This is a genomic window from Pseudomonas sp. 1L-B-1-E-C1, assembly GCF_057291835.1.
Genome location: NZ_JBXAWN010000016.1, coordinates 1 through 56137, shown reverse-complemented (window position 1 = coordinate 56137; position 56137 = coordinate 1). Strand labels below are relative to the sequence as shown.

The 56137-nt window shown below is 58.6% G+C and carries 57 protein-coding genes, 1 tRNA gene and 1 pseudogene (1 of these 59 cut by a window edge); 16 read left to right on the top strand and 43 right to left on the bottom strand.

The features are described from left to right. The 3 genes from guaB to AC0Z4S_RS24510 all read right to left on the bottom strand — a co-directional run. Positions 1–814, bottom strand: partial view of an IMP dehydrogenase gene (gene guaB, locus AC0Z4S_RS24520; RefSeq protein WP_016773343.1) — the 5' portion only. Its footprint begins 656 nt before the window's first position; 814 of the gene's 1470 nt are visible here — the first part of the coding sequence; its start codon is at positions 812–814; its stop codon lies beyond the left edge, outside the window. A gap of 196 nt (positions 815–1010) precedes the next feature. Beyond that, positions 1011–1559 carry a sugar ABC transporter ATPase gene (locus tag AC0Z4S_RS24515; protein WP_485624894.1) on the bottom strand — a complete coding sequence of 183 codons (549 nt, stop codon included), beginning with the start codon at positions 1557–1559 and terminating at the stop codon, positions 1011–1013. A 162-nt stretch (positions 1560–1721) separates the two neighbouring features. Then, entirely contained in the window at positions 1722–2489 is a 768-nt protein-coding gene (locus tag AC0Z4S_RS24510; RefSeq protein WP_485624893.1) for a sulfite exporter TauE/SafE family protein, read from the bottom strand. Positions 2490–2661: 172 nt separating this feature from the next. Between AC0Z4S_RS24510 and xseA the strand changes: the two genes are divergently transcribed. The 3 genes from xseA (at position 2662) to leuA (ending at position 7009) form a co-directional block, all read left to right on the top strand. Then, positions 2662–4041, top strand: a complete 1380-nt coding sequence (gene xseA / locus AC0Z4S_RS24505; protein ID WP_024014206.1) for an exodeoxyribonuclease VII large subunit — start codon at positions 2662–2664, stop codon at positions 4039–4041. 3 nt (positions 4042–4044) lie between these two features. Further along, a complete protein-coding gene (locus AC0Z4S_RS24500; RefSeq protein WP_253495673.1) occupies positions 4045–4866 on the top strand; it encodes a peptidoglycan DD-metalloendopeptidase family protein in 822 nt (273 codons plus the stop codon). 463 nt (positions 4867–5329) lie between these two features. Further along, a complete protein-coding gene (gene leuA, locus AC0Z4S_RS24495; protein WP_485624891.1) occupies positions 5330–7009 on the top strand; it encodes a 2-isopropylmalate synthase in 1680 nt (559 codons plus the stop codon). A 144-nt stretch (positions 7010–7153) separates the two neighbouring features. Here the strand turns inward: leuA and AC0Z4S_RS24490 are convergent, their stop codons facing one another. The 21 genes from AC0Z4S_RS24490 to trmJ all read right to left on the bottom strand — a co-directional run bounded on the left by AC0Z4S_RS24490 (position 7154) and on the right by trmJ (position 26030). Further along, positions 7154–7945, bottom strand: coding sequence for an amidohydrolase (locus AC0Z4S_RS24490; RefSeq protein ID WP_485624889.1), 792 nt, complete (start codon positions 7943–7945; stop codon positions 7154–7156). Continuing rightward, positions 7933–9081, bottom strand: a complete 1149-nt coding sequence (locus AC0Z4S_RS24485; protein ID WP_485624887.1) for a pyridoxal phosphate-dependent aminotransferase — start codon at positions 9079–9081, stop codon at positions 7933–7935. The genes AC0Z4S_RS24490 and AC0Z4S_RS24485 overlap by 13 nt, the downstream gene beginning before the upstream one ends. A gap of 211 nt (positions 9082–9292) precedes the next feature. After that, the gene (gene der / locus AC0Z4S_RS24480) at positions 9293–10765 is read right to left on the bottom strand and encodes a ribosome biogenesis GTPase Der (RefSeq protein ID WP_024014210.1); all 1473 of its coding nucleotides are present in this window, start codon (positions 10763–10765) and stop codon (positions 9293–9295) included. 134 nt (positions 10766–10899) lie between these two features. Then, positions 10900–12051 carry an outer membrane protein assembly factor BamB gene (gene bamB, locus AC0Z4S_RS24475; RefSeq protein WP_039761439.1) on the bottom strand — a complete coding sequence of 384 codons (1152 nt, stop codon included), beginning with the start codon at positions 12049–12051 and terminating at the stop codon, positions 10900–10902. Beyond that, positions 12044–12685 (bottom strand): tetratricopeptide repeat protein, encoded by a 642-nt coding sequence (locus AC0Z4S_RS24470; protein ID WP_485624885.1) that lies wholly within the window; start codon positions 12683–12685, stop codon positions 12044–12046. The genes bamB and AC0Z4S_RS24470 overlap by 8 nt, the downstream gene beginning before the upstream one ends. 41 nt (positions 12686–12726) lie before the next feature. Next, positions 12727–14016, bottom strand: coding sequence for a histidine--tRNA ligase (gene hisS, locus AC0Z4S_RS24465; RefSeq protein ID WP_485624884.1), 1290 nt, complete (start codon positions 14014–14016; stop codon positions 12727–12729). A 22-nt stretch (positions 14017–14038) separates the two neighbouring features. Then, on the bottom strand, positions 14039–15148 hold the full coding sequence (ispG, locus tag AC0Z4S_RS24460; RefSeq protein WP_042608337.1) for a flavodoxin-dependent (E)-4-hydroxy-3-methylbut-2-enyl-diphosphate synthase: 1110 nt from the start codon (positions 15146–15148) through the stop codon (positions 14039–14041). Between the two features lie 3 nt (positions 15149–15151). Then, positions 15152–16168 (bottom strand): RodZ domain-containing protein, encoded by a 1017-nt coding sequence (locus AC0Z4S_RS24455; RefSeq protein WP_485624883.1) that lies wholly within the window; start codon positions 16166–16168, stop codon positions 15152–15154. Continuing rightward, entirely contained in the window at positions 16168–16926 is a 759-nt protein-coding gene (gene pilW / locus AC0Z4S_RS24450) for a type IV pilus biogenesis/stability protein PilW (protein WP_253495684.1), read from the bottom strand. Before pilW ends, AC0Z4S_RS24455 begins: the two co-directional genes overlap by 1 nt. A 12-nt stretch (positions 16927–16938) precedes the next feature. Further along, positions 16939–18087, bottom strand: a complete 1149-nt coding sequence (gene rlmN / locus AC0Z4S_RS24445) for a dual-specificity RNA methyltransferase RlmN (protein ID WP_024014215.1) — start codon at positions 18085–18087, stop codon at positions 16939–16941. Positions 18088–18115: 28 nt separating this feature from the next. Continuing rightward, positions 18116–18541, bottom strand: a complete 426-nt coding sequence (gene ndk, locus AC0Z4S_RS24440; protein ID WP_024014216.1) for a nucleoside-diphosphate kinase — start codon at positions 18539–18541, stop codon at positions 18116–18118. A gap of 88 nt (positions 18542–18629) precedes the next feature. After that, a complete protein-coding gene (gene iscX / locus AC0Z4S_RS24435) occupies positions 18630–18830 on the bottom strand; it encodes a Fe-S cluster assembly protein IscX (RefSeq protein WP_485624882.1) in 201 nt (66 codons plus the stop codon). Between the two features lie 14 nt (positions 18831–18844). Beyond that, positions 18845–19186, bottom strand: coding sequence for an ISC system 2Fe-2S type ferredoxin (fdx, locus tag AC0Z4S_RS24430; RefSeq protein ID WP_016773327.1), 342 nt, complete (start codon positions 19184–19186; stop codon positions 18845–18847). After that, positions 19186–21051, bottom strand: coding sequence for a Fe-S protein assembly chaperone HscA (gene hscA, locus AC0Z4S_RS24425; protein ID WP_485624880.1), 1866 nt, complete (start codon positions 21049–21051; stop codon positions 19186–19188). Before hscA ends, fdx begins: the two co-directional genes overlap by 1 nt. 50 nt (positions 21052–21101) lie before the next feature. Then, positions 21102–21623, bottom strand: a complete 522-nt coding sequence (gene hscB, locus AC0Z4S_RS24420) for a co-chaperone HscB (RefSeq protein ID WP_485624878.1) — start codon at positions 21621–21623, stop codon at positions 21102–21104. A gap of 8 nt (positions 21624–21631) precedes the next feature. After that, positions 21632–21955, bottom strand: a complete 324-nt coding sequence (gene iscA / locus AC0Z4S_RS24415) for an iron-sulfur cluster assembly protein IscA (RefSeq protein ID WP_003227904.1) — start codon at positions 21953–21955, stop codon at positions 21632–21634. Positions 21956–21989: 34 nt separating this feature from the next. Beyond that, complete coding sequence (gene iscU, locus AC0Z4S_RS24410) at positions 21990–22376, bottom strand: Fe-S cluster assembly scaffold IscU (protein WP_003227907.1); 387 nt, start codon at positions 22374–22376, stop codon at positions 21990–21992. A gap of 100 nt (positions 22377–22476) precedes the next feature. After that, the gene (locus tag AC0Z4S_RS24405) at positions 22477–23691 is read right to left on the bottom strand and encodes an IscS subfamily cysteine desulfurase (RefSeq protein WP_485624877.1); all 1215 of its coding nucleotides are present in this window, start codon (positions 23689–23691) and stop codon (positions 22477–22479) included. A gap of 50 nt (positions 23692–23741) precedes the next feature. Continuing rightward, the gene (gene iscR, locus AC0Z4S_RS24400) at positions 23742–24233 is read right to left on the bottom strand and encodes a Fe-S cluster assembly transcriptional regulator IscR (protein ID WP_016773323.1); all 492 of its coding nucleotides are present in this window, start codon (positions 24231–24233) and stop codon (positions 23742–23744) included. Positions 24234–24479: 246 nt separating this feature from the next. Further along, positions 24480–25256, bottom strand: a complete 777-nt coding sequence (gene cysE, locus AC0Z4S_RS24395; RefSeq protein ID WP_007964422.1) for a serine O-acetyltransferase — start codon at positions 25254–25256, stop codon at positions 24480–24482. 3 nt (positions 25257–25259) lie between these two features. Continuing rightward, positions 25260–26030: a tRNA (cytosine(32)/uridine(32)-2'-O)-methyltransferase TrmJ gene (trmJ, locus tag AC0Z4S_RS24390; RefSeq protein WP_073473313.1), complete on the bottom strand. Its 771-nt coding sequence runs from the start codon at positions 26028–26030 to the stop codon at positions 25260–25262. Positions 26031–26175: 145 nt separating this feature from the next. Here trmJ and suhB point away from each other — a divergent pair, with 145 nt between their 5' ends. After that, on the top strand, positions 26176–26994 hold the full coding sequence (gene suhB / locus AC0Z4S_RS24385) for a type III secretion system regulator SuhB (RefSeq protein ID WP_016773320.1): 819 nt from the start codon (positions 26176–26178) through the stop codon (positions 26992–26994). 239 nt (positions 26995–27233) lie between these two features. Here the strand turns inward: suhB and AC0Z4S_RS24380 are convergent, their stop codons facing one another. From AC0Z4S_RS24380 to queA, 6 genes are all read right to left on the bottom strand, one after another. After that, the gene (locus AC0Z4S_RS24380; RefSeq protein ID WP_253495692.1) at positions 27234–27782 is read right to left on the bottom strand and encodes a glycine zipper 2TM domain-containing protein; all 549 of its coding nucleotides are present in this window, start codon (positions 27780–27782) and stop codon (positions 27234–27236) included. Between the two features lie 121 nt (positions 27783–27903). Then, on the bottom strand, positions 27904–28818 hold the full coding sequence (gene secF, locus AC0Z4S_RS24375) for a protein translocase subunit SecF (protein WP_253495694.1): 915 nt from the start codon (positions 28816–28818) through the stop codon (positions 27904–27906). A gap of 9 nt (positions 28819–28827) precedes the next feature. Beyond that, entirely contained in the window at positions 28828–30696 is a 1869-nt protein-coding gene (secD, locus tag AC0Z4S_RS24370; protein ID WP_016773318.1) for a protein translocase subunit SecD, read from the bottom strand. 65 nt (positions 30697–30761) lie between these two features. After that, the gene (yajC, locus tag AC0Z4S_RS24365) at positions 30762–31100 is read right to left on the bottom strand and encodes a preprotein translocase subunit YajC (RefSeq protein WP_016773317.1); all 339 of its coding nucleotides are present in this window, start codon (positions 31098–31100) and stop codon (positions 30762–30764) included. 43 nt (positions 31101–31143) lie between these two features. Continuing rightward, entirely contained in the window at positions 31144–32259 is a 1116-nt protein-coding gene (gene tgt / locus AC0Z4S_RS24360; RefSeq protein ID WP_160768392.1) for a tRNA guanosine(34) transglycosylase Tgt, read from the bottom strand. Between the two features lie 14 nt (positions 32260–32273). Further along, complete coding sequence (gene queA, locus AC0Z4S_RS24355) at positions 32274–33338, bottom strand: tRNA preQ1(34) S-adenosylmethionine ribosyltransferase-isomerase QueA (RefSeq protein WP_083353529.1); 1065 nt, start codon at positions 33336–33338, stop codon at positions 32274–32276. Between the two features lie 108 nt (positions 33339–33446). On the opposite strand from queA, the gene AC0Z4S_RS24350 reads away from it, so the two are divergent. After that, positions 33447–33531 (top strand) — tRNA-Leu (locus AC0Z4S_RS24350). A 204-nt stretch (positions 33532–33735) separates the two neighbouring features. On the opposite strand, the gene AC0Z4S_RS24345 is transcribed toward AC0Z4S_RS24350, so the two are convergent. Beyond that, positions 33736–34092, bottom strand: a complete 357-nt coding sequence (locus tag AC0Z4S_RS24345; protein WP_485624918.1) for a DUF7079 family protein — start codon at positions 34090–34092, stop codon at positions 33736–33738. A 171-nt stretch (positions 34093–34263) separates the two neighbouring features. Next, complete coding sequence (locus tag AC0Z4S_RS24340) at positions 34264–34482, bottom strand: DUF6429 family protein (RefSeq protein WP_485624876.1); 219 nt, start codon at positions 34480–34482, stop codon at positions 34264–34266. Between the two features lie 220 nt (positions 34483–34702). Here AC0Z4S_RS24340 and AC0Z4S_RS24335 point away from each other — a divergent pair, with 220 nt between their 5' ends. Continuing rightward, positions 34703–35032: a hypothetical protein gene (locus AC0Z4S_RS24335; protein ID WP_485624875.1), complete on the top strand. Its 330-nt coding sequence runs from the start codon at positions 34703–34705 to the stop codon at positions 35030–35032. Between the two features lie 18 nt (positions 35033–35050). Here the strand turns inward: AC0Z4S_RS24335 and AC0Z4S_RS24330 are convergent. After that, positions 35051–35134 (bottom strand): annotated as a pseudogene (locus AC0Z4S_RS24330) (PH domain-containing protein); the annotation flags it as partial. A 128-nt stretch (positions 35135–35262) separates the two neighbouring features. On the opposite strand from AC0Z4S_RS24330, the gene AC0Z4S_RS24325 reads away from it, so the two are divergent. The 5 genes from AC0Z4S_RS24325 to AC0Z4S_RS24305 all read left to right on the top strand — a co-directional run bounded on the left by AC0Z4S_RS24325 (position 35263) and on the right by AC0Z4S_RS24305 (position 39175). Next, positions 35263–35628, top strand: coding sequence for a hypothetical protein (locus AC0Z4S_RS24325; protein WP_485624874.1), 366 nt, complete (start codon positions 35263–35265; stop codon positions 35626–35628). Between the two features lie 97 nt (positions 35629–35725). Beyond that, on the top strand, positions 35726–36448 hold the full coding sequence (locus AC0Z4S_RS24320; protein ID WP_485624873.1) for a hypothetical protein: 723 nt from the start codon (positions 35726–35728) through the stop codon (positions 36446–36448). Between the two features lie 70 nt (positions 36449–36518). Beyond that, positions 36519–38438, top strand: a complete 1920-nt coding sequence (locus tag AC0Z4S_RS24315; RefSeq protein WP_485624871.1) for an alkaline phosphatase D family protein — start codon at positions 36519–36521, stop codon at positions 38436–38438. 231 nt (positions 38439–38669) lie between these two features. Further along, positions 38670–38924 (top strand): type II toxin-antitoxin system prevent-host-death family antitoxin, encoded by a 255-nt coding sequence (locus AC0Z4S_RS24310; protein ID WP_042608352.1) that lies wholly within the window; start codon positions 38670–38672, stop codon positions 38922–38924. Next, the gene (locus AC0Z4S_RS24305) at positions 38921–39175 is read left to right on the top strand and encodes a Txe/YoeB family addiction module toxin (RefSeq protein WP_042608353.1); all 255 of its coding nucleotides are present in this window, start codon (positions 38921–38923) and stop codon (positions 39173–39175) included. Before AC0Z4S_RS24310 ends, AC0Z4S_RS24305 begins: the two co-directional genes overlap by 4 nt. On the opposite strand, the gene AC0Z4S_RS24300 is transcribed toward AC0Z4S_RS24305, so the two are convergent. Further along, positions 39169–40356: an acetylornithine/succinylornithine family transaminase gene (locus AC0Z4S_RS24300; RefSeq protein WP_485624870.1), complete on the bottom strand. Its 1188-nt coding sequence runs from the start codon at positions 40354–40356 to the stop codon at positions 39169–39171. The two genes, AC0Z4S_RS24305 and AC0Z4S_RS24300, sit on opposite strands and share 7 nt — an antisense overlap. A gap of 102 nt (positions 40357–40458) precedes the next feature. Here AC0Z4S_RS24300 and AC0Z4S_RS24295 point away from each other — a divergent pair, with 102 nt between their 5' ends. The 4 genes from AC0Z4S_RS24295 (at position 40459) to AC0Z4S_RS24280 (ending at position 45002) form a co-directional block, all read left to right on the top strand. Continuing rightward, positions 40459–41379 carry a LysR family transcriptional regulator gene (locus tag AC0Z4S_RS24295; RefSeq protein ID WP_485624869.1) on the top strand — a complete coding sequence of 307 codons (921 nt, stop codon included), beginning with the start codon at positions 40459–40461 and terminating at the stop codon, positions 41377–41379. A gap of 167 nt (positions 41380–41546) precedes the next feature. After that, positions 41547–43028 (top strand): MBOAT family O-acyltransferase, encoded by a 1482-nt coding sequence (locus AC0Z4S_RS24290; RefSeq protein ID WP_485624868.1) that lies wholly within the window; start codon positions 41547–41549, stop codon positions 43026–43028. A gap of 10 nt (positions 43029–43038) precedes the next feature. After that, positions 43039–44151 (top strand): alginate O-acetyltransferase AlgX-related protein, encoded by a 1113-nt coding sequence (locus AC0Z4S_RS24285; protein WP_485624867.1) that lies wholly within the window; start codon positions 43039–43041, stop codon positions 44149–44151. 149 nt (positions 44152–44300) lie between these two features. Then, the gene (locus tag AC0Z4S_RS24280; protein WP_485624866.1) at positions 44301–45002 is read left to right on the top strand and encodes a hypothetical protein; all 702 of its coding nucleotides are present in this window, start codon (positions 44301–44303) and stop codon (positions 45000–45002) included. 254 nt (positions 45003–45256) lie between these two features. On the opposite strand, the gene AC0Z4S_RS24275 is transcribed toward AC0Z4S_RS24280, so the two are convergent. The 9 genes from AC0Z4S_RS24275 to hmpA form a co-directional block, all read right to left on the bottom strand. Next, complete coding sequence (locus AC0Z4S_RS24275; RefSeq protein ID WP_485624865.1) at positions 45257–45748, bottom strand: RidA family protein; 492 nt, start codon at positions 45746–45748, stop codon at positions 45257–45259. Positions 45749–45944: 196 nt separating this feature from the next. Continuing rightward, a complete protein-coding gene (locus tag AC0Z4S_RS24270) occupies positions 45945–46244 on the bottom strand; it encodes a hypothetical protein (protein ID WP_485624864.1) in 300 nt (99 codons plus the stop codon). Positions 46245–46469: 225 nt separating this feature from the next. Continuing rightward, positions 46470–47357: a heme o synthase gene (cyoE, locus tag AC0Z4S_RS24265; RefSeq protein ID WP_016773305.1), complete on the bottom strand. Its 888-nt coding sequence runs from the start codon at positions 47355–47357 to the stop codon at positions 46470–46472. A 10-nt stretch (positions 47358–47367) separates the two neighbouring features. Further along, positions 47368–47703, bottom strand: coding sequence for a cytochrome o ubiquinol oxidase subunit IV (gene cyoD / locus AC0Z4S_RS24260; protein WP_011335842.1), 336 nt, complete (start codon positions 47701–47703; stop codon positions 47368–47370). Beyond that, complete coding sequence (cyoC, locus tag AC0Z4S_RS24255; protein WP_016773303.1) at positions 47703–48326, bottom strand: cytochrome o ubiquinol oxidase subunit III; 624 nt, start codon at positions 48324–48326, stop codon at positions 47703–47705. The genes cyoD and cyoC overlap by 1 nt, the downstream gene beginning before the upstream one ends. A gap of 3 nt (positions 48327–48329) precedes the next feature. Then, positions 48330–50360 carry a cytochrome o ubiquinol oxidase subunit I gene (gene cyoB, locus AC0Z4S_RS24250; RefSeq protein WP_253495750.1) on the bottom strand — a complete coding sequence of 677 codons (2031 nt, stop codon included), beginning with the start codon at positions 50358–50360 and terminating at the stop codon, positions 48330–48332. A 3-nt stretch (positions 50361–50363) separates the two neighbouring features. After that, positions 50364–51305, bottom strand: a complete 942-nt coding sequence (gene cyoA / locus AC0Z4S_RS24245) for a ubiquinol oxidase subunit II (RefSeq protein ID WP_024014231.1) — start codon at positions 51303–51305, stop codon at positions 50364–50366. A gap of 827 nt (positions 51306–52132) precedes the next feature. After that, positions 52133–52642 carry a disulfide bond formation protein B gene (locus tag AC0Z4S_RS24240; RefSeq protein ID WP_253495752.1) on the bottom strand — a complete coding sequence of 170 codons (510 nt, stop codon included), beginning with the start codon at positions 52640–52642 and terminating at the stop codon, positions 52133–52135. Between the two features lie 222 nt (positions 52643–52864). Next, positions 52865–54046, bottom strand: a complete 1182-nt coding sequence (gene hmpA, locus AC0Z4S_RS24235) for an NO-inducible flavohemoprotein (RefSeq protein WP_485624863.1) — start codon at positions 54044–54046, stop codon at positions 52865–52867. Positions 54047–54209: 163 nt separating this feature from the next. Between hmpA and norR the strand changes: the two genes are divergently transcribed. Further along, positions 54210–55772, top strand: a complete 1563-nt coding sequence (norR, locus tag AC0Z4S_RS24230) for a nitric oxide reductase transcriptional regulator NorR (protein ID WP_485624862.1) — start codon at positions 54210–54212, stop codon at positions 55770–55772. Positions 55773–56137 lie beyond the last annotated feature (365 nt).

Genomic DNA, 56137 nt, shown 5'->3' with positions numbered 1-56137 from the left:
CCTGCACTTCAGGGAAGTTCTCTTTGACCCAGCGTACGCGGTCGATCACGCCTTTGGAGTGACCGTGTGCGGTGTCGACCACCACCACGTCCACGCCGGCGTTGACCAGTGCGGTCACGCGATCACCAGTGTCTTTACCGGTGCCGACCGCAGCGCCAACGCGCAGACGACCTTGGTCATCCTTGCTGGCCAGCGGGTAGGCTTTGGCTTTTTCGATATCGTTGACGGTCATCATGCCTTTGAGGGCGAATTTGTCGTCGACGATCAGCACGCGCTCGATGCGGTGCTTGTGCAGCAGCTCGCGCACGTCGTTCTTGTCGGCGCCTTCCTTGACCGTGACCAGACGCTCTTTAGGCGTCATCACTTCGCGGACAGTGGCTTCCAGACGGTTCTCGAAACGTACGTCGCGGGAAGTGACGATGCCGACCAGGTCGCCATCGTGCAGTACCGGAACGCCGGAAATATTGTGCAGACGGGTCAGTTCGAACAGATCACGCACCGTGGCATCGGCCTCGATGGTGATGGGATCCTTGACCACACCGGCTTCGAACTTCTTGACCTTGCGCACTTCGGCAGCTTGCTGCTCGATGGTCATGTTCTTGTGGATGATGCCGATGCCACCTTCCTGAGCCATGGCGATTGCCAGACGGGCTTCAGTAACGGTGTCCATGGCGGCAGAAACCAGAGGAATATTCAGTTCGATGCCACGGGTAAGACGGGTCTTGAGACTGACTTCGTTGGGAAGCACCTCGGAATAACCGGGCACTAGGAGAATGTCGTCGAATGTCAGAGCTTCTTGGCTGATACGCAGCATCGCGGGGGCTCCCGAGCGGGAAAATGGAAGCGCGCCATTATAGTCAGACACCCCCTGCTGTTCAATGTAAAACTCAGCCTAATTGATAGATGGGAAACCCCGCTTTCTGTAGGAGCTGCCGAAGGCTGCGATCTTTTGACTTTGCTTTTCAAAGGCAAGATCAAAAGATCGCAGCCTTCGGCAGCTCCTACAGGGATCAGAGCTCGACCTTTACCCAACTTACGGGTTGATCGAGCCAGTCGGCGAACTCGTCGATAAAGCTCTGCTTGAACCCCGCCTCCAGCCAATTGTTGAAAATGAAGCCGAGATTGGAAAACGCGCATTCCTGCAAAAACAGAAAGCCGTTGATGTCGTCTTCATGCCCGCATTCCGGGCAGGTGAAATTGTCGGTGCGGCCTGGAAACCATTCTTCGAGACTTTCGAACAGCGCCTCACCCACTTCACGTCGGCACTCGGCGCAACCGGCCTCTTCAAGAAAGCCCTTGGCCGGCGTGTAGATGCATCGTTTGGTGATGATTTCCAGGCCATTGACCGGCTCGCCGAATGGCAGCGCTTCGGGATGCAGAACGACAGCGCGTGCGCCCTCGGCGATCGCGTGAGCCATGCGATTGCCGGTGCGACCGCAGGTGGTCAGCTGTTCTTCGACGATGTTCTTGCGCACCAGCCAGCGCACGATCGCCCGTGCCCGGGGCTCGTGCACCGGCAAGGTGGAGATTTTCGGGACGATGATGCTTTGCGTGTTCATGGTGGAGCCTGCTGAAAATATCGGGATACCCCTGTAGGAGTGAGCCTGCTCGCGATAGCGGTGGATCAGCCAACATCGCTGTGCCTGAGCCACAGCTATCGCGAGCAGGCTCACTCCTACAGGGAAACTGCGGCCGGCAGCTTAATCCCTGAAGAAATCCGGTCAAGTGCTGAAATAGCGCATGATCAACGCAACTCCGCTGGCCAGCACCAGCCACGTCACCAGCCGCACAAATGCCTCGCGTGACAACTTCATCGTCAAGCGCCGACCGATCCACAAGCCCAGCGCCATGGCTGGCAACAGACACAGCGCCAGCATCAACAAGGCTAGCTCGGCATACACACCGGCGATGACGAACAGGCTCAAGCGCACCACGGTGCTGCAACTGATCAAGGCACTTTGCGTGGCCCGCGCTGCCTCCTTGGGCAGTCGGCTGTTCAGATAGATCGCATAAAGAAAGCCGCCACTGCCAAACAACGCGCCGAACAACCCGCCCACCGTGCCCATCGGCACCGCCCACGCCGCCGACAACTGCGTCGGCCGGGCTTTCACCCACAGGCTGTAAACCGCATAAGCGCTGATAAACAGCCCCATCAACAGCAGCAACAGATCGGATTTCAGGTTCAGCAGGAAGATCACTCCCAGCGTGCAGCCGATCGCCATGCACGGCAGCAGCCTGAGCAATTCCGGCCTGGCGACGTCCCGCCGCGAGGGCAGCAGATTGCCGAACGCCGCGACGAAATCCAGCAGTACCAGCAACGGCACGATTTTCGACAGCGGCATGAACAGAATCAGAATCGGCCCCGCCACCAGCGCCGTGCCGAAACCGGCGATGCCGAACACGATGTAGGCCAGGGCAATGCCCAGACCGATCACCGCCCAACCGCCAGCGCCCCACGACCATGTGCCCAACAGCTCCATCACGCTCATCAATGCATTTCCTTATTGAGTCGCCAATACTCCCCTGTAGGAGCTGCCGAAGGCTGCGATCTTTTGATCTTGCTCTTGAAAAAGCAAGATCAAAAGATCGCAGCCTCGTTGCACTCGACAGCTCCTACAGGGTTCGTGCAATGAGCAGAAGAATGCCTTTAAACTGCGCCCCATGATTAAAGATCCCTTTGCAAGACTTGGCCTGGACCGTGAAGTCCTGACCGTCAGCCAGCTCAACGGCCGCGCGCGGGTGTTGCTCGAAGACGTGTTCAGCAATATCTGGGTCGAAGGCGAAATCTCCAACCTCGCGCGTCCGGCGTCCGGCCACGTCTACTTCACGCTCAAGGACAGCGGCGCGCAGGTGCGTTGCGCGTTGTTCCGACAGAACGCCGCGCGCGTGCGCCAGGCGCTGAAGGATGGCCTGGCGGTCAAGGTGCGCGGCAAGGTTTCGCTGTTCGAAGGTCGCGGCGACTATCAACTGATCCTCGACACCGTCGAGCCTGCCGGTGACGGCGCGCTGCGTCTGGCCTTCGATGCGCTGAAGGAAAAGCTCAGCGCGGAAGGCCTGTTCAGTGCCGAACGCAAGGTGCCGCTGCCCGCGCATCCGCAACGCATCGGCATCATCAGTTCGCCGACCGGCGCGGTAATTCGCGACATCATCAGCGTATTCCGCCGCCGTGCGCCGCAAGTGCAACTGACCCTGATTCCCACCGCTGTGCAGGGCCGCGAGGCCACCGCGCAGATTGTCCGCGCGCTGAAAATGGCCGATGCCCGCGGCTTCGATGCGCTGATTCTCGCCCGTGGCGGCGGCTCGCTGGAGGACCTCTGGTGCTTCAACGAAGAAGCTGTGGCCCGCGCGGTCGATGCCTGCGTCACCCCGATCGTCAGCGCCGTCGGCCATGAAACCGATGTGTCGATCAGCGACTTTGTCGCCGACGTCCGCGCACCGACGCCCTCGGCCGCTGCCGAACTGCTCGCTCCGGATTCCAGCCATCTGATTCGCCAAGTCGAAAGCCTGCATCGCCGCCTGGTAATGCGCATGCGTGATCGCTTGATGCGTGATCGCCTGCGTCTGGAAGGCATGGCGCGACGGTTGCGCCATCCCGGCGAACGTCTGCGCCAGCAGGCGCAACGTCTGGATGATCTGGACATGCGCATGCGTCGGGCTTTCGAGCGCAGTCTCAATACCCGTCGCGAACGCCTGATTCGTCTGGAAACCCGCCTCGCCGGGCAACATCCGGGGCGCCAACTGGCGATGCTCCGCCAGCGTCTCGACAGCCTCGCCGAACGCCTGCCCCGGGCCATGCGCGATGCTTTGAAACAGCGTCGTCAGCAATTGCACAGTCAGATGCAGACCCTGCACGTGGTCAGCCCGTTGGCGACCCTCGGTCGCGGTTACAGCATTTTGCTCGACGAGCGTGGCCACGCGATCCGCAACGCCGCGCAGACCCACACCGGCCAGCGCCTGAAAGCCAAGCTGGGCGAAGGCGAACTGCAAGTGCGCGTAGAGGACAATCACCTGACGCCCGTCACCCTTTCTTTACTGGACTGATCCATGCCGCGTTTTCTCGCTCCGCTGCTGTTGCTCTGCCTGACTTTCAACGCCCAAGCCGACAGTTACATCACCCGGCTGCTGAACAAACCGGTGCCGGGCGGCGTCGCCGTGGTGGATCTCGGCACTGCCGCGCAAGCACCGAAAGCCACCTATCAGGGCAAACCGGTGTTAGTGGTCAAAGAACAGAACAACTGGCTGGCGATCGTAGGCGTACCGCTCACGGTCAAGCCCGGCGCGCAGCAGATCAGCAGTGGCGGGCGCAATCTGCCGTTCACCGTCGGCAGCAAGAAATACCCGGAACAGCACATCACCCTGAAGAACAAACAGCAGGTCAACCCGAACGCCGACAATCTCAAGCGCATTGAAGGCGAACTGGCGGAACAGATCGCGGCTTACCGCAGTTTCAGCCCGAACACGCCGAGCAATCTGCTGCTGGACAAACCGGTCAACGGGCCGCTGTCGAGCAAGTTCGGTGTGCGTCGTTTCTTCAACGGCGAAGAGCGCAATCCTCACGCCGGACTCGATTTCGCAGTGCCAGCGGGCACGCCAATCAAGACCCCGGCGGCGGGCAAGGTGATTCTGATCGGCAATTACTTCTTCAACGGCAACACGGTCTTTGTTGACCACGGCCAGGGCTTTATCAGCATGTTCTGCCATATGTCGAAGATCGACGTGAAGAACGGCCAGCAACTTGCCCGCGGCGCGGTGGTGGGCAAGGTCGGTGCGACTGGCCGGGCGACCGGGCCGCACATGCACTGGAATGTCAGCCTGAATGATGCGCGGGTGGATCCGGCGATTTTCATTGGCGCTTTCCAACCTTGAATATGTGTTGAGGCGACCGGCCTCTTCGCGAGCAGGCTCGCTCCCACACTGGATCTTATTCACAACAAAGATTCCCTGTGGGAGCGAGCCTGCTCGCGAAGGCGGCCTATAACACACCGCCATACTCAATGAATCTCAAAAAACTCAATTGCGCCCCAATCTAGCCTTACGCAAATATCAATAACTTCCACCGCCTTAAGCGCAATAAATTCCTGAAAAATCCCGCTTTCCGGGTATTCCTCTCAATTTTTTTCGACTGCTTGCCATCCTTTCCCCTCGCGGTTAGGGTTGAAGCCATGAAAACCTCTCACACCCTCATTCAGCTTCGCCAGCACCGCAGCCTGTGCCTCGTCAGCGCACGACTGCCAGGCTGAATCGCTGCGCCTCGTCCTACGCTTTTCCAAGAACATTCGTTCAACCGGCAGGCCGCCTCTTTTCGGCCCAGACAACAAGGAATTTCCCGATGAGCATGCTCAAAGACCCGTCTTCGAAATACCGCGCATTTCCCGTCATCAACCTGCCGGATCGCACCTGGCCGTCGAAAACCATCGACGCCGCGCCGATCTGGTGCAGCTCCGACCTGCGTGACGGCAATCAGTCGCTGATCGAGCCAATGGACGCGGCGAAGAAGCTGCGCTTCTGGAAAACCCTCGTACAGGTAGGTGTGAAGGAAATCGAGGCGTCGTTCCCGGCCGCGTCGCAAACCGACTTCGACTTCGTGCGTACGCTGATCGAAGAGGGCCACATCCCGGACGACACCACCATTCAGGTGCTGACCCAGGGCCGTGAAGACCTGATCGAGCGCACCTTCGAGTCCCTGCGCGGGGCGAAGAAAGCCATCGTCCACTTGTACAACGCCACCTCGCCTTCTTTCCGTCGTATCGTCTTCAATCAGGACAAGGACGGCATCAAGGCCATCGCGGTCAACGCGGCCAAGCTGTTCGTCAAATACGCCGCCCTGCAGCCGGAAACCGAGTGGACCTTTGAATACTCGCCGGAAACCTTCAGCGCCACCGAGCTGGAATTCGCCAAGGAAGTCTGTGACGCCGTGATCGAGGTGTGGAACCCGACGCCTGAGCGCAAGATGATCCTCAACCTGCCGGCCACCGTTGAATGCGCGACGCCGAACGTTTACGCCGACCAGATCGAGTGGTTCGGCCGCAACATCAACCGTCGTGACAGCGTGATCATCAGCCTGCACACCCACAACGACCGCGGCACTGGTGTGGCCGCCACCGAGCTGGGCCTGATGGCCGGCGCCGACCGTGTCGAAGGCTGCCTGTTCGGCAATGGCGAGCGCACCGGTAACGTCGACCTCGTCACCGTCGCGTTGAACATGTACACCCAGGGCGTGGATCCTGAGCTGGACTTCTCCGACATTGACGGCGTGCGCAAAGTCGTCGAAGAGTGCAACCAGATTCAGGTGCACCCGCGTCATCCGTACGTTGGCGACCTGGTCCACACCGCGTTCTCCGGCTCGCACCAGGACGCGATCCGCAAAGGCTTCGCCCAGCAGAAACCGGACACCCTGTGGGAAGTGCCGTATCTGCCGATCGACCCGGCCGACATCGGCCGCAGCTACGAGGCGGTGATCCGCGTCAACAGCCAGTCGGGCAAGGGCGGCATCGCTTACCTGCTGGAACAGGAGTACGGCATCAGCCTGCCACGGCGCATGCAGATCGAGTTCAGCCAGGTCGTGCAGCGTGAAACCGATCGCCTGGGCCTGGAGATGACCGCCAAGCAGATTCATTCGCTGTTGATCAGCGAATACCTGCAAGCCAACACTCCGTACGCATTGGTCAGCCATCGCCTGCAGGAAGAAAACGGCAACAGCGCCGTCGAAGTGGAAGTGGCGAGCAAAGGTCAGGGCGAAACCAACCTGCACTGGCGCGGCAAGGGCAACGGCGCGCTGGAAGCCCTGGTCGCCGGTCTGCCGATTCCGGTGGAAATCATGGACTACAACGAACACGCGATTGGCGCAGGCACCAACGCCAAAGCGGCGGCTTACATCGAGCTGCGGGTGAATGGTGAGCGTGCGGTGCACGGCGTGGGCATCGATGAAAACATCACCACGGCGAGCTTCAAGGCGCTGTTCAGCGCGTTGAATCGCTCGTTGAGCCAGCCAGAGGCGAAAGCGGCGTAATCGACCGCTGAAATGCGAAAGGCCCCTGAGTGCGAACTCCGGGGCCTTTTCTTTGTAGATCAAAGGATCGCAGCCTTCGGCAGCTCCTACATTGGGACGGCGTACATCCTGTAGGAGCTGCCGAAGGCTGCGATCTTTTGCTTTTCAGGTGAACTCGAAAGTGTCGGCATCCAGGTTCGCCGGGAAGCGCTCGCGATACGCCGCCAGCGACGCCGCTTCCAGAACCACCTTGAACACGCCATCCGCCTCCCCCGCCGCCAGCAGGGTCTCACCCTGGAAATCCAGCACCTGACTATCGCCGGTATAAGCGAAACCCTTGCCGTCGCTGCCAATCCGATTCACCGCCGCCACATAACAGAGGTTTTCAATCGCTCGCGCCGGCAACAGACGATTCCAGTGCAAACGCCGCGCACCCGGCCAGTTCGCGGTGTACAGCAGCAGATCGGTGTCCTGCGCGTCGCGGCTCCACACCGGGAACCGCAGGTCGTAGCAGATCAGCGGCCGAATCCGCCAGCCCTTGAGCTCGAACTGCACCTGACGCTCGCCCGGGGTGTAATGGTTGTGCTCGCCGGCCATGCGGAACAGGTGGCGCTTGTCGTAATGCAGCACTTCGCCGTCCGGCCGCGCCCACAGCAGGCGATTGCGATGGCTGCCGTCAGCCGCCTGAATGATCACGCTACCAGTGATGACCGCATCGAACTTCGCCGCCTGCGCCCGCAACCATTTGCTGGTGGGGCCGTTTTCGGCTTCGGCGAGGGTTTCCGATTCCATGGAAAAACCGGTGGTGAACATCTCCGGGAGAATGATCAGATCAGCACCACGGGCCTGCTCCAGCAACAGCTCGAAATGCTCGAGGTTGGCCTGGCGGTCATGCCAGGCCAGGCTGGTCTGGATCAGCGCCAGAGTCAGGTCTGGCAACGCACTCAGATCACGCATAGTTTCGCCGCCGCTTCACGCAGCGTCTCCTCGCGTTTGGCAAAGCACAGGCGTATCAGGCGCTGGCCTTGCGGTGGATTCTGGTAGAACACCGACACCGGAATGCTCGCGACACCGTGTTCGCGGGTCATCCACATGGCCATGTCGACATCACTCAGATCAGGACGGATCTGCGAATAATCGACCAGCTGGAAATAGGTGCCACTGACACGGGTGAAGCTGAAGCGCGACGGCGCGAGCAGATCGCAGAACAGATCGCGCTTGGCCTGATAGAAGCCCGGCAACTCTTCAACGTGCTCCGGGTGCTCGGCCATGTAGTCGGCCAGCGCGTATTGCAGCGGTGTCACGCCACAGAAGCTCACGTACTGATGCACCTTGCGCAACTCGGCCGTCAGCGCTGGCGGCGCCACGACGTAGCCGGTTTTCCAGCCAGTGACGTGGTAAGTCTTGCCGAACGAGCTGACCACGAACGCGCGCTGATACAGCTCTTCATGGGCCAGCACGCTGACATGCGGTACGCCGTCGAACACCAGGTGTTCGTAGACTTCGTCGCTGATCAGGTAGATGTCGCGATCACGGATCAACGCCGCCAGTTGATCGAGCTCGTCGCGGCTGATCAATGCGCCGCTGGGGTTGTGCGGGGTGTTGATGACGATCATTTTCGTCCGCGGACTGAGGGCCGCTGCGAGCTGGTCGAAATCGATGGAGAAATCGTCCGGTTTCAGCTGCACATGCACGCAACGACCACCCGCCAGCTCCGTGGCCGGTGCATAGCTGTCGTAGCACGGATCGAACACGATGACTTCGTCGCCGCTGTGGATAACGGCCTGAATCGCGCAGAAGATTGCCTGAGTTGCGCCGGGCGTTACCGTCACTTCGTGATCGGCATCGACAGTCACGCCGTAGCTGCGGGCGATCTTGGCCGCGATCTGCTGACGCAACGCCGGCAATCCGGTCATCGGCGAATACTGGTTATGGCCACTGGCGATATGTCGCCCGACCGCATCACGCAACGACTGCGGCCCGTCGAAATCCGGGAAACCCTGGGACAGGTTGATCGCGCCGGTCTGCGCCGCGAGCTGAGACATCTGCGTGAAAATAGTGATGCCGACATTCGGCAGCTTGCTGGTGATCATCGGGAGTTCTCTGCTCAACACCCGGCTCTGACGACGGCGCGGGAGAGCCCGAGGATAGCCCATCCGGCGCCCATAAAAAAAGGGCGCCAATTGGCACCCTTCTTATCGCCGAACCCTGCAGGAGTTGCCGTAGGCTGCGATCTTTTGATCTTGTCGTAAAAGCAAAATCAAAAGATCGCAGCCTTCGGCAGCTCCTACACGAAGTGATAAATCACTTCTTGTCGCGGCGCTTCTTGCTGGCTTTCTTGTTGTGCGACATCAAGCGACGCTTCTTGTTGACCTGGCGGTCGGTCAGCGTGTTCTTGTTGCCTTCGTACGGGTTTTCGCCACCCTTGAACTCGATGCGGATCGGCGTACCGACCAGCTTCAGCACACGGCGGTAAGTGTTTTCCAGATAGCGCACGTACGACTTCGGCACTTTCTCGATCTGGTTACCGTGGATCACGATGATCGGCGGATTCGCGCCACCGAGGTGAGCGTAACGCAGCTTGATCCGGCGGTTGTTGACCATCGGTGGCGCGTGCTCGCCCACCGCATCTTCCAGAATCTGGGTGAGGCGGTTGGTCGGCCAGCGGGTGACCGCGGACTTGAACGAGTTCTGCACCGAAGCGTAGAGGTTGCCCACGCCCGTGCCGTGCAACGCCGAGATGAAGTGAATGTCGGCGTAGTCGACGAAGAACAGCCGGCGTTGCAGCTCGACCTTGACGAAGTCGCGCTCGCTCGGCGTCATGCCGTCCCACTTGTTGATCGCGATGACCAGCGCACGACCGGATTCGATCGCGAAGCCCAGCAGGTTCAGGTCGTGATCGACCACGCCCTCGCGGGCGTCCATGACGAAGATCACCACGTTGGCGTCTTTGATCGCCTGCAGGGTTTTGACCACGGAGAATTTTTCGACTTCTTCGTGGATTTTGCCGCGCTTGCGCACACCAGCGGTGTCGATCAGCGTGTACTTCTCTTCATTGCGTTCGAACGGAATGTAGATGCTGTCGCGGGTGGTGCCCGGCTGGTCATACACGATGACGCGGTCTTCACCGAGCATGCGGTTGACCAGGGTCGACTTGCCGACGTTCGGACGACCGATGATGGCGATCTTGATCCCGTCTTTCTCGCTCGGGCCAGGAATGCGCTTGGCTTCCTCGCCTTCGGCGACGACTTCTTCCTCTTCACCTTCAGCCGGCTCGTCGTCATCGCGCGGGAATTCGCTCAGAGCGGCTTCCAGCAGTTGCGTGATGCCGCGGCCGTGGGCGCCGGCGATCGGGATCGCGTGGCCCATGCCCAGCGGGGCGAATTCGGCGCGGGCCATTTCCGGGTCGATGTTGTCGACCTTGTTGGCAACCACGTGGGAACGCTTGTTACGTTTGCGCAAATGCTCGGCGATCATCTGGTCGGCAGCGGTAAAACCGGCCTTGGCATCTACCAGAAACAGCACCACATCGGCTTCTTCGATGGCCAGCAGCGACTGCTCGGCCATTTTTTCGTCCATACCATGTTCGTCACCGGAGATACCGCCGGTGTCGATCAGAATGTAGGAACGCCCTTGCCACTTGGCCTCACCGTACTGGCGATCACGGGTCAGACCGGACAGGTCGCCGACGATGGCGTCACGAGTCCTGGTCAGGCGGTTGAACAAGGTGGACTTGCCGACGTTCGGTCGGCCCACCAGGGCGATTACGGGAACCATGCGGCTCTCCACTGCGTTATTTCAGAAAATACAAAAGCCGCTGCGAGGCAGCGGCTGGTGCTCGGGGCAACACCCGGGGGCGCTGCAAACCCTGCAGATGCAGGGCCGCTTGGGGATAACCCCAAGCATAGTTGTTACTTGATGGTCAGGGCTTCCAGTTTGCCGCTGTTGCCATACACATAAATCGTGTCGCCCACCACCAGCGGACGGGCACGCAGGCCGTCGCTGTCGATGCGCTCACGGCCGACGAAACGACCGTCGACCTGACTCAGCAGATGCAGATAACCTTCCAGGTCACCCACAGCTACGTAGCTGGAGAACACTTCCGGTGCCGACAGTTGACGGCGAGCCAGCGAGTCGTTGCTCCACAGTGCGGTGGTCGAACGCTCGTCGACGCCTTCAACGGTGCCCGAGGACAGGCTGACGTAGACGCTGCCGAAACCTTGAGCGATACCGGCGTAGCTCGACGCATCGCGCTGCCACAGTTGACGACCGCTTTCCAGATCCAGCGCCGCAACGCGACCCTGATAGCTGGCTACGTACAGGGTGCCGCCGGACAGCAGCAGACCGCCGTCGATGTCGACCACGCGCTCCAGTTCCGAACGACCCTGTGGAATGGCGATGCGTTGCTCCCAGACCGGCACGCCGTTGGAGATGTCCAGCGCGACCACTTTACCAGTCGACAGACCAGCTACCGCCAGACGGTTGGTCACCAGCGGAGCACTGGTGCCACGCAGGGTCAGGACCGCCGGGGTGCTGTCATACACCCAGCGCTGGTTGCCGGTGGCAGCGTCCAGACCGATCAGACGATCATCCTGGGTCTGCACCACCACCACGTCGCCGTTGTTGGCCGGCGGCGCGAGGACTTCACTGTTGACGCGGGCACGCCACTTCTCTTCACCATTGCTGGTATCGAGAGCAACGACTTCGCCACGCAGCGTACCGATCAGTACCAGGCCGTAACCCACGCCAACAGCGCCGGAGACAGGCAGTTCCAGATCCTGGTCCCACTTCACGTCGCCGTTGCTGCGATCCAGCGCCATCACCACACCAGTGACATCGGCGGCGTAGATGGTGTCGCCGTCGATCGCCGGCACCAGCATGTTGTAGGTTTCGCCCTGACCGTCACCGATCGAGCGGCTCCACTGCTTGTGCAGAACCACTTCTTCTTTGAAGTCGGTCAGTTCGGCCGGTGGCAATTCTTTCTTGCTGTTGCTGCTGCAACCCGCGGCCAGAAGGGCCAGAGCCAGCAATGCTGCATGCTTCCAACGGATCACGTCACGCATCCCCTTTGGCCAGGTCGTCGAGCTTGATTTGAAGGCCACCGACCGCCGCTTCATCCGACAGTGCCGCCTTGGCTTTTTGATACGCCTTGTTCGCGTCATCGGTACGGCCCAAGCGCACCAGCAGGTCGCCCTTGAGTTCTTCGCGAGTGGCCAGGAACGCTTTGTCGGCATCGCCGTCGAGCAGTTTCAGGGCATCTTCAGCCTTGTCCTGCGCGCCGAGCACCTGCGCCAGACGCTGACGGGCGATTTCGCCCAGCGCCGGGTTGGCCGGTTTGTCGACGATGGCTTTGAGTTCGGTTGCCGCGTCGTCCAGCTCGCCGCTGTCGACCGCTACTTTGGCAACGAACAGGCTGCCGTACTGCGCGTAGGCCGAACCGCCGTATTCGCTGTTGAGCTTGCCGGCCAGATCCGCAACGCGGGCGGCATCAGGCTTGCCGTCAGGCGTCAGCGTGGTTTCCAGCAATTGCTGATAGAGCACCGAGGCGCCTTGCGACTGGTTGCTCTGGTACTTGTGATATGCCTGCCAGCCGAACACGATGACCAGCGCCAACAGGCCGCCGGTGACCAGAGGTTTGCCGTTGCGTGTCCACCAGTCCTTCAAATCCGCCAACTGTTCGTCTTCGGTACTCGACACCCCAATACTCCTTAATCGCTAAATCGGCTGTTAAGACAGCTTCAACCCTGCACGACGCAGGTGGCCAGGTGAGCGGCGAGCGCATCCCAGGCAATGCTTTGTTGTTCGCCCTGGCCACGCAGGGGTTTGAAACCTACCACTTGCTGGGCCATTTCGTCGTCACCGAGGATCAATGCGTACAGCGCACCGCTCTTGTCGGCCTTCTTGAACTGGCTTTTGAAACTGCCGGCGCCGGCATTGACTTGCAGGCGCAGGTTTGGAAGTTGATCGCGTACCCGTTCAGCCAGGGCCAGACCGGCCAGCTCGGCTTCTTCACCAAAGGCGCAGAGGTAGACGTCGACCTGACGGGCAATTTCTTGCGGGATCTGCTCGAGGGTTTCGAGCATCAGGACCAGACGTTCGATGCCCATGGCGAAACCGACGCCCGGGGTTGGCTTGCCGCCCATCTGCTCGACCAGACCGTCGTAACGGCCGCCCGCGCACACGGTGCCCTGGGCGCCGAGCTTGTCGGTGACCCATTCGAAAACGGTTTTGCTGTAGTAATCGAGGCCGCGCACCAGTTTCGGGTTGAGCACGTAGGGAATGCCAACGGCATCCAGACGCGCCTTCAGGCCTTCGAAGTGAGCGCGGGACTCGTCGTCGAGGTAATCGGCCATTTTCGGCGCATCGACCAGCACGGCCTGGGTGTCGGCATTTTTCGTGTCGAGCACGCGCAGCGGGTTGGTCTTTAGGCGACGCTGGCTGTCTTCGTCGAGCTTGTCGTGGTGCCCCGAGAGGTACTCGACCAGCGCTTCACGATAGCGACCACGGGATTCGCTGGTGCCGAGGCTGTTGAGTTCGAGCTTGACCGCATCACGAATGCCCAGCTCGCCCCACAGGCGCCAGGTCATGATGATCAGCTCGGCGTCGATGTCCGGACCGTCGAGGTTGAACACCTCCAGACCGATCTGGTGGAACTGGCGATAACGGCCTTTCTGCGGACGCTCGTGGCGGAACATCGGGCCGATGTACCAGAGTTTCTGCACCTGACCGCCGCCGGTGATGCCGTGTTCGAGCACTGCGCGCACGCAGGCCGCGGTGCCTTCCGGACGCAGGGTCAGGGAGTCGCCATTGCGGTCTTCGAAGGTGTACATCTCTTTTTCGACGATATCGGTGACTTCGCCGATCGAGCGTTTGAACAGCTCGGTGAACTCGACGATCGGCATGCGGATCTGCTTGTAACCGTAGTTATCCAGCAGACGCGCCACAGTGCCTTCGAAATAACGCCACAGCGGGGTCTGTTCGGGCAGGATGTCGTTCATGCCACGAATGGCTTGCAGAGACTTGCTCACAAAATTTCCTTAATTCGTTCGATCAGCCGCGCGCGATAACGGCAGCGTCAGCTTCGACCTTTTCGGCCGCTTTCTGGCGGATCAGCTTTTCCAGCTCGTCCACCAGATTGTCATTCGTCAGCTTCTGCGACGGCTTGCCGTCGATGTAAATCAGGTTTGGCGTGCCGCCGGTCAAGCCGATATGGGCTTCCTTGGCTTCGCCGGGGCCGTTGACCACGCAACCGATCACCGCGACATCCAGCGGCACCAGCAGGTCTTCAAGGCGCCCTTCCAGCTCGTTCATGGTCTTGACCACATCGAAGTTCTGCCGCGAGCAGCTCGGGCAGGCGATGAAGTTGATGCCACGGGAACGCAGATGCAAAGACTTGAGAATGTCGTAACCGACCTTCACTTCCTCGACCGGATCGGCCGCCAGCGAGATGCGGATAGTATCGCCAATCCCTTCGGCGAGCAGCATACCTAGGCCCACGGCGGATTTCACCGTGCCCGAACGCAAACCACCGGCTTCGGTGATACCCAGGTGCAGCGGCTGGACGATTTCCTTGGCCAGCAAGCGGTAGGCTTCGACGGCCATGAACACGTCGGAGGCCTTCACGCTGACCTTGAAGTCCTGGAAATTCAGGCGTTCGAGGTGCTCGACGTGACGCAGCGCGGATTCGACCAGCGCCGCCGGGGTCGGCTCGCCGTATTTCTTCTGCAGGTCTTTTTCCAGGGAGCCGGCGTTGACGCCGATGCGGATCGGAATGCCGCGATCACGCGCCGCATCGACCACCGCACGCACGCGGTCTTCGCGACCGATGTTGCCCGGGTTGATACGCAGGCAGTCGACGCCCAGCTCAGCCACGCGCAAGGCGATCTTGTAGTCGAAGTGAATGTCGGCCACCAACGGCACTTTGACCAGTTGCTTGATCCTGCCGAACGCCTCAGCGGCGTCCATGTCCGGTACCGAGACGCGAACGATGTCGACGCCGGCAGCTTCCAGACGGTTGATCTGCGCCACGGTCGCGGCCACGTCATTGGTGTCGCTGTTGGTCATGCTCTGCACAGCGATCGGCGCGTCGCCGCCCACCGGTACGTTGCCGACCCAGATCTTGCGCGATTCGCGACGTTTGATTGGAGATTCGCCGTGCATGACTTATTGACCCAACTTCAGGCGAGCAGTCTCGCCACTGGTGAACGGAGCGATGTCGACCGGTTGGCCGTTGTAGCTGACCTGTGCCGCGCGGGCAACGCCCAGACGTACGGCAAGCGGCGGCTTGCCGGAAACACTCACGCTGTCGCCTTTATGCTTCAGACCACTGAAAATCACTTTGCCACGGCCATCGGTCACCTGTGCCCAGCAATCGCCGGTGAACTGCAGCTGCACCTGGCCTTCGCCGGCAACCGGAGCGGCTACTTCAGCGGTTGCTGCTGGAGCGGTCACGGTAGGGGCAGGTGTCGCTGGGACATTCGGTGCTGGAGTGGCCGGAGCCGCCACCACTGGCGCAGGCGTCTGTGCCGGTGCGCTTGGCGCAACTGCCGGGGCAGCTGGCTCGGTCGCTGGCGCAGCGGATTCGGCGCCGGTCGATTCAGCACTGGTTTCCGACTGCGGCAAGGCCAGCGAAGTCGAATTGTCGGCCTGATTTTCAGCGACAGCCTGATCTTCCGGCTCGTCGATCGGGTGGATCTGCGTGGTGCCGTCGGCGCCTTCGACTTCGACGTGTTCTGGCGCGAGGCTGGTCAGATCGCGGGTGCGTTGCGAAGTCTGATCCTGCCACCAGACGAAACCGCCGCCGATGACTGCGATCAGCAGCAACAGGCTGACGATACGCAAAATGGTGTGGGAGACCCGCACCGGCTCCTCGATACGACCGAGGGCGTGAACGTTGCTGCCCTGGGAGTCGGTGCCGGTGGACTGGTCGAACTGCTGAACCAGAACGGTCTGGTCCATGCCGAGCAATTTGGCATAGGCGCGAATGTAACCGCGAGCGAAGGTATGCCCCGGCAGCTTGTCGAAAGCGCCGGCTTCAAGATTGCTCAGGGACGTCACGGTGAGGTTGAGCTTGAGGGCCACTTCGGCCAGCGACCAGCCATTGCTTTCGCGGGCCTGGCGCAGGGTCTCACCGGGATTTACGCGATTCGCTGCTACAACTTCGGGATGCGCCGCTTTCATCATTGCTCCGACAGGTATTGCTGATATTCCGGCGTACCGGGATAGAGTCGTTTTAATTGCAGACCGTAACTGGCTGCCTTGTCGCGATCTTCAAACACTTTTGCCAGCCGAACGCCGAGCAATAGACTACGTGCATTTTGTTCGGTCAGCTGGCTGAAACGGTCGTAATAGTCACGCGCGGGCACATAATGCCTGTCTTCGAAGGACAACTCAGCCATTTCCAGCAATGCGCGCGGTTGTTGGCGGTTCAGGCGCAGGGCTTTTTCCAGCTGTTGCTGCGCCAGATCACGCTGGCCAAGCTTGGCGGCGGTCATGCCGAGGTTTTCGAAGACCCGCGAACGCTCAGGATACAGGGTATCGGCGGCCGCTTGTTCAAAACGCTCGTAGGCTTCCTTGTAGCGCTGTTCTTCGTAGAGAAAACTGCCGTAGTTGTTGAGGATGCGCGCATCGGCGGGACGGGAAGACAGGGCCTTGCGAAAGTGCTCGTCGGCCAGTGCAGGCTCCATCTCTGCCTGAAACACCAGACCGAGGGCCGCATTGGCGTCGGGATCCGAACTGTCCAGATCCAGCGCCTTTTTCAGCGGCACCTTGGCGCGTTCGGTCATGCCTTGCTGCAGGTAGCCCAGCCCCAACTGCACGTAGGCTGCCCGCGCTTCATCGCGGCCCTTGCTGGTCTTCATCGGGTTGTAGTCACCCGACAGGACACAACCAGCGCACAGGCTGGCCAACAGCAATAGCAGCGCAAAGCGCAGGGACATAGAGATCCTCTCTTAATTTGTGTTCGCGGCGTTCTGTGCCAGATCGCTGTCGGCGCTCAACTCGCGCACGGCGATGTAACGTTCGCTGCGACGGGTGCGATCCAGCACCTGCCCTACCAATTGACCACATGCAGCATCAATGTCTTCACCACGGGTGGTGCGGACAGTGACGTTGAAACCGGCCTGATGCAACTGATCCTGGAAGCGGCGGATGGCATTGTTGCTCGGCCGCTCGTACCCGGAGTGCGGGAACGGGTTGAATGGAATCAGGTTGATCTTGCACGGGATGTCTTTAAGCAGCTCGATCATTTCCACGGCGTGCTCAAGCTTGTCATTGACGTCCTTGAGCAAGGTGTACTCGATGGTCAGCACACGTTTTTCGCCAAGGGCGGACATGTAGCGCTGGCACGACTCGAGCAGCATCTTAAGCGGATACTTCTTGTTGATCGGCACCAATTGGTTACGCAATGCGTCATTCGGTGCGTGCAGCGACAACGCCAGGGATACGTCGATGTGCTTGGCCAGCTCATCGATCATCGGCACCACACCCGAGGTGGACAGGGTCACGCGGCGCTTGGAGATCCCGTAGCCGAGGTCATCCATCATCAGATGCATGGCGGCGACGACGTTGTCGAAGTTCAGCAACGGCTCGCCCATGCCCATCATCACCACGTTGGTGATGGCGCGGTCGACGGTGGCCGGGACGCTGCCGAAAGATTTGTTGGCAATCCACACCTGACCGATGACTTCGGCGGCGGTGAGGTTGCTGTTGAAGCCTTGCTTGCCGGTGGAGCAGAAACTGCAGTCCAGGGCACAGCCTGCCTGGGACGAAACGCACAAAGTGCCGCGTTTGCCCTGGGGAATGTACACGGTCTCGACGCAACTGCCGGACGCCACGCGCACCACCCATTTACGGGTGCCGTCGCTGGAGATGTCCTCGCTGACCACTTCCGGACCACGTACTTCAGCAATGGCCTTGAGCTTGTCGCGCAAGGCTTTGCTGACGTTCGTCATGGCGTCGAAATCATCGACGCCAAAGTGGTGAATCCATTTCATTACCTGACCGGCACGGAAACGCTTCTCCCCGATTGAGTCGAAGAATTTTTCCATTTCCGGCTGGGTCAGACCCAGCAGGTTTGTTTTAACAGTCGATGTAGTCATGGATTCACCTTCACTCTGCAAGCAATGCTTAGCGAGTGGTTACTTCAGTAGCTGCGAAGAAGTAAGCGATTTCGCGAGCGGCAGCAGCTTCGGAGTCCGAACCGTGAACGGCGTTGGCGTCGATCGATTCAGCGAAGTCAGCACGGATGGTGCCGGCAGCAGCTTCTTTAGGGTTGGTAGCGCCCATCAGCTCACGGTTGCGAGCGATAGCGTTTTCGCCTTCCAGAACCTGAACGACAACCGGGCCGGAAGTCATGAAAGCAACCAGGTCACCGAAGAAACCGCGCTCGCTGTGCTCAGCGTAGAAGCCTTCGGCTTCGGCTTTGGACAGTTGCTTCAGTTTCGAAGCTACAACGCGCAGGCCAGCGTCTTCGAAGCGAGTGGTGATCTTGCCGATCACGTTTTTAGCAACGGCGTCAGGCTTGATGATGGAGAAAGTACGTTGAACAGCCATGGTGTAACTCCAGAAACGGTAATTTGCGAAAAATTAAACCCGCGAATTATACGCGGGTTCTTGGGTATTGCCTAACCTGCGAGGACGATCAGTCCAATTCTTCAGCCCAGAGCTGCTGAACCGCTTCCAGCACCTTCTCGCCGACCCGGCCAGAAGTGCTATCGAAGTCAGGCAGTTCGAGAATCATCTGCTGCAAACGGACAAAACCTACAGAGTATGGATCGAGGCCCTCGTGGGCCTCGGCCAGCTCTTCGGCAATGCGTTGAACATCATTCCAACCGTAGCTCATGACAGTCTTACCAGTCAGTGCGGCGCTTCGGCCGCATGGTTAAGCGAATATTTCGGGATCTCGACGGTGAGGTCTTCTTCACCGACGATGGCCTGGCAGGCCAGACGCGATTGCGCTTCGAGGCCCCAGGCACGATCAAGGAAATCTTCTTCCAGCTCGTCGGCCTCTTCCAGCGAGTCGAAACCCTCGCGGATGATGCAGTGGCACGTGGTGCAGGCGCAGACGCCCCCGCACGCGCTTTCCATCTCGATGTGGTGTTCGTGGGCCAGTTCGAGAATCGATGTGCCGGGCGCAGCCTCGACGACCATGCCTTCAGGGCAGAACTTCTCGTGGGGCAGAAAAATGACCTGCGGCATCAGATATCCTCGATTTCATTCAGGTTGCGCCCCGACAGAGCGGCTTTCACCGTCAGATCCATGCGGCGGGCAGCAAAAGCATCGGTCACTTGCGACAGACGCTTGGTCTGCTGCTCGATGGCGTAACCATCGGTACCGTTCATCAGTTCGGCCAGTTCCTGCATTTGCAGTTCGATGACCATGCGCTCTTCGGCGTCGAGCAAGCGCTCGCCATCGGCCTCCAGCGCGCCCTGCACCGCTTCAAGCAGGCGCTGGGCATCGACCTGCTGCTCGCGCAGGACGCGGGCAACCTTGTCGTCATTGGCATGCTGGAACGAATCTTTGAGCATCTTGGCGATTTCGCCGTCGGTCAGGCCGTAGGACGGCTTGACCTGAATGCTCGCTTCAACGCCCGAGCCCAGTTCCCGGGCGGACACGCTAAGCAAACCGTCGGCGTCGACCTGGAAGGTCACGCGAATTTTCGCCGCACCGGCCACCATCGCCGGAATGCCGCGCAATTCGAAACGTGCCAGAGAGCGGCAGTCGCTGATCAGCTCGCGCTCGCCCTGCAAGACGTGGATCGCCATGGCCGACTGGCCGTCTTTATAAGTGGTGAAATCCTGGGCGCGGGCGACGGGGATGGTGGTGTTGCGCGGAATCACCTTCTCCATCAGCCCGCCCATGGTTTCCAGCCCCAGGGACAGCGGAATCACGTCGAGCAGCAGCAGTTCGCCGCCATCGCGCTTGTTGCCAGCCAGGGTATCGGCCTGGATCGCAGCCCCGATGGCCACCACTTGATCCGGGTCGATTTCCGTCAATGGCTGACGACCGAAGGCTTCGGCAACGGCTTCACGAACACGTGGCACGCGGGTCGAACCGCCGACCATGACCACGGCGTGGACGTCTTCCAGCTCAATGCCGGAATCACGAACGGCGCGGCGGCAAGCTTTCAGACTGCGCGCGACCATTGGCTCGATCAGCGCATCGAAGGCTTCACGGGTCAGTTGTGCTTTCCAGTCGCCGTAAGCCACTTCCACACTGGCCGCGTCGGTCAGGGCTTCTTTGGCCGCGCAGGCGGTTTGCAGCAGATTGCGTTGTGCGCCAGGATCGAGATCGGCGGACAAGCCAGCGCTCTCGATGATCCAGCCGGCAATCGCGTGATCGAAGTCATCGCCGCCCAGCGCACTGTCGCCGCCAGTGGCCAGAACTTCGAAAACGCCGCCGGTCAGACGCAGAATCGAAATATCGAAAGTACCGCCACCCAGGTCGTAGATCGCCACCAGACCTTCGGCGTGCTGATCCAGACCGTAAGCCACGGCAGCAGCGGTCGGCTCATTGAGCAGACGCAACACGTTCAGACCGGCAAGCTTGGCGGCATCTTTGGTCGCCTGACGCTGAGCATCGTCGAAGTAGGCAGGAACGGTGATCACCGCGCCAACCAGTTCGCCGCCCAAGGTCGCTTCAGCACGCTGACGCAGGACCTTGAGAATATCGGCGGACACTTCAACCGGGCTTTTCGGGCCTTGCACGGTGTCGATGAACGGCATGTGCGATTCGCCGCCGACAAAGCGGTACGGCAGCTGTTCGCCCAATTGCTTGACGTCGGACAGACCACGACCCATCAAGCGCTTGACCGAGAGCACGGTATTCAGAGGATCAGAGGATGCGGCGAGCTTGGCCGACTCGCCGACTTCGACGCGGTCGGCGTGATAACGCACGGCGGACGGCAGGATGACCTGCCCGTTGGCGTCGGCCAGCGGCTCGGAAAGACCACTGCGCAGCGCAGCGACCAGCGAATTGGTAGTACCCAAGTCGATCCCCACAGCCAGACGACGCTGGTGCGGTTGAGGACTTTGGCCGGGTTCGGCGATCTGCAGTAGAGCCATGGTGATCAGGTCTTGTCTGTCTGTCAGCGTGCAATCAGGGCAGCACTGGGTTAATCGTCGAGGCGCTCTTCCAGCTGGCGCACTTCGTAGGTGAGCTTGTCGAGGAACTGCATGCGCCGCATCAGGCGTTCGGCCTGTTCACGTTGCGCTGCATCATCCCAACAGGCTGCGAAGCTCTCATTGAGTTCTTCTTGAGCTGCCTTCAAGCGACGCTTGAATACCGCGACACCGTCGAGGTCGGCACTGTCCTGCAGATCTTCGAGCTCTTCGCGCCATTGCATTTGCTGCAGAAGAAACTCGGGATCGTGGACGGTGACTTCCATCGGCACTTCATGCCCGCTGATTTTCAACAGGTAGCGTGCGCGCTGGGCCGGGCTCTTGAGCGTCTGGTAGGCGTCGTTGAGCCGCGCCGATTGCTCGAGCGCCGAGCGCTGCTCGCGCTCCGAAGCGTCGGCAAAACGGTCGGGATGGACGCCGCGCGCCAACTCACGGTAGCGCGTGGCCAACTGCTCGAGATCCAGGCGGAAGCCCGGCTGCAGCTCGAATAAAGCGAAATGACAAGGAATACCCACGACCAGCCTCAGATGTTGAAGCTTTCGCCGCAGCCACACTCACCGCGCACGTTGGGGTTGTTGAACTTGAAGCCTTCGTTCAACCCTTCCTTGACGAAATCGAGCTCGGTGCCGTCCAGGTAGGCAAGGCTTTTAGGGTCGATGATCACTTTTTCGCCGTGACTCTCGAACACCTGATCTTCCGCCACTACCTCGTCGACAAACTCCAGCACGTAGGCAAGGCCGGAACAGCCTGTGGTGCGAACACCCAGACGAATCCCTTCACCTTTGCCGCGCCCGTCGAGGGAGCGCCGCACGTGTCGAGCAGCCGCTTCTGTCATGCTGATAGCCATCGGTGACTCCTTACTCGTCGCCAAATCTTGAAAGTCAGATCAAGCCTTTCTTCTGCTTGTAATCGCGAACTGCCGCTTTGATAGCGTCTTCTGCGAGCACGGAGCAGTGGATTTTCACTGGCGGCAGGGCCAGTTCTTCGGCCAGCTGAGTGTTCTTGATGGTTTCGGCTTCGTCCAGGGTCTTGCCTTTCATCCACTCGGTGGCGAGGGAGCTGGAGGCAATGGCCGAACCGCAACCGTAGGTCTTGAACTTGGCGTCTTCGATAACGCCCTGATCGTTGACCTTGATCTGCAGACGCATCACGTCGCCGCACGCCGGAGCGCCGACCATGCCGGTGCCGACATCAGGATCTTCCGCGTTCATCTTGCCGACGTTGCGCGGGTTTTCGTAGTGGTCGATGACCTTTTCGCTGTAAGCCATGATTCTAATCCTCACTCATCAGGGCCGCTCTTGAGACCCTGCAACTGCGCTGCGTAAACCGCCGCGTCGCTACAGGATCTGTATCTGGCGGCTTCTATATTTAGTGTGCCGCCCACTCGATTTTCGAGATATCGACGCCGTCTTTGTACATGTCCCACAGCGGCGACAGAGCGCGCAGCTTGGTAACGGCCTCGCAGACTTTCTGCGCGGCGTAGTCGATTTCTTCTTCGGTGGTGAAACGGCCGAAGGTAAAGCGGATCGAGCTGTGTGCCAGTTCGTCATTGCGGCCCAGGGCGCGCAGTACATACGACGGCTCCAACGACGCCGAGGTGCAGGCCGAACCGGACGATACCGCCAGATCCTTGAGCGCCATGATCAGCGACTCGCCTTCAACGTAGTTGAAGCTCAGGTTCAGGTTGTGCGGAACGCGGGCAGTCAGGCTGCCGTTGACGTACAGCTCTTCCAGATGCTCGACCTGCTGGTAAAAGCGATCGCTCAAGGCTTTGATGCGCACGTTTTCAGCGGCCATGTCTTCCTTGGCTACGCGGAACGCCTCACCCATGCCGACGATCTGGTGGGTCGCCAGGGTGCCGGAACGCATGCCACGCTCGTGACCGCCGCCGTGCATGGCCGCTTCGATGCGCACACGCGGCTTGCGGCTGACGTACAGCGCGCCGATGCCCTTAGGGCCATAAGTCTTGTGGGCGGAGAACGACATCATGTCGACTTTCAGCTTCTGCAGATCGATTTCGACCTTGCCAGTAGACTGAGCGGCGTCGACGTGGAACAGCACGCCCTTGGCGCGCAGCATCTCGCCGATGGCGGCGATGTCGTTGATGGTGCCGATTTCGTTGTTGACGTGCATTACCGACACCAGAATGGTGTCTTCGCGCAGGGCCGCATCGATCATTGCCGGAGTGATCAGACCGTCTTCGGTCGGCTCGAGGTAGGTCACTTCGAAACCTTCACGCTCCAGTTGGCGCATGGTGTCGAGGACAGCCTTGTGCTCGATCTTGCTGGTGATCAGGTGCTTGCCCTTGGAGGCGTAGAAATGTGCCGCACCCTTGATCGCCAGGTTGTCGGATTCGGTGGCACCGGAGGTCCAGACGATTTCGCGCGGGTCGGCGTTGACCAGATCGGCCACCTGACGACGTGCGTTTTCGACGGACTCTTCAGCTTTCCAGCCGAACACGTGGGAACGGGACGCCGGGTTACCGAAGTTTCCGTCGACCAGCAGGCATTCACTCATTTTCTGCGCAACGCGCGGATCAACCGGGGTGGTTGCAGAGTAATCAAGGTAAATCGGCAATTTCATGGACTATCTCCTAAATCAGGGCTGGCGTGCCGCGGGTAGCTCTTCGGCTGTCATTCGACGGCGGACGCTTCAATCTTGTCCAGGCGTGGCGCCTTGCTGCTGCAACGGCGCTGGTCCTGACGCTGGGCCACTTCTTGTACCTCACGGCGAGTCACAAGGTCGGCCAAGCTGATACCGCTCAGAAATTCGTGAATCTGCAGGCTCAAGTCGCACCACAGATGATGGGTCAGGCAGGTATCACCGGAATGGCAATCGCCCTGGCCCTGGCACTTGGTGGCATCGACCGATTCGTTCACCGCATCGATCACCTGGGCGACCTGGATGCCCTGCATGTCGCGGGACAACTGGTAGCCACCACCCGGACCGCGAACACTGGAAACCAGGTTGCTGCGGCGCAGCTTGGCGAACAGCTGTTCGAGGTAGGACAGGGAGATGCCTTGGCGCTCGGAGATATCGGCCAGAGACACCGGCCCGTGCTGCGCGTGCAACGCCAGGTCAAGCATGGCGGTCACGGCGTATCGGCCTTTTGTAGTCAGTCGCATGGACAGTTACCACGGAGTTCGGAATGGGCGGGAGTATGCAATTCCCGAGCATTTAAGTCAACTATAAGACCTAGTGCTTTAGTCGGGTTTACCCGCAAAAGAGCGCGCGAATGATAGCAGGGTCTGCAGCCCAATGGCACATCAGCTGCCGGGACGCCTCTGTAGGAGCTGCCGAAGGCTGCGATCTTTTGATCTTAAAGGCAAAATCAACAGATCGCAGCCTTCGGCAGCTCCTACAGGGGCATGCTATCCGGCTTTGGATTCGTCTTTGCCCTTCACGCAGGCGAAGTCTTCTTCGCGCAGCTCAGGCAGATCTTTCGCACAGTAATTGCTGCCCAGGTCCTTCAGCGCGCCGCACATGCCTTCCAGACGCCCGTCCACCGCTTGCAGATGATCAAGCAACTGGCCGATGGCGCGGGCCACCGGGTCGGGCATGTCTTCGCTGACACCGTAAGCGTCGAAGCCGATTTTTTCCGCCATAGCCTTGCGCTTGGCGTCCTGCTCTTCATCGCTCTTGACGATGATGCGCCCCGGAATCCCCACCACGGTGGCGCCCGGCGGCACTTCCTTGGTCACCACAGCATTGGAACCGACTTTGGCGCCTGCACCGACCGTGAACGGGCCAAGGACCTTGGCGCCGGCCCCAACCACCACGCCATCACCCAGCGTCGGGTGGCGCTTGCCTTTGTTCCAACTGGTGCCGCCGAGGGTCACACCTTGATAGATGGTCACGTCGTCGCCAATCTCGGCGGTTTCACCAATGACGATGCCCATGCCATGGTCGATGAAGAAACGCCGACCGACCTTGGCGCCCGGGTGAATTTCGATACCGGTCAGCCAGCGGCCGAAGTTCGACACCAGTCGCGCCAGCCATTTCAGCTCGTTGCGCCAGAGCATGCCGGCCAGTCGATGAATCCAGATCGCATGCATGCCGGGGTAGCAGGTCAGGACTTCAAAAGCGTTACGCGCCGCCGGGTCTCGATGGAATACGCTCTGGATATCTTCACGCAAACGCTCAAACATCATTCAATCCTTCCGCTTTAGAAGCTCGCCACGGGCCGCTTTCTGGGTTTCCGTGAGGATGCCACGCAAAATATTCATTTCCGCCCGGCTGACCGAGCTGCGTCCATACAACCGACGCAGGCGCGCCATCAAGTGCCGCGGTTTTTCCGGGTCGAGGAATTCGATGGCAACCAGCGTCTGCTCAAGGTGTTCATAGAATCGCTCCAGCTCATCCATGGTCGCCAGCTCGGCACTTTTCACCGAGGCCACTTCTTCTTTCTCGACCTTGCTTGGCTGACCCTGTGCGGCCAGCCAGGCCATGCGCACTTCATAACTCAACACCTGCACCGCCGCCCCGAGATTCAGCGAACTGAAGGTCGGGTCGGAAGGGATGTGCACGTGGAAGTGACATCGCTGCAGCTCTTCGTTGGTCAGGCCGGAATCTTCACGGCCGAACACCAAAGCAATCTCGGCGCCCTGCCCGGCTTCCTCGACCACTTTGTTGCCGCATTCGCGCGGATCCAGCAGCGGCCAGGGAATACGCCGGTCGCGGGCGCTGGTGCCGAGCACCAGATTGCAGCCGACCAGAGCATCTTCCAACGTGGCGACGACTTGCGCGTTTTCAAGGATGTCACCGGCACCAGAGGCGCGGGCATCGGCCTCGTGGTGCGGGAAGACCCGCGGTTCGACCAGCACCAGTCGCGACAGACCCATGTTTTTCATGGCGCGCGCGGCCCCGCCGATGTTGCCGGGGTGGCTGGTGTTGACCAGGACGACACGAATGTTCTGCAGCAAGGGAGGCGCTCTCGGACACAGGAAAGGGGGGCAAATCTTACAGAACAGCCTACCGTTAAGCTATGAAAGCGAACAGCGTCCTTCACCTGAAGAAAAGTTCTGATAGAATGCGCGGCTTTCTTTAACAACCTTAGGTGACACATCCATGCAGCCCATGCTGAATATCGCGCTGCGCGCCGCCCGCAGCGCCAGTGAACTGATCTTCCGCTCCATCGAGCGCCTGGATACCATCAAGGTCGACGAAAAAGACGCCAAGGATTACGTATCCGAGGTCGATCGCGCCGCTGAACAGAAAATCATCGATGCCCTGCGCAAGGCTTACCCGAATCACTCGATCCAGGGTGAAGAAACCGGCCTGCACGCCGGCACCGGCATCGAAGGCGAAGAGTACCTGTGGATCATCGATCCGCTGGACGGCACCACCAACTTCCTCCGTGGCATTCCGCATTTTGCAGTGAGCATCGCCTGCAAATATCGTGGCCGCCTGGAACACGCAGTGGTGCTGGACCCGGTTCGCCAGGAAGAATTCACCGCCAGCCGTGGTCGCGGCGCTCAACTGAACGGTCGCCGTCTGCGCGTCAGCGGTCGCACCAGCCTCGACGGCGCCCTGCTCGGCACTGGCTTCCCGTTCCGTGACGATCAGATGGACAACCTCGACAACTACCTGGGCATGTTCCGCGCCCTGGTTGGCCAGACTGCTGGCATCCGCCGCGCCGGCTCGGCGAGCCTGGACCTGGCCTACGTGGCTGCCGGTCGTTTCGATGCGTTCTGGGAGTCGGGCCTGTCCGAGTGGGACATGGCTGCAGGCGCCCTGCTGATCCAGGAAGCTGGCGGTCTGGTGAGCGATTTCACCGGCGGTCACGACTTCCTCGAGAAAGGCCACATCGTTGCCGGCAACACCAAATGCTTCAAGGCAGTGCTGACGGCGATCCAGCCGCACCTGCCGGCTTCGTTGAAGCGTTAAGCTTTCCGCGAAACGAAAAAAACACCCTTCGGGGTGTTTTTTTATGCCCGCAATTCCATACACCACAATTCCCTGTGGGAGCGAGCCTGCTCGCGAATGCGGTGCATCAGCCGACATCAATGTCGACTGTCGGAATGCTTTCGCGAGCAGGCTCGCTCCCACAGAGGATCATGGATAGCCCTGAATCGCGGGCACAAAAAAAGCACCCCGCAGAGTGCTTCTTTCATAACAGTGGAATCTTACTGAGCTGGCTCATTCTGCGACAGGATCAGCTTGCCTTCCTTGTCGACCGGAATCTGGTTGCCCGGATCACGATCCATCCGCACTTTGCCTTCCTTGCCATCGAGCGAGTAACGCACATCGTAACCGACGACCTTGTCGCTGATGTCATTGACCGTGTTGCAACGGGTTTGGGTGGTAGTGTAGGTATCGCGGTTCTGCATACCTTCCTGCACCTTGTTACCGGCATAACCGCCGCCAACTGCACCGGCCACGGTGGCAATCTTCTTGCCGGTACCGCCGCCCACCTGATTACCCAACAAACCACCGGCTACGGCGCCAATTGCCGTGCCGAGAATCTGGTGTTGATCCTTGACCGGCGCCTGCCGGGTCACGGTTACATCCTTGCATACTTCACGTGGAGTCTTGATCTGTGTCTTGACCGGCTCAACGGCTAATACTTGCGCATACTCAGGGCCGCTTTTAACCAGGCTGTAGGTGGCAACAGCACCCCCGGCTGTGACACCGACAGCACCCAATACCGCACCAACCAGCATCGACTTGTTCACATGAACCTCCTGACCATCACATGCGGGACGCGCCCGCGCTTCTCCCAGCCTTGGAGCACAAAAAAAGGCGCGAGTTCAACTCGCGCCTTTTGCTGGCTGACAGCCGGGAAATCGCTGGCCGTTATGGACGGTCGTCGACTTCCTTCTCGGTGTTGGCCGGAGGAATCAGATCCTCGGTGGTCAGGTTCAGCCAGATCAACACCACGTTGGCAATGTAGATCGACGAGTAGGTACCCGCCAGTACACCGATGAACAGCGCGATGGAGAAGCCGAACAGGTTGTCGCCGCCGAAGAACAGCAGCGCGGCGATCGCCAGCAGCGTGGAGATCGACGTGGCCATGGTGCGCAGCAGGGTCTGGGTGGTCGAGATGTTGATGTTCTCGATCAGCGTCGCCTTGCGCAGCACGCGGAAGTTCTCACGTACCCGGTCGAAAACGACGATGGTGTCGTTCAGCGAGTAACCGATGATCGCCAGCACCGCCGCCAGTACCGTCAGATCGAAGGTGATCTGGAAGTACGAGAGGATACCCACGGTGACGATCACGTCGTGAATAAGCGACACGATGGCGCCGACCGCGAACTTCCACTGAAAGCGGAACGCCAGGTAGATCAGGATGCCGCCGAGCGCCAGCAGCATGCCGAGGCCGCCCTGGTCGCGCAGCTCTTCACCGACCTGCGGGCCGACGAACTCGACACGCTTGACCGTCGCCGGGTTATCGCCGCCGATCTTCTGCAGCGCTTCGGCAACCTGATGACCCAGCTGCGGGTCTTCACCCGGCATGCGCACCAGCAGGTCAGTCGTGGCGCCGAAGTTCTGCACCACGGCTTCGTGATAACCGGAAGTCGCCAGCTGCTCGCGCACCTTGGTGACATCGGCCGGACGCTCGTAGGTCAGCTCGATGAGCGTACCGCCGGTGAAGTCCAGACCCCAGTTCATGCCCTTGGTGGCGACACTGAACAAGGCAATGACGGTAAGCAACACGGTGACGCCGAACGCGAAGTTGCGAACGCCCATGAAGTTGATTGTACGTAACATGGCAGCCCCTTAAATCCACAACTTCTTGAAGTCACGTCCGCCAAAGATCAGGTTGACCATTGCGCGGGTCACCATGATGGCCGTGAACATCGAGGTAAAGATCCCGAGGGACATGGTCACTGCGAAACCCTTCACCGGGCCGGTGCCCATGGCGAAGAGAATGCCGCCGACCAGCAAGGTGGTCAGGTTGGCGTCGAGAATCGCGGTGAATGCCCGGCCGAAGCCTTCGTTGATTGCCCGCTGCACCGTCATACCGGCGGCGATCTCTTCACGAATCCGCGAGAAGATCAGTACGTTGGCGTCGACCGCCATACCCATGGTCAGGACGATACCGGCGATACCCGGCAGGGTCAGCGTGGCGCCAAGCAGCGACATCAACGCCAGCAGCAGCACCATGTTCACCGCCAGTGCGACGGTGGCGATGACGCCGAAGAAGCGGTAGATGGCGATGATGAACAGCGACACGAACAGCATGCCCCACAGCGACGCATCGATACCTTTGGTGATGTTGTCAGCACCCAGGCTCGGACCGATTGTGCGCTCTTCAGCGAAGTACATCGGTGCAGCCAGACCACCGGCACGCAGCAGCAGCGCCAGTTCGGACGACTCGCCCTGACCGTTCAGGCCAGTGATACGGAACTGTGCACCCAGCGGCGACTGGATGGTCGCCAGGCTGATGATCTTCTTCTCTTCCTTGAACGTCTGCACCGCGACGTCTTTCTCGACGCCATCAACCACTTGCTTGGTGTAAGTGGTGACCGGGCGCTGCTCGATGAAGATCACCGCCATGCTGCGGCCGACGTTGGAACGGGTCGCGCGGCTCATCAGCTCGCCACCGTGGCCATCCAGACGGATGTTCACTTCAGGCGTGCCGTGCTCGCCGAAACCGGCCTTGGCGTCGGTCACCTGGTCACCGGTGATGATCAGGCCACGCTCGATCTGCGCTGGCGGACGGTTGCCTTCGCGGAATTCGAACGATTCGGAAGTGGCTTTCGAAGCGCCCGGCTCAGCGGCCAGACGGAACTCGAGGTTGGCCGTCTTGCCGAGAATACGCTTGGCTTCGGCAGTGTCCTGTACGCCCGGCAGCTCAACCACGATGCGGTTGGCGCCCTGACGCTGGACGATCGGTTCGGCAACACCGAGCTCGTTGACACGGTTACGGACCGTGGTCAGGTTCTGCTTGATGGAGTATTCACGGATTTCCGCCAGCTTGGCCGGGGTCATCGCCAGACGCAGCACCGGTTGACCGTTGAGGTCGGCCGGAACAATGTCGAAATCGTTGAAGTTCTTGCGGATCAGCGCACGGGCTTGTTCGCGGGAGTCTTCATCGCTGAAGCCCAACTGAATGGCACCGCCCAGTTGCGGCAGGCTGCGATAGCGCAGCTTCTCTTTGCGCAGCAGGCTCTTGACGTCGCCTTCGTAGACTTTCAGGCGCGCATCGAGGGCTTTGTCCATGTCCACTTCGAGCAGGAAGTGCACACCACCGGACAAGTCCAGACCCAGCTTCATCGGGTGCGCACCGAGGTTGCGCAGCCATTGCGGAGTGGTCTGTGCCAGGTTCAGCGCGACAACATAGTCGTCACCCAATGCCTTGCGCACAACGTCCTTGGCCGGCAGCTGATCTTCAGCCTTGCTCAGACGGATCAGACCGCCCTTGCCGCCCGCGGTCAAAGTGGCCGCCTTGACGTTGATGCCGGACTCTTTCAGCGCTGTGCTGACGCGAGCCAGATCGGCGTCATTGACCTGCAGAGCCGTGCTGGCGCCGCTGATCTGAATGGCCGGGTCATCGGGGTAAAGATTGGGAGCGGAATAAATCAGACCGATCGCCAGCACCGCCAGGATCAGAATGTATTTCCACAGAGGGTATTTGTTCAGCATCACGCCGCCCGTTATGAACGCGGGGCGCCTTGCGCGCCCCGTCGATTGAGTAGAAGTTGTTGCTCTTAGATCGCTTTCAGCGTGCCTTTTGGCAGCGTGGCGGCGATAGCGCCTTTCTGGAACTTCATTTCCACGGTGTCGGAGACTTCCAGGACGACGAAGTCATCGGCAACTTTGGTGATCTTGCCGGCGATGCCGCCAGTGGTCACGACTTCGTCACCCTTTTGCAGGCTGCTCAGCAGGTTCTTCTGCTCTTTGGCGCGCTTGGCCTGTGGACGCCAGATCATCAGGTAGAAGATGACCAGGAAGCCGACCAGGAAAATCCACTCGAAGCCGCCGCCCATTGGGCTTGCAGCAGCCGGTGCAGCTGCGTCAGCCATGGCGTTAGAGATAAAAAAGCTCATTTAGCACTCCAGTTGCAAATGTTGAATCTTGGGGTCAGAAAACTCAGTCCAAAGGCGGGACGGGAAGTCCGCGTTTGGCGTAGAAGGCATCGACAAAGGCGGCCAATGTACCCTGTTGAATAGCCTCGCGCAAACCAGCCATCAGCACCTGATAATGGCGCAAGTTATGGATGGTATTGAGCATGCTGCCGAGCATTTCGCCGCACTTGTCCAGGTGATGCAGATAAGCGCGCGAGAAGTTCTGGCAGGTGTAGCAATCGCAGGTCGGATCCAGCGGCGATTCATCATGGCGATGGAACGCGTTACGGATCTTCAGCACACCGGTATCGATGAACAGATGCCCATTGCGGGCATTACGGGTTGGCATCACGCAATCGAACATGTCCACCCCGCGGCGCACACCCTCAACCAGATCTTCCGGTTTGCCAACGCCCATAAGGTAACGAGGTTTGTCAGCGGGCATCTGACCCGGCAGATAATCCAGCACCTTGATCATTTCGTGCTTCGGCTCGCCCACCGACAGACCGCCGATGGCGAGGCCGTCGAAGCCGATCTTGTCGAGGCCTTCGAGCGAGCGCATGCGCAGGTTTTCATGCATGCCGCCCTGGACGATGCCGAACAGCGCTGCAGTGTTGTCACCGTGAGCATTCTTCGAACGCTGGGCCCAACGCAACGACAACTCCATGGATACGCGCGCGACGTCTTCGTCAGCCGGGTACGGCGTGCATTCGTCGAAGATCATCACAATGTCGGAACCGAGATCGCGCTGCACCTGCATCGACTCTTCCGGGCCCATGAACACCTTGGCGCCGTCGACCGGAGAAGCGAAGGTCACGCCCTCCTCCTTGATCTTGCGCATCGCGCCGAGGCTGAACACCTGAAAGCCGCCGGAGTCGGTGAGAATCGGGCCTTTCCACTGCATGAAATCGTGCAGGTCGCCGTGTTCCTTGATCACTTGAGTGCCGGGACGCAGCCACAGGTGAAAGGTGTTGCCCAGAATGATTTCCGCGCCAGTGGCGACGATGTCGCGCGGCAGCATGCCCTTGACCGTGCCGTAGGTGCCGACCGGCATGAATGCCGGGGTCTCGACGGTGCCACGGGGAAAGGTCAGGCGACCACGACGAGCCTTGCCATCGGTGGCCAGCAGCTCAAAGGACATTCGACATTCGCGACTCATTCTGTTTCCTCTGGGCCCGACTGTTCAGGGGCAGTTGGAGCGGGATTGCGGGTGATGAACATCGCATCCCCGTAGCTGAAAAAGCGGTAACCGTTTTCCACGGCGGCCTTGTAGGCGGCCATGGTTTCGGGATAACCGGCAAACGCGGAAACCAGCATCAACAGCGTGGATTCCGGCAAATGGAAATTGGTCACCAGAGCATCGACCACATGAAACGGCCGGCCAGGGTAGATAAAGATGTCGGTGTCGCCACTGAACGGCTTGAGCACACCATCGCGCGCCGCACTTTCCAGCGAACGCACACTGGTGGTGCCGACCGCAATCACCCGACCGCCACGCGCACGGCACGCAGCGACCGCATCGACCACGTCCTGGCCGACTTCCAGCCACTCGCTGTGCATGTGGTGATCTTCGATCTTTTCGACCCGCACCGGCTGAAACGTCCCCGCGCCGACGTGCAACGTGACGAACGCCGTCTCGACGCCCTTGGCGGCAATCGCCTGCATCAACGGCTCATCGAAATGCAGCCCCGCCGTCGGCGCCGCCACCGCGCCCAGACGCTGGGCATACACGGTCTGATAACGCTCGCGATCCGAGCCTTCATCCGGGCGGTCTATATAAGGAGGCAACGGCATGTGCCCGACGCGGTCGAGCAGCGGCAACACTTCCTCGGCAAAACCCAGCTCGAATAGCGCATCGTGACGCGCGAGCATCTCGGCTTCGCCACCGCCGTCGATAAGGATCTTCGAACCCGGCTTCGGCGACTTGCTGGAGCGCACATGAGCCAGCACGCGGTGCGCATCGAGCACGCGCTCGATGAGAATTTCCAGCTTGCCGCCGGACGCTTTCTGCCCGAAAAGCCGCGCCGGAATCACCCGGGTATTGTTGAACACCATCAAATCGCCCGGGCGCAAATGCTCAAGCAAATCAGTGAATTGACGGTGTGCCAGGGCGCCGCTCGGCCCATCGAGGGTCAGCAGGCGACTACCGCGACGCTCGGCCAACGGATGGCGGGCGATCAGCGAATCAGGAAGCTCGAAAGTAAAGTCAGCAACGCGCATGATGGGGTTCGTCTAGCAGGGCCGGAAAGTCTAGCGGAAATATCGAAAATTGACCATGAAACGTGATTGACCAACGGTAATCACCTCTCTATACTTCGCCGCCATTGAGCCCTGATGGCGGAATTGGTAGACGCGGCGGATTCAAAATCCGTTTTCGAAAGGAGTGGGAGTTCGAGTCTCCCTCGGGGCACCAACACAGAGAAAAAGGCCTTGCGAAAGCAAGGCCTTTTTTTCGTCTGGAGGAAAGTGGTTGGTGCAATGCTGATCATTAAACCCTTGTACTGACCGGGGAGCAGTTGAAGCAGTCGAAATCACTGCATCGGAGACACCTAAAATGCTGGTTCCCCCCCCAGTCGCTGGGCACCAAACGTTACCTACGTAACTCGTGACCCCGGCCTCATAGCCTGGAGGCTATCTCCTTCCACATGTAGTCATAGTTGTACTCCAACCAACGCACCAATAATTTGTCGTACTGCCTGCGAAACCAATTGCGCCATCGCGCCGCGAGCCTCTCCTCTATCTCGGATCTGAGCCAATCAGGGTCGAACCCAGTCCATACAGTGGGCAGAACTGCAGCAATGTTTGTGAAACACACAGGTGCTACTTCTGAATAAAAAATCTTGTAGAGCACCGCTGGATCAACGCCCCCTAGCTGACGAACGACGTAGTCGTAATCAGTGGGGAAATGATTGAAAGGCTCTGATAAGGCATCTCTAACCCTAGTCAGTTGTGGTTCATTCAGAAGATGTCCCAATGCAAAAATCCTCCGATTCCTTATCCAGTAACTCGCTACCGTTTCGCCTGCAGATCTGCGTGCAACCGCACCACCAACAATCGTATGCATATCGCCATGACGAGCCATGACCAAACCTGGCGTTATCTTGTCGAGCCACAGCGCAACTACAAAATCGGGCGCTGGCCTATCCTACTTCTTCACTCCAAACATCCGCTCAGCAATCTCCCGCCCTCGCTCCAACCCTTCCTTCGTCAACCATATCGACTTGTTCCTGTTCACCGGATTACTGATCAAACCCTGTTCGTGCAAGCGGTTCATGATCTCGAAGTCATAGCCCTTCCACGCATTGCCGTCGTCGGAGCTATAAGCTGCCAGGAGAGCAAGGACGGCGTCGTCGATCAGTTTCATGTCGTATTCCATGATGGTCACTCCGCTGATGTTCAGTCTTTGTAATCAAAGCGTCGTATCAAAGTGGATGTCAATGCTGCGCGAGCTTGTGGGTTTAGATGCCCGATTGCTGGTTGCCTCGAATGCGATGACCGCCCGTATAATCGCGCCCGCAAAATAGACTTCCGCTGGTACTTCGCGCATTGGGCTCAAGCCCTTCACTTCATTGACAGACATCCCCATGGAAACCTCACTGGAAACCGTCGCCCTTTTCTCCCTCAAACTCGCCTACGAAGAAGAGGGCCTGAGCCCGATCCTGCGCGATGACAGGGTCATGGGCGATTATCAGAAAGATGTTTTCGAGCTACTGGTGAAACGCGGCGATGTCGAGGCCATTCAGTTCAAGCTGAACGAATGCCTTAGCCTCGCGCTGGATGCGCTTGGCGGGGTCGAGAAGCCGTTGGGGCGGGAGTTGCGCAAGTTGTCGGCGGAGTTGGCTCAGGCGCGATCCGTGGAGCAACTGGGTCAGCCGCTCCTCGCGCTGAAGGGGTATTTGCGCGACATTCTTTGAGTGCCGCGCGGTGGGTTCTTACAGCAGGTAGCTGGAGATGTATTTGGAGATCTCCACCATCGAGGTCTTGCCGGTGAATTCGAATTTCACTTTCCCCAGTGACTCGCAACGGGCATAAGCCGTTACGCAGATGAACAAAGTGGCGCGACGCTACTATTTTGCTATCTTGCCGTCCACTCTCCGGCGGCGTTCATGCGCCGTTTCAGTTTTGTCGCAAGGAAAGAAATCCGATGGATGCTGTGTTGTGTTTAGTGGTCATGGCGGCAATGTGGTTCTGGGTGGTGCGACAGCGCGGGCAATGGAATCTGTTGTTGGCGAACCTTGCCGGCGCTGGCAGCGCGGTGGTGGCGGGCATCGTCTTCACACTGATTTATGACGGGCTGTTTGGCACCACCATGGCAACGCCCGGACTGCATGACAGCCTGGTGGTCTTCATGACCAGCGCGGGCGTTCTGGCGGGCGTGTGGTTGTGGATGGCCAAGCGTCGTCAGCCGGAGCATCCGGTTGCCCGTCAACTGCTCGCGGGGGTCTGTGGCTTTGCCGCCGGCATGGTCACGTTGATGTTTCTGGCGGTGAATTATTTTCCGCAACCGTAACCGGACGGCGCGTCTATTTTGCTATCTTGCCGCGCATCGTCGCGCTCGCAGATTCTCGCGCCGCGCTTGGATTGTTGAAAGGTAAGGAAAGGATCAAATGGAGTTTCTGCGTTTTCTGGCGTTCGTTGCTGCCTGGGGCTTTATGTGGCGCTGGGTGGTGAAGAACCGTGGCAGCTGGAATATTTTCTACGGCAATATCGTCGGCGCGGCGGGCGGTTTCATTGTGGGTCTGGTGGTGTTGTCGATCACGTTTTCGCTGTTTCCCTCCGCATATAAAGACGAGCAGCCGGAAAGTGTCGTGGCGCAGAACGTCGATTCGACTTCTCTGCTGCCTGAAAGCGAATCGACGGCCGCCGCTCAACTTGCCGCCGCTCCGACCTTCGCAACTATCGAACCAGACAATCAGCCATCGCCACCCGACTCCGCACTATTGCCGAACTACGCCAGCCGTGCGCCGAAGTCGATTTCGGAGCAAACGGTGCTGGATCAAAGTGATGCCGAGGGTCGCAAGGCGCTTACCGCGCTGAGCAAAAAACTTGGCCACGACGCGGACAGCGACAAGTCGATGCTCGCCTATGTCATGTGCAGCCCGTTGGTCACCAGCACCCTGCGCTTCCCGGCATCGGCGCGTTTCGCTGACAGCCAGTTGCTGACTACCAAGCGCTTCAAGGATCAGGTGTACAGCTTCAGCAACAGCCTGACTGCGCGCAACATGAACGGCGACGATGTCACTTACCGTTTCGACTGCTCGTTGCAGGAGCAGGCGTCGTCGGGCGAGTGGCGTTTGTTGGCGTTGAAGCTGCAGAAAACCTCGGCTTAAGCCTCGCTTAAGCGTTCACGGCGCCGGCTGCGTTATCATTGCCGGCTGTGCGCCCTGAGCTTTGAAGCGGATGTCCCGAACACTGGATGAGTTGAACCCTTTGCCCGCCATCGTCGCCGGCCCGCTGTTGCGGCGGCTGGAGCCGACGCGCGTGGTGCTGTGGCTGGTGGGCACCCGTGAACTGCCGCTGACCTTGCGCCTGCAAGGTGTAGGAGATATTCCGCTCGACTCAGAGAAATGCACGGTCATTGCCGTAGGCCGTCATGCGTTCGTGCATCTGATAGACGTTCAACTTGAAAGCGCCCTGCCCTGCGACACCCGCATCGACTACGACCTGCTGATCGACGGCACCCTACGCATGGCTGAATGGGCGCCGCATCTGCTTTACCCCGGCGCTACCTGCGCGAACCTCGTGGTGCGTTCGCGGATCGACCAATTGCTCCACGGTTCCTGCCGCAAGCCGCATCATCCGGCAACCGACGGTTTGCTCTGCGTCGATCAACTGCTGGCCGACGAAACCGATGCGCAACAACGTCCGGCGCTGCTGATGATGAGCGGCGATCAAGTTTATGCAGACGATGTTGCCGGGCCGATGCTGCGGGCGATTCATGCTTTGATCGAGCGCCTGGATCTGTTCGATGAGCACCTTGACGGTGCCGTGGTCAGCGACAGCGCCAAGCTCTACCAACACCCGGCCAGCTACTACCATCGTGCGGATTTGTTACCGGCGCTGGAGAGCAACGAGACCTTGCGCGAGCGATTTTTCGGTGGCGCGCGTAAGCCGATTTTCACCAGCAGCAGTGCCGACAATCACCTGGTGACGTTCGCCGAAGTCATGGCGATGTACATGCTGGTGTGGTCGCCGACGTCGTGGTCGCTGATCAATCCGAGCGCGCCGACGCTGACGCCCGAACGCCTGAAGCGCTATAACCTTGAGCAAACGCGTATCGATGCGTTCAAGGCTGGCCTTGGCAACGTCGCGCGAGCGCTGGCGCATCTGCCGAGCCTGATGATTTTCGATGATCACGACATTACCGATGACTGGAATCTTTCCGCACAGTGGGAAGAAACTGCCTACGGCCATCCGTTCTCCAAGCGCATCATCGGCAACGCGCTGATTGCTTATCTGTTGTGCCAGGGCTGGGGCAACAATCCCGATGCCTTCAAGGGCGTGCTGGAGCAGACAGCACAACTGAGCGCCAGTGGCGATGACGGCTATCTGGACATGCCGGTGCAGGACGATCTGATTGATCAGTTATTGCGTTTTCAGCAGTGGCATTTCGTCCTGCCGAGCAGTCCTGCCCTGGTGGTGATCGACACGCGCACGCGGCGCTGGCGCAGCGAGATGGCCCTCAAGCAACCGTCGGGCCTGCTCGACTGGGAGGCCTTGAGCGAACTGCAACAGGAACTGCTTGATCACCCGTCGGCAATCATCGTCTCGCCGGCGCCGATCTTCGGCGTGAAGCTGATTGAAACCGTGCAGAAAATCTTCAGCTGGTGCGGTTATCCACTGCTGGTCGACGCGGAAAACTGGATGGCCCATCGCGGTGCTGCGCAGGTGATCCTGAACATTTTCCGACACTCGCGCACACCCGGGAACTACGTGGTGCTGTCCGGCGATGTGCATTATTCCTTCGTCTACGAAGTCCTGATCCGCCACCGCAAGGCCGGCCCACGGATCTGGCAGATCACCAGCAGCGGCATCAAGAACGAATTCCCGCCAACGCTGCTGGAATGGTTCGACCGCCTCAACCGCTGGCTCTACTCACCTCGCTCGCCATTGAACTGGTTCACCAAACGCCGACTGATGCGCATCGTCCCGTATACGCCGGAACATGCCGAGGCCGGGGAACGGTTGTGGAATTCAGCGGGGATTGGACAGGTATTTTTCAATGAACAGGGGCAGCCGAGCGAGATTGTTCAGCACAACTCGAATGGGGCGGAGAAGACGAGGATGCTGGCGCCGGAGTTGGGAGGTGGGCCGGATTGAAACAGTAACCATTTCCTACATCGGCTAGGTCATGGGATGACGAGATAAGGGCTTGGCGACACCGAACAGGAGGGTGGAGGATTACAACCTTCTCAGAAACGTCTCGAATATTACTGAGCGATACTGTTTGAAGTCGCAGTCAGCCCTGCTGCGAAACAACCACTGGTAGGTGTCGCCTTGTCATCCTGTACTCATTTCTGTACGTTCTCTGCATCCAGCGAGGACTTCAATATGCAAACCATCAACTACACCACCGCCCGTGCGCATTTGGCCGAAACGATGGACCGTGTCAATGAAGATCGTGCGCCGCTATTGGTCACCCGGCAGAAAGGTGAACCAGTAGTGATGATGTCTTTGGCCGAATACAACGCACTGGAAGAAACAGCCTACTTGCTTCGCTCCCCCGCCAACGCCGAACGGCTGATGAAATCCATCGGTGAGTTACGCGCCGGCAAAGCCAAAGTCAGGCAATTGATCGAAGAATGAAAATCGAGTTTACGCCCACAGGCTGGGAAGACTATTTGTGGTTTCAGCAAAACGACAAGGCTGGGCTCAAGCGTATCAATCTTCTGATCAAAGCAATCAAGCGCGAACCGTTTGAGGGTGTCGGTAAACCAGAGGCGCTCAAACATAATATGAGCGGCCTCTGGTCACGCCGAGTAACGGCCGAACATCGTCTGGTGTACAGGGTTGAGGACGGCGAAATCTGCGTCATCAGTTGCCGGTATCACTATTGAATCTGAGCTGACTCAGTCACCAGAGCCCGCGCCACCCCTCTGACAATCATCCCCACCTCCCGCTCATCAATCGTCAGCGGCGGCAGCAAGCGGATGGTCTTGCCACGAGTCACGTTAATCAACAAGCCGTGATCCCGTGCGGCGATCAGCGTCAGGTCGCGCACCGGTTGTTTCAGCTCGACGCCGATCATCAATCCCTGCCCACGAATCGCGAGCACGTTCGGGTTGTCTGCCAGTTCGGCGCGCAGGCGTTCCAACAAGCGAGCACCCTGCACCCGCGCATTCTCCAGCAGGCCTTGTTCTTCGATGATGTCCAGCACCGTGCAGCCGACCCGGCAGGCCAGTGGATTGCCGCCGAAGGTGCTGCCGTGGCTGCCCGGGGTGAACAGGTCGGCCGCGCGGCCGCGGGCCAGGCAGGCGCCAATCGGCACGCCATTGCCGAGGCCTTTCGCCAGAGTCATGACGTCGGGAACGATGCCTTCATGCTGAAAGGCGAACCACTGCCCGGTGCGGCCGATGCCGGTCTGGATTTCATCCAGCATCAGCAGCCACGCGTGGCGATTGCACAGGTCGCGCAGGGCCTTGAGATAACCCGGGGGTGCGATTTGCACGCCACTTTCGCCCTGAATCGGCTCGACCAGAATCGCCACGATGCGCGCGCCGTGTTTGCGCTGTATTTGCTCCAGCGCCGCGAGATCGCCGAACGGCACTTTGACGAAGTCTCCTGGCAGTTCGTTGAAGCCCAGCCGCACCGCCGGGCCATCGCTGGCGGACAAGGTGCCAAGGGTGCGGCCATGAAACGCGTTGGCCATGACCACCACCAGCGGCTGCTCGATGCCTTTGCGCCAGCCGTACAGACGCGCCAGTTTCAGTGCCGTCTCGTTCGCTTCGGCGCCGGAGTTGTTGAAGAACGCACGCTCCATCCCCGACAACGCCGTCAACCGCTTGGCCAGTTGTTGCTGCCAATCGATGCTGTACAGGTTGGAGGTGTGCAGCAGCAATCCCGCCTGCTCGCTGATCGCCGAAACAATGCGCGGATGCGAGTGGCCGACGTTGGTCACCGCCACACCGGCAACGGCGTCCAGGTATTCGCGCCCCGCCTGATCCCACAGGCGTGTGCCCAGGCCTTTGGAAAAACTCAGGGCCAGTGGTTGGTAGGTGTTCATCAGGGCGGCGGTCATGACGTGAAACTCCATTGCAGGTCGGTGTATTTGCAGTATGGTTAGCCACCTGAGCTGGATAAACCCGGAAAAACTTCAATCATTTAAAAGCCGAGCTTGATAATGGATCTGTTCCAATCGATGGGCGTTTACATCAAAGTGGTCGAGACCGGAAGCATGACGGCAGCCGCCGCGAAGTGCGAAATGTCGACGACGATGGTGGGCAATCACCTGCGCGCGCTGGAGCAACGCCTCGGCGTACAACTGCTGCAACGCACCACGCGGCGCCAGCGCCTGACCGAATTCGGTAGCGTTTATTATCAACGCTGCCTGGAAGTGCTTGGCCTCGTGGCCGACTCCGAACGCCTTGCCGAACAAGCGTCGGATGAGCCGCGCGGCTTGCTGCGCATCACCGCACCGCTGACTTTCGGCGTCGAACGACTGACCCCGGCCCTCAGCGAATATTCGTTGCTCTATCCGCAGGTGAAACTCGACGTGGTGCTGACCAACAGCCGTCCGGATCTGCTGGAGAACGGCCTCGATGTGGCGTTCCGGCTGGGCAATTTCGACCAGTCCAACCTGATCGCCCGCCCCCTGATCGACTACACCCTGACTGTCTGCGCCTCCCCGCAATACATCGCGCGACGCGGCATGCCGCACACGCCACAGGATTTGCAGCAACACGATTGTCTGTCCTTCGCCTACCCGGCCGGCGATGATTGGCAATCAGTGGAAAAACGCTGGCGTCTCAGCGGGCCGGAAGGCGAAGTCCTCGTCGGCGTCAGCGGGCCGATGCTGATCAACAGCTCCGCCGGACTGCATCAGGCGGCGCGCAACGGCATGGGCATCATGATGCTGCCCGATGCGCTGGTGGAACAGGACTTGCGCGACGGCAAACTGGTCAAGGTGATGGCCGACTACCAACCACCGAGCCGACCGATGCACCTGCTATATGCGCAGGACCGCTATCGATTGCCGAAGCTGAGACGGTTTGTCGAGTTTGCGATGCGCACGTGGGGCAAGCCTGACGTAGGCCGGCCGTAATCATTCGCGATGGAAAATTCTTTGGACCAACGATCAATCCCAACCAGCCTAAACATCTGAGATGTATGTAGGATCTTTCTCTACATGTATTTTTGAAACAACTTAACGCCTGAAACCTGAATACAATTCGCCACCTCTATGGACGTCGTAATACGACAGGGCGATTCATGACCTTCAGCTCTCCAAAATTCATATTTATCTTTCTGCCAATCGTGTTTCTTGTGTACTTTCTCCTAAATCGCCAAAAAATGGTTTGCGCAGGAAAATACTGGTTGGTGATTGCGAGCCTTATCTTTTATGGACAATGGAGCGTGTACTATATCCCTCTATTACTATTCTCAATCTGCTTCAACTTTGGGCTTGGCAGAACACTGGCTTCGAACAACCCGAACCCCATCCAAGAGTCATACAAAAACATACTACTCGGCATAGGAGTCGCAACCAACGTTATACTTCTTGGATATTACAAATATTCAAATTTTTTCATTGATAACCTCAACTCAACCTTCAGCACCGATATTTTTCTACAGCAAATTTTGCTACCACTGGGAATCAGCTTTTATACTTTCACGCAAATCGCTTTTTTGGTGGACTGTCGCAAAAAACTTGCTAGAGAGTACAGCTTCATTAACTATGCACTGTTCGTTACTTTCTTTCCTCATTTGATCGCAGGCCCCATACTTCATCATAAAGAGATGATGTCCCAGTTCCAGTCGAAACGTAACCTGGCCATTCATCATGGAAATGTACTGACGGGTCTATTCATATTCGGTATCGGTCTTTTCAAAAAAGTTGTAATTGCCGACACACTGGCTGTCTGGGCCGATGCAGGATTCGCCAGCGGTGTCAGCCACGACTTCTTCAGCGCATGGACAACCAGCCTTTCTTACACATTCCAGCTCTACTTTGACTTCAGCGGCTATTGCGACATGGCAATTGGCGCTGCGCTGCTATTCAACATCTGGCTTCCGGCCAACTTTAATTCTCCTTACAAGTCTCTGGATATTCAGGATTTCTGGCGGCGTTGGCATATGACTCTGAGCCGTTATTTGCGCGACTACCTATACGTCCCATTGGGAGGCAATCGATGTGGACGACAGCGCTTGTACCTCAACTTGATGGTGACCTTTATACTCGGCGGCCTTTGGCACGGTGCAAGCTGGATGTTTATCATCTGGGGGGCTTTGCATGGCGGAGCGATTGTTGCTCATCGTGTATGGAAGCAATGGGGCTTATCAATGCCCAACTGGGCCGGCTGGCTTTGCACATTCACTTTCGTGAACATTACATGGGTATTTTTCAGAGCCACTTCCGTGGATGATGCTGTTCGCATACTACGCGGCATGATTGACTTTAACTCTATTCAAGACCTCTCCACGGATATCATCCCGACCGCCAAACTGGCATGGGGCGGAACGCTTTCTGATCAACTGCTGGAAGCACTGCCAGCAGGAATGGTTGCCCATGTGCTACCAATATTAATGATTGCAGCCTGCCTGGTAATCATCCGTCAAAAAAACTCATTTGAGTTGATCGCCCCGAAAGAATTCGGAATTACGAAGATCACGGGGATATCAATCATTACGTGTCTTGCCTTGTACGCCAGCATTCAAAGCAGAAGCGCTGTTTTTCTGTATTTCAACTTTTGAAAGAATTTTTATGAAGAAAAAACTGTATGCGGCTTTCATCATCTCAGTTCTGTTAATGAGCATCGCTCCTGCTTTCAATCTGCATGACGCATTGATGACTCAGGAAACTGTTAAATGGTGGAAGCGCAAAGTCCTGTACAACATGGACTTCTTCTATGCGGCGCTTAGTCGCTTGACTTATCCCTACGGCGTGTCGATTGATCCCTCCCAAGCGATTATCGGCAAGGAGGGCTGGTTGTTTCTGGGTGACGGTTTCTCCAATTCGATTTCCTCTAAACGCATGGGCGATAAAGCAGAAGATTCCCTAACGCGCGTGACAGTTGCAGACTCCGCAAAGGCCTGGGACCAATGGCTTACTGAAAATAAGGTGGCAGCATTTCGCATTGTGATAGGCCCGGACAAGGACTCAGTCTATTCAGAGTACCTGCCGAACTGGTCGGCGCACGCCAGTGCACGGCCTACTGATGCGTTGATCCGCGAGGTCAGCGCTAACATCCATATCGATCCTACCGAAGCGCTGATCCGGGCCAAGACCGAGTATTCAGAGCTGCTGTACTACAAGACCGACACCCACTGGAACAATCTGGGCGCATTGATCGCTTTTGATGAATTACGCAAGAACTTGACGGACAGTGGTGTCCAGTTGAGTTGGCCGCGAACCCAGGAAAGCCTGATAACCGAAAGCCATCAACGAAACGGCGGTGATCTGGCGAAATTTCTGTGGATTCAAGACGAACTCACCGACCATGAAGTCGTGCTGAATTTGGGTTCATTGTACGAATTACCGGTTGAGCACCACGACTTCGATAAAGGGCAACTCGTATTCTCAGGCAGGAATATTGGCATTGCTTCGCCAAAAACCCCTCTGCTAGTGAAATCCGAACGCGCTCTGAATAAAAAGAAAGTGCTTTGGATACGCGACTCGTTTGGCGTGGCGGTCGCTCCGTTAATGGCGGCTACGTTCAGCGAGACGCTGCAAATCCACTATCTGTCTCTGAAAGCTCAAGCATTCGCGGAGCTCGTTGAACGCTATCAGCCAGACTTCGTATTTGTCACTGGCGTTGAACGTGACATCCGCAGCGACTTCTTCCAGTCCATGCCGCCATCCCCCACTGGCGGATAGCAAATCGGTGCCCATGGGGATCGAAAATAGTTGAGATCACCGACACGTTGCTCCGTGACAACGCCGCCCCGCTCCCCTAAATTAGTCGGCCTGAAAAAGACCTCGTGCTTTCTCGTCTCAACTCAAGTTAAAAAAGTAGTGAAATTTCAATGTCCGATTTCAACACCGCTGAATCCGTAGTCACCCAGTCGTCCAAAGCGGAATACGAAAACTCCATCAATCTTTCACAACACCTGCCACAAGCCAAAATCATCAGCGAGATGGTTCTGGATGCGTTCCAGTCGACCCGCGAAAGCGACCAGATCCGCGAGTTGCGTGCGGCGATCCGTCAGGCGCATGACAGCTTTGATGACGACAAGGCGTACGAGCTGATGGGCGAACTCAAGCGCCTGAAAGACGCCGAGGCAGCCGATAATGCCGCGCTGGAAGACCTGAGCAGCAAGTTCTCGATCGGGCGCATTCTGTCCAGCTTCAAGGACGATCCGGCATTCCAGGAAATCGTTTATGGCCTGGCGCTGAAGGTGTTGAATCAGACCCATCAGGCGATCAGCAATCCGAGCGGTGGCAAGAGCAAGGCTGCCAAGAAGAAGGAAGTGGAAATCTTCACTATCAGCAAGGACGGCGCCAGCGTAACCCTGCCCATGCGCACGCCGCGTTCGCGACTGAGCATTGATCGTGAGGCGCTGGAGTTTCTCGGTTTTACTTTCGTGGGTGAAGGCGATGAAGCCGAGCTCGACGGCGAAACCTTCGTCGACAATGCCGGCACCGAACACGCGGTCAACCGCAAGAACATCATCACCGCTCTGCAAACGCAGACGGCGTTCGATGGCTACAGCATCGCCGCGCAGTAATAGCGCAGCCGCTGTACGAAAAAGCCCCGCACTGAGATTCAGGCGGGGCTTTTTGTTGTCCGGCTTGTGATCCGTGAGGAGGCGAAAATCCTCGCCCCTCACCCCAGCCCTCTCCCGAGGGAGCCGACTTGTGTGTTTTTTCAAACCTGAGTTCGGCTCGATACTTCAGGTCGGCGTACATCTTGAGAGGCCATCGGTCAGTCCCCTCTCCCTCTGGGAGAGGGTTAGGGTGAGGGCAAGCCGTGAACTCACCCTCAAGCCGAAGGATGCAACGCTACAATCATGTCCACCTCAATCGCTGCATTCTTCGGCAACTGATACACCCCCACCGTAGTGCGCGTATGCCGGCCGGCATCGCCGAGCACATGACTGAACACGTCCGAGGCACCGTTGGCCACTTCGCTCAGGTCAACGAAGTCCGGCGTCGACTTCACATACACCGTCACCCGCAGCAACGCCTTGATCTTGTCCAGCGAACCCACCGCATCGACGATCAGCGCCAGGCAGCGCATCGCACTGATGCTCGCGGCGGATTGCGCATCCTTGAGGGTCAGCTCCAACCCCACACGACCCGGGTACTGAATCTTGCCGTTAGTGCGCGGCACCATACCGCTGATGTACAGCTCATCATGATGTCGGATCAGCGGCGCATAATTGCCGCCGGCGGTGTTCTCACCATAAATGTCGTAGTTCAGCTCATGGGCCAGGGCAATAAAACGCTCGTCGCAGGTCATCCTCTCAGTCATTTCGCCCAGCCTTATGATCAGTTCATGAAGAAGTGCAGGTTAAGACAGGTGAGCACCAGCGAATGGCATGGCGCTGTCACGGTCATGGTTGGATCCAAATCTAGGGGATTTATACCGGGCGAGCAACGCCAGAGACTAAAAAGCCCTGTGATCTTCCGAAACACAGGGCTTTCGTGTTAATCGATCATGTCAAAAGCTATTGATGGTTCAGATTGGAGAGTGAATAAGGGTTGTTATTCACGTACGGTGCAGCTGTAACGGTCCCATTTTCATTCAGCCTACTATTCACTATTGTCTGTCCTCCCTTAACGAGTACCCCGCTCATCTGCGAATAACTCAGGGTGAACTCCTTATTGTCGGTGGTCCAATAGATTGTTACCCCATCAGTTGTAGACCCTTTAAATAGTCCTTGCCGCCGCGCGCCTCCATCTTTTTCAATCAGCGCTATTTCTTCGTCAATTTTTACGTTTGAAAATGAACTCTGCGTATAAGCCATGATTGTTGCTCCTTAAGAAAACAAGGACATAGCTTCTTTCAAGTCGCCCTATTATGCACCTGTAAAACATGACAGTTTTTTAGGCGAATTCGCTTCTAAACTTTTTTGTTTATGCTCTTTTAGTTTATTGCTTTTGCCTTCCCCAGAATCAACTCGCTTTCCATCATCACAAAAAAACCCCGCACATCTCTCAATGTGCGGGGTTTTTCTTCAAGCCTTTTAGCCTTACGGCGCGTACGTCAGCAGCAGCTCTGTCGGCACCTTGAAGTCCAGGGACATCATGACGCTCAACGCCGTGATGGTGAAGATCGAGAACACGAACAGCTTGCGTGCCCAGACGGTGTCATCGACTGCCTTGTAGCCGGTCCAGGCCATGTACAGCCAGTACATGCCCATGGCGGCGGCGACGGCGAGATAGCTCATGCCGGCGTAGCCGCTGAAGGTCAGCATCAAGGTCGCCACGAGGAACGCCAGGATGTAGAGCAGTATGTGCTTCTTCGCCACTTGAATGCCGCGTTTCACTGGCAGCACCGGAATCGATGCGGCCAGGTAATCATTGAAACGGAAAATCGCGATGGCGTAGGAATGCGGCATCTGCCACAGGCTGAACATCACCAGCAAGGTCAGTGCGGCCATGTCGAAGCTGTTGGTCACGGCAACGTAACCGATCACTGGCGGCATGGCGCCCGACAGGCTGCCCACCAGCGTGCCGTGGACCGACTTGCGCTTGAGGTACAGGCTGTAGAAGCCGACGTAGATGATGAAGCCGATTACCGCGAACAGGGCCGCCAACGGATTGGCCACCTTGTACAACAAGGCAACGCCGAGAACACCCAGAATGGTCGCGTAAACCAGGGCCAGTTTCAGGGAGATGAGGCCCTGGACCAGCACACGGTTCTTGGTGCGTTCCATCTTCAGGTCGATGTCGCGGTCGATGCAGTTGTTGAACACGCAACCGGAGGCCACGACCAGGGAAGTACCGATCATGGCGGCCAGAAACACCGCCAGATCGACATGCCCTTTCGAGGCCAGGAAGAACCCGCCTGCCACAGAAAGCACGTTACCGAAAATGATCCCCGGTTTGGTGATTTGGATAAAGTGCTTGAGCGACATCGGGTCTACCTCACTTCGCCATCATGTACGTGTGGATGCTGAACATGATCCACAGCGACAGGCCAACCAGCAGCACGATCACAATCGCAGTAAAGACGAACGCAATCACGTTGTTACGCTGTGCAATGGAACGGTCCAGGTGCAGGAAGTAATACAGGTGAACGATCACCTGGATCACTGCGAACAGCAGCACGATTGCCAGCGTCGTCGACTTCGGCAGGGTCGGGTACATCACCAGACCGAACGGAATGACGGTCAGGATTACCGACAGGATGAAGCCGATGGCGTACGACTTGACGCTGCCGTGGCCAGCATCGTGGCTGTCATGGGAGTGTGCGTTAGCCATTACAGAGTCCCCATCAGGTAAACAACGGTGAAGACGCAGATCCAGACTACGTCCAGGAAGTGCCAGAACAGGCTCAGGCAGCTCAGACGGGTCTTGTTGGTCGACGTCAGGCCATGCTTGTTGACCTGATACATCATGATGCCCATCCAGATCAGACCGGCCGAAACGTGCAGACCGTGGGTACCGACCAGGGTGAAGAACGCCGACAGGAAGCCCGAACGGCTAGGACCGAAGCCCTCGGAGATCAGCAGGTGGAACTCGTTGATCTCCATGGCGATGAAGCCCGCGCCGAGCAGGAAGGTCATGAACAACCAGCCCAGGACCGCCTGCTTCTTGCCCTTGTACAACGCCAGCATGGCGAAGCCGTAGGTAATCGAACTGAACAGCAGCAGAGCGGTTTCGCCCAGCACGTATGGCAGTTCGAAGATGTCGTGGCCCGACGGGCCACCGGCAACGTTGTTTACCAGTACTGCGTACACCGCGAAGATCGACGCAAACAGAATGCAGTCGGTCATCAGGTAGAGCCAGAAACCGTATACGGTCATCTCGCCCGAGTCGTGGTGATGGTCATCGTGCCCATGGTCACCATGGGCGTGTCCAACATTGGTCACTAAGTTCGACATGGTTTAAGCCTGTTCCAACGAGGTTTCAACACGGGTGGCACCGGCCGGGATTTTCCCTGCCGCGACCAGACGCTTGTGCTGCTCGGCTTCGATACGCTCGATCGTTTCAACCGGAACCATATAGCCCTGGTCGTCACGTGCAGCGTGGATCACGAAGTAAACGACGGTGCCCACCAGGCTCGCGATCGCCAGCCACCAGATGTGCCAGATCATCGCGAAACCGAAGACGGTCAACAGCGCGCCCATCACCACGCCAGTAGCGGTGTTGTTCGGCATGTGGATCGGCTCGTACTTGGCCGGACGCTGGTACGCAGTACCGTTTTCCTTGGCTTCAGTGAACGGGTCGATGCAGTCAGCCTTAGGCAGCACAGCGAAGTTGTAGAACGGTGGTGGCGACGAGGTCGACCATTCCAGGGTGTGTGCATTCCACGGGTCACCGTGATCGCAAACGTTCTCTGGCTTGTTGCGGTCACGCACACTGACGTACAGCTGGATCAGTTGGCAGGCGATACCGGCAGCAATCATCACCGCACCGAACATGGCAACGTACAGGTACGGTACCCACTCAGGGTTGGTGGTGGCGTTCAGACGACGGGTCATGCCCATGAAGCCCAGTGCATAGAGCGGCATGAACGCGACGAAGAAGCCCGAGATCCAGAACCAGAACGCTGCTTTACCCCAGCCTTCGTGCAGCTTGAAGCCGAACGCTTTCGGGAAGTAGAACGCGAAGCCAGCGATGTAACCGAATACCGCACCGCCGATGATCACGTTGTGGAAGTGCGCGATCACGAACAGGCTGTTGTGCAGCACGAAGTCAGCACCCGGGATGGCCAGCAGTACGCCGGTCATGCCGCCGATGGCGAAGGTCACCATGAAGCCCAGAGTCCACATTACCTGGCTGGTGAAGCGCAGACGGCCCTGGTAGATGGTGAACAGCCAGTTGAACAGCTTCACACCCGTCGGGATGGAAATCAGCATCGTCGCCAGACCGAAGAAGGCGTTGACGCTCGCACCCGAACCCATGGTGAAGAAGTGGTGCAGCCAGACCATGAAGCCCAGTACCGAGATCGCGCCCGAGGCGTAGATCATCGAGTGGTGGCCGAACAGTTTCTTGCCGGTGAAGGCCGAGATCACTTCCGAGAAGATGCCGAAGGCCGGCAGGATCAGGATGTAAACCTCAGGGTGGCCCCACGCCCAGAACAGGTTGACGTACATCATCGGATTGCCACCAAGTTCATTGGTGAAAATGTGGAAATCCATGTAACGGTCAAGGGTCAGCAGTGCCAGGGTCGCGGTCAGGATCGGGAACGAAGCCACGATCAGAACGTTTGCCCAGGTGCAGGTCCAGGTGAAGATCGGCATGTCCATCAGTTTCATGCCAGGGGTACGCATTTTCAGTACGGTCGCGAGGAAGTTGACCCCGGTTAACGTCGTACCCAATCCGGATAGCTGTAGCGCCCAGATGTAGTAATCCATACCCACGCCAGGACTGTATTGCAGACCCGACAGCGGCGGATATGCAACCCAACCGGTCTTGGCGAATTCACCGATACCCAGCGACAGGTTGATCAGCACAACGCCGGACACCAGCAGCCAGAAGCTCAGGGAGTTCAGGAACGGGAACGCAACGTCACGCGCGCCGATCTGCAGCGGCACTGCAAGGTTCATCAGGCCGGTGAAGAATGGCATCGCCATGAAGATGATCATGATCACACCGTGAGCGGTGAAGATCTGGTCATAGTGTTCAGGTGGCAGGTAGCCAGGCGAACCCTCGGTGGCCATGGCCAGCTGGGTACGCATCATGATCGCGTCGGCAAAGCCGCGCAGCAGCATGACCATGGCGACGATGATGTACATCACGCCGATTTTCTTGTGGTCGACCGAAGTCAGCCACTCGGTCCACAGGTACGTCCACTTCTTGAAGTAAGTGATCGCAGCGAACAGTGCCAGACCACCGAGGGCGATCATGGCGATGGTCACCATCACGATCGGCTCGTGGAATGGGACTGCTTCCCAACTTAATTTACCAAACATCGTTTACTCCTCTGCCCCGGCAGCTGAATGCGAACCCGCGTCAATATCCGTGGCCGCCACTTCTTTCTCTTTCTTCTCGTGCTTCAGCGGCTTGCCCGGCTTCATACCTTCGTACTTGTCGACGATGATCTGGAACTGGTTCGGCGTGACCGACGAGTAGAGCTCGACTGGGTTGTTCTGGCTCGGTTTGGCCAGGGCTGCGTATTCAGCCTGATCAAGCTGTTTAGGCGACTTCTTGACTTCACTGACCCAGGCGTCGAAATCTTCCTGAGTGGTGGAGATAGCCTTGAATTTCATTCCGGTGAAACCGGCGCCGCTGTAGTTGGCGGAGATACCGTCCATTTCAGCGTTGCGGTCGGCGATCAGGTGCAGCTTGGTCTGCATGCCCGCCATCGCGTAGATCTGGCCGCCCAGGCCCGGGATGAAGAACGAGTTCATCACGGCGTCGGAGGTGATCTTGAAGTTGATTGGCGTGTGCGCCGGGAACACGATCTTGTTGACCGTGGCAATGCCTTGTTCCGGGTAGATGAACAGCCACTTCCAGTCCAGCGCGACGACTTCGATGGTCACCGGCTTGACGTCAGACTCGATCGGACGATACGGGTCCAGCTCGTGAGTCGAGATGTAAGTGATGTAACCCAGGGCGATGATGATCAGCACCGGGATGGTCCATACGGCCACTTCGATCTTGGTCGAGTGCGACCACTTCGGCGTGTAGACGGCGTTCTTGTTCGAAGCGCGATACTTCCAGGCAAACAGGAAGGTCATGACGATGACCGGCACGACGACCAACAGCATCAGCAGCGTGGCGGTGATGATCAGGTTGCGCTGTTCCAGGCCGACCTGGCCCGTTGGATTGAGCAAGGTCATGTTGCAGCCTCCCAGCAACAACGTGCCGAGCAGCGGCACTAGGCCTAGTAATCTGGGGTACCTGTTTTTACTCATCTCACGACCTCTAAAGCAGCTTGCGCAATGCAGTTGGGTTTTGATCGCCAACACTTCACCCTGCCAAGGGTTGGCATTTTCTTTGGATTGAATAAGGGCCGCCCGTCGCGCGTCTCACGCTCGACAAAACCTTGGGACAGCGTTCAGTTCTTATTCGAATTCGTGGTCAAAGGCCTTGTTACAGACCAATTCCATTTGGTGCGGAAAATTGGAAAGGCACCGACACCTGGGTGTCTTGAAAGCTTCGCGGCTCGCTCGACACCCGACCTCCTGATCAGTTCCTTGATAAAGGCTGAACAGCGCCGGGAATTCAGTGCGGGCGATTGTAGATAGGTAGCGCCCTATACACCATGTCTTATCCCGAAATAATTTTTATCACTCAGAGCAACAATCCATCGCCATTTTTGCAAAAGTTGCGGGCGTTGTTGAAATCACTTCTCAACAAACCCGGCGAAATGTGCAGATCAAACCGCCTCAAATCAGACAGCTCTGCGAGCCGCCTGCGAGCGTCGGACTGGCGCAAAGCCCGATATTCCAAGGCCTTCGCCCACATGCCGGCGCCTGTTAAAACTGCCTGATCCGGCACCTTCGGCCCGAAGCCCGAAAACGTCGAAACTGGCCAATGTTTTTATGTAACAGGCGGCCAATCCGCCGCATCCCGAGCCCCTGCGACAGCCCGCGTGTGACAACATGTCGCACACTTGCCGCATGCTTCATTGCCGTTCGTCACGGTGTTTTCACAAACGCTCTGAAATGCAAAACGCCTCGATTCTCAGCAGCGAAAATCGGGGCGTTTTGTTTATCGGCACTCGTGCGGAAAAGTTGACTCAGCGCAGCGCTTTTCGATTCCGCGAGGTCAGCAGCGGCACCAGAATCACCACCAGCACGAACGCCACCAGCGCCCATTGCGCCAGCGACAGACCGAGGATCGGCGGATACGGCGTCGAGCAGAAACCGTCGACCTGGAAGCCCAGCGGGAAAATCTTCGCCAGCGGCAGGTCATCGACAATCGGTTGCAGCACATCGACGCCACAACTCACTGCCGGATAGAACTGCGTATAAACGTGATGCCCGGCCACTGCGGCCCCGGCAAGCGCACAGATCACCACCAGCGTTTCGAACACGGTGATGCTGCGACGGCTGCGCATGCCCGCGCCGATAAAGGCGAACAGTGCGATCAGCAGCAATGCATAACGCTGCAGAATGCACAGCGGGCACGGCGCCTCACCCAAGACGACCTGCATGTACAGCGCACCGCCGATCAACGCCAGACAGATGATCCCCAGCAGCACCAGATAGCGCCGCTCACGTCCCAACCGCATCGTTTCCTCGCTCATTGCCTTTCCCTTGTAAGTCCATGGTCCAGCCGGCCGGCGGCTGAAAGTGTCGCAAGTCTACACCGGGGCAATAAACGATAGAGCGGTTAAGGAACGATTAACCAACATGGCTTTGCGGCGCGCAGAAGATTCGCGAGCAGGCTCGCTCCCACAATGGATCTGCGTCGGACACAAATCCTGTGGGAGCGAGCCTGCTCGCGAACGAGACAACTCGGTTTCAGATCACTCCAGAGCAGAAGCCGGCCCGAAGAACTCGTAGCGGCTCTGTTTCTCCGGCACGCCCAACGCTTTCAGGTGCCGTTTGATCGCACCCATGAACCCCTTCGGTCCGAGAAAGTACGCATCGACATCACGCTGCGCCGGCAGCCACGCGCCGAGCTGCTCTTCACTGAGCATGCCGACCTTGTCCGCCGCCGGGCTCACGCCGTCTTCTTCGGCGTAGCAATAGAAGCGCTTGAGCTGCGGATGACGCGCCGCCAACGCATCGACCCATTCACGGAACGCGTGGACGCTGCCGTTGCGCGCGCAGTGGATAAAGTGCACCGGACGCTCGGTGGCCAGCGCTGCTTCCAGCATTGCCAAAGTCGGAGTGATGCCGACACCGCCGCTGATCAGCACCAGCGGTTTGTCGCTGGCCGCCAGGGTGAACTCACCTGATGGCGGGAACAGTTGAATGCTCGAGCCGACCTGCAGTTGATCATGCAGATAATTCGACGCGCGGCCATTCGGTTCACGCTTGACGCTGATGCGGTACTGACCGTTATTCGCCAGTGCCGACAGCGAATAGTTGCGGCGGATTTCTTCGCCGTCGAGGATCAGTTTCATGCCGATGTACTGACCCGGTTCAGCCGCAAGAATCGGCCCTTTGTCTGCCGGTTCGAAGTAGAACGAGGTGATTTCCGCGCTCTCTTGTACTTTCGCCGCGACGATGAACTCCCGCGCACCGCGCCAGCCGCCGACCGCGTGTTCCTTCTGATCGTAGATCGCGGTTTCCGCACCTATCAGGATGTCGGCCAGTTGCCCGTACGCCGCCCCCCAGGCACTCATCACTTCGGGCGTGGCGATCTCTTCACCGAGCACTTCGGAAATGGCGCGCAGCAGGCAGGTGCCGACGATCGGGTAATGCTCGGGCAGAATCTGCAGGGCCACGTGCTTGTTAATGATCTTCGCCACCAGATCGCCCAACTGGTCGAGCTGATCGATGTGCCGGGCATACATCAACACGCCGTTGGCCAAGGCACGCGGCTGATCGCCACTGGCCTGGTGCGCCTGGTTGAACAACGGGCGTACTTGCGGGTATTCGGAAAGCATCATGCGGTAGAAATGCGTGATCAACGCCTCGCCGCCGCTTTCCAGCAGTGGCACGGTGGATTTGACGATGGCACGATCCTGGACGCTAAGCATAAGGTAACTCCTGCGCTTTCTTGAAAGATTGCCTTAGGGGTATCAGCTTTCGTGCCAACTAATTAATCGTTTTAATTCAACCACTTGAAATCCACTTAGTCATTTAGACACAAATGCACGTATAGTCATCGCGACTACATCTTGTCTCTTTGACTACAACACCATGACCGCCAAATCCCTGCTTACCGCCTTGCTGCCTCTGGTCGCTGACCTGTCCCGCGAATTGCCCGAAGGTGAGCGCTACCGGCGTTTGCTCGAAGCCATGCGCGCCTTGTTGCCCTGCGATGCCGCCGCGTTACTGCGTCTGGACGGTGAGTCCTTGGTGCCGCTGGCGGTGGACGGCTTGAGTACCGACACCCTCGGCCGGCGCTTCAAAGTCAGCGAACACCCACGGTTCGAAATTCTGCTGGCCGGCGCCGGTCCGACGCGCTTCGCCGCCGACAGCGAGCTGCCCGATCCTTATGACGGGCTGGTCGATGGCCTCGACGATCACCTCGAAGTTCACGACTGCCTCGGCTGTCCGTTGTTTGTCGATGAGAAACTCTGGGGCCTGATCACCCTCGATGCGCTCGATCCCGAGCGTTTCGAGCCGATCGAGCTCGACGCCCTGCAAGCTTTCGCCAGCCTCGCATCGGCCACGGTCAACGCTGCCGAGCGCATCGAGCGCCTGGCCACCCGCGCCGAAGATGAACATCAGCGCGCCGAGGTCTACCGCCAGGCCAGCGGCCAGCAGCAACGCGAAATGATCGGCCAGAGCAAAGCGCACAAACGTCTGGTGGAAGAGATCAATCTGGTCGGCGGCAGCGACCTGACTGTTCTTGTCACCGGCGAAACCGGCGTCGGCAAAGAGCTGGTCGCCCAAGCCATCCACGCCGTTTCCGCCCGCGCCGACAAACCGATCATCAGCCTCAACTGCGCCGCCCTGCCCGACACACTGGTGGAAAGCGAACTGTTCGGACATGTGCGCGGCGCCTTCACCGGCGCCACCAGCGACCGCCGCGGCAAGTTCGAACTGGCCAATGGCGGCACGCTGTTTCTCGATGAAGTCGGCGAGCTGTCGCTGACGGTGCAGGCCAAATTGTTGCGCGTATTGCAGAGCGGTCAATTGCAGCGCCTGGGCTCGGACAAGGAGCATCAGGTTGATGTGCGTTTGATTGCGGCGACCAATCGCGATCTGGCCGAAGAAGTGCGCAGCGGTCGCTACCGCGCGGACTTCTATCACCGTTTGAGTGTGTACCCGCTGCGGGTGCCGGCGCTGCGCGAGCGCGGGCGTGATGTGTTGTTGCTCAGCGGCTTCTTTCTGGAACAGAACCGCTCGCGCATGGGCCTCAATAGCCTGCGCTTGAACAGTGATGCTCAGGAAGCGCTGCTCGCTTACGCCTGGCCGGGCAATGTCCGTGAGCTGGAGCATTTGATCGGGCGCAGTGCGCTGAAGGCGCTGGGTAATTGCAAGGTGCGGCCGAAGATTCTGAGCCTGAGTGCAGCGGATCTGGATTTGCCGCGTGATGTTGTGGATAACGTGGTTGCGCCTGTTAACGCAGGCTTGGCCAGTGAGATGCCAATGATCGGCGGGGATTTGCGCAGTGCCACTGATGAGTTTCAGCGGCGCCTGATCAGTGCAGCGCTGGAGCGTCATCAGGATAACTGGGCGAGTGCGGCGCGGGAGCTGGGGGTGGATCGGGCGAACCTTGGGCGGATGGCCAAGCGCTTGGGCATGAAAGGTTGAAAGAATACGTCAAGGAGCCAAAAGCCCCTCACCCCAGCCCTCTCCCAGAGGGAGAGGGAGCCGACCGAGATGTCTTGCGTCATGCATCGACCTGAAAAAATCGAGTCGATTATGGATTCGAAGAGCTTGAATCGACAACGCACTGAACCAGTCAGGTACGGATTCGGTAAATCACGTTCAGGTCGACGGATTTCTTCAAAATCCCCCAATCGGCTCCCTCTCCCTCTGGGAGAGGGAGCCGACCGAGATGTCTTGCGTCATGCATCGACGTGAAAAAATCGAGTCGATTATGGATTCGAAGAGCTTGAATCGACAACGCACTGAACCAGTCAGGTACGGATTCGGTAAATCACGTTCAGGTCGAC

Excerpts from the sequence above, each read along its gene's own strand:
- AC0Z4S_RS24515 (WP_485624894.1), bottom strand. The coding sequence starts at position 1,559 with ATGAACACGCAAAGCATCATCGTCCCGAAAATCTCCACCTTGCCGGTG.
- AC0Z4S_RS24510 (WP_485624893.1), bottom strand. The coding sequence starts at position 2,489 with ATGAGCGTGATGGAGCTGTTGGGCACATGGTCGTGGGGCGCTGGCGGT.
- xseA (WP_024014206.1), top strand. The coding sequence starts at position 2,662 with ATGATTAAAGATCCCTTTGCAAGACTTGGCCTGGACCGTGAAGTCCTG.
- AC0Z4S_RS24500 (WP_253495673.1), top strand. The coding sequence starts at position 4,045 with ATGCCGCGTTTTCTCGCTCCGCTGCTGTTGCTCTGCCTGACTTTCAAC.
- leuA (WP_485624891.1), top strand. The coding sequence starts at position 5,330 with ATGAGCATGCTCAAAGACCCGTCTTCGAAATACCGCGCATTTCCCGTC.
- AC0Z4S_RS24490 (WP_485624889.1), bottom strand. The coding sequence starts at position 7,945 with ATGCGTGATCTGAGTGCGTTGCCAGACCTGACTCTGGCGCTGATCCAG.
- AC0Z4S_RS24485 (WP_485624887.1), bottom strand. The coding sequence starts at position 9,081 with ATGATCACCAGCAAGCTGCCGAATGTCGGCATCACTATTTTCACGCAG.
- der (WP_024014210.1), bottom strand. The coding sequence starts at position 10,765 with ATGGTTCCCGTAATCGCCCTGGTGGGCCGACCGAACGTCGGCAAGTCC.
- bamB (WP_039761439.1), bottom strand. The coding sequence starts at position 12,051 with ATGCGTGACGTGATCCGTTGGAAGCATGCAGCATTGCTGGCTCTGGCC.
- ispG (WP_042608337.1), bottom strand. The coding sequence starts at position 15,148 with ATGCACGGCGAATCTCCAATCAAACGTCGCGAATCGCGCAAGATCTGG.
- AC0Z4S_RS24455 (WP_485624883.1), bottom strand. The coding sequence starts at position 16,168 with ATGAAAGCGGCGCATCCCGAAGTTGTAGCAGCGAATCGCGTAAATCCC.
- pilW (WP_253495684.1), bottom strand. The coding sequence starts at position 16,926 with ATGTCCCTGCGCTTTGCGCTGCTATTGCTGTTGGCCAGCCTGTGCGCT.
- rlmN (WP_024014215.1), bottom strand. The coding sequence starts at position 18,087 with ATGACTACATCGACTGTTAAAACAAACCTGCTGGGTCTGACCCAGCCG.
- ndk (WP_024014216.1), bottom strand. The coding sequence starts at position 18,541 with ATGGCTGTTCAACGTACTTTCTCCATCATCAAGCCTGACGCCGTTGCT.
- iscX (WP_485624882.1), bottom strand. The coding sequence starts at position 18,830 with ATGAGCTACGGTTGGAATGATGTTCAACGCATTGCCGAAGAGCTGGCC.
- fdx (WP_016773327.1), bottom strand. The coding sequence starts at position 19,186 with ATGCCGCAGGTCATTTTTCTGCCCCACGAGAAGTTCTGCCCTGAAGGC.
- hscA (WP_485624880.1), bottom strand. The coding sequence starts at position 21,051 with ATGGCTCTACTGCAGATCGCCGAACCCGGCCAAAGTCCTCAACCGCAC.
- iscA (WP_003227904.1), bottom strand. The coding sequence starts at position 21,955 with ATGGCTATCAGCATGACAGAAGCGGCTGCTCGACACGTGCGGCGCTCC.
- iscU (WP_003227907.1), bottom strand. The coding sequence starts at position 22,376 with ATGGCTTACAGCGAAAAGGTCATCGACCACTACGAAAACCCGCGCAAC.
- AC0Z4S_RS24405 (WP_485624877.1), bottom strand. The coding sequence starts at position 23,691 with ATGAAATTGCCGATTTACCTTGATTACTCTGCAACCACCCCGGTTGAT.
- iscR (WP_016773323.1), bottom strand. The coding sequence starts at position 24,233 with ATGCGACTGACTACAAAAGGCCGATACGCCGTGACCGCCATGCTTGAC.
- cysE (WP_007964422.1), bottom strand. The coding sequence starts at position 25,256 with ATGTTTGAGCGTTTGCGTGAAGATATCCAGAGCGTATTCCATCGAGAC.
- suhB (WP_016773320.1), top strand. The coding sequence starts at position 26,176 with ATGCAGCCCATGCTGAATATCGCGCTGCGCGCCGCCCGCAGCGCCAGT.
- secF (WP_253495694.1), bottom strand. The coding sequence starts at position 28,818 with ATGTTACGTACAATCAACTTCATGGGCGTTCGCAACTTCGCGTTCGGC.
- secD (WP_016773318.1), bottom strand. The coding sequence starts at position 30,696 with ATGCTGAACAAATACCCTCTGTGGAAATACATTCTGATCCTGGCGGTG.
- yajC (WP_016773317.1), bottom strand. The coding sequence starts at position 31,100 with ATGAGCTTTTTTATCTCTAACGCCATGGCTGACGCAGCTGCACCGGCT.
- tgt (WP_160768392.1), bottom strand. The coding sequence starts at position 32,259 with ATGTCCTTTGAGCTGCTGGCCACCGATGGCAAGGCTCGTCGTGGTCGC.
- queA (WP_083353529.1), bottom strand. The coding sequence starts at position 33,338 with ATGCGCGTTGCTGACTTTACTTTCGAGCTTCCTGATTCGCTGATCGCC.
- AC0Z4S_RS24340 (WP_485624876.1), bottom strand. The coding sequence starts at position 34,482 with ATGAAACTGATCGACGACGCCGTCCTTGCTCTCCTGGCAGCTTATAGC.
- AC0Z4S_RS24335 (WP_485624875.1), top strand. The coding sequence starts at position 34,703 with ATGGAAACCTCACTGGAAACCGTCGCCCTTTTCTCCCTCAAACTCGCC.
- AC0Z4S_RS24325 (WP_485624874.1), top strand. The coding sequence starts at position 35,263 with ATGGATGCTGTGTTGTGTTTAGTGGTCATGGCGGCAATGTGGTTCTGG.
- AC0Z4S_RS24320 (WP_485624873.1), top strand. The coding sequence starts at position 35,726 with ATGGAGTTTCTGCGTTTTCTGGCGTTCGTTGCTGCCTGGGGCTTTATG.
- AC0Z4S_RS24315 (WP_485624871.1), top strand. The coding sequence starts at position 36,519 with ATGTCCCGAACACTGGATGAGTTGAACCCTTTGCCCGCCATCGTCGCC.
- AC0Z4S_RS24310 (WP_042608352.1), top strand. The coding sequence starts at position 38,670 with ATGCAAACCATCAACTACACCACCGCCCGTGCGCATTTGGCCGAAACG.
- AC0Z4S_RS24305 (WP_042608353.1), top strand. The coding sequence starts at position 38,921 with ATGAAAATCGAGTTTACGCCCACAGGCTGGGAAGACTATTTGTGGTTT.
- AC0Z4S_RS24300 (WP_485624870.1), bottom strand. The coding sequence starts at position 40,356 with ATGACCGCCGCCCTGATGAACACCTACCAACCACTGGCCCTGAGTTTT.
- AC0Z4S_RS24295 (WP_485624869.1), top strand. The coding sequence starts at position 40,459 with ATGGATCTGTTCCAATCGATGGGCGTTTACATCAAAGTGGTCGAGACC.
- AC0Z4S_RS24290 (WP_485624868.1), top strand. The coding sequence starts at position 41,547 with ATGACCTTCAGCTCTCCAAAATTCATATTTATCTTTCTGCCAATCGTG.
- AC0Z4S_RS24285 (WP_485624867.1), top strand. The coding sequence starts at position 43,039 with ATGAAGAAAAAACTGTATGCGGCTTTCATCATCTCAGTTCTGTTAATG.
- AC0Z4S_RS24280 (WP_485624866.1), top strand. The coding sequence starts at position 44,301 with ATGTCCGATTTCAACACCGCTGAATCCGTAGTCACCCAGTCGTCCAAA.
- AC0Z4S_RS24275 (WP_485624865.1), bottom strand. The coding sequence starts at position 45,748 with ATGACTGAGAGGATGACCTGCGACGAGCGTTTTATTGCCCTGGCCCAT.
- AC0Z4S_RS24270 (WP_485624864.1), bottom strand. The coding sequence starts at position 46,244 with ATGGCTTATACGCAGAGTTCATTTTCAAACGTAAAAATTGACGAAGAA.
- cyoE (WP_016773305.1), bottom strand. The coding sequence starts at position 47,357 with ATGTCGCTCAAGCACTTTATCCAAATCACCAAACCGGGGATCATTTTC.
- cyoD (WP_011335842.1), bottom strand. The coding sequence starts at position 47,703 with ATGGCTAACGCACACTCCCATGACAGCCACGATGCTGGCCACGGCAGC.
- cyoC (WP_016773303.1), bottom strand. The coding sequence starts at position 48,326 with ATGTCGAACTTAGTGACCAATGTTGGACACGCCCATGGTGACCATGGG.
- cyoB (WP_253495750.1), bottom strand. The coding sequence starts at position 50,360 with ATGTTTGGTAAATTAAGTTGGGAAGCAGTCCCATTCCACGAGCCGATC.
- cyoA (WP_024014231.1), bottom strand. The coding sequence starts at position 51,305 with ATGAGTAAAAACAGGTACCCCAGATTACTAGGCCTAGTGCCGCTGCTC.
- AC0Z4S_RS24240 (WP_253495752.1), bottom strand. The coding sequence starts at position 52,642 with ATGAGCGAGGAAACGATGCGGTTGGGACGTGAGCGGCGCTATCTGGTG.
- hmpA (WP_485624863.1), bottom strand. The coding sequence starts at position 54,046 with ATGCTTAGCGTCCAGGATCGTGCCATCGTCAAATCCACCGTGCCACTG.
- norR (WP_485624862.1), top strand. The coding sequence starts at position 54,210 with ATGACCGCCAAATCCCTGCTTACCGCCTTGCTGCCTCTGGTCGCTGAC.